Origin of the sequence: Thermolongibacillus altinsuensis (assembly GCF_004341205.1) — a bacterium.
GTDB classification, from domain to species: domain Bacteria; phylum Bacillota; class Bacilli; order Bacillales; family Anoxybacillaceae; genus Thermolongibacillus; species Thermolongibacillus altinsuensis.
This window is the reverse complement of sequence record NZ_SLUL01000010.1, coordinates 1-56,298: the sequence shown is the minus strand read 5'-3', so window position 1 is coordinate 56,298 and position 56,298 is coordinate 1. Positions and strand designations below refer to the sequence as shown.

The 56,298-nt window shown below is 40.2% G+C and carries 63 protein-coding genes, 4 pseudogenes and 1 riboswitch (1 of these 68 only partly in view); of the genes and pseudogenes, 51 read left to right on the top strand and 16 right to left on the bottom strand.

Annotated features, from left to right (window positions below):
* The 3 genes from EDD69_RS10170 to EDD69_RS10160 all read left to right on the top strand — a co-directional run.
* Positions 1 to 233, top strand: partial view of a PTS fructose transporter subunit IIABC gene (locus EDD69_RS10170; RefSeq protein WP_132948849.1) — the final stretch only. It extends 1,639 nt beyond the left edge of the window; 233 of the gene's 1,872 nt are visible here — the last part of the coding sequence; the start codon falls outside the window, past its left edge; it ends in the stop codon at positions 231 to 233.
* Between the two features lie 364 nt (positions 234 to 597).
* Positions 598 to 1,377 (top strand): membrane protein insertase YidC, encoded by a 780-nt coding sequence (gene yidC, locus EDD69_RS10165; protein WP_132948897.1) that lies wholly within the window; start codon positions 598 to 600, stop codon positions 1,375 to 1,377.
* Positions 1,378 to 1,499: 122 nt separating this feature from the next.
* Positions 1,500 to 1,946: a flavodoxin gene (locus EDD69_RS10160; RefSeq protein ID WP_132948848.1), complete on the top strand. Its 447-nt coding sequence runs from the start codon at positions 1,500 to 1,502 to the stop codon at positions 1,944 to 1,946.
* Positions 1,947 to 2,051: 105 nt separating this feature from the next.
* Here EDD69_RS10160 and EDD69_RS10155 read toward each other — a convergent pair whose 3' ends face one another.
* Complete coding sequence (locus EDD69_RS10155; RefSeq protein WP_132948847.1) at positions 2,052 to 3,359, bottom strand: ATP-binding protein; 1,308 nt, start codon at positions 3,357 to 3,359, stop codon at positions 2,052 to 2,054.
* A 205-nt stretch (positions 3,360 to 3,564) separates the two neighbouring features.
* Here EDD69_RS10155 and EDD69_RS10150 point away from each other — a divergent pair, with 205 nt between their 5' ends.
* Complete coding sequence (locus EDD69_RS10150) at positions 3,565 to 4,380, top strand: uroporphyrinogen-III synthase (protein WP_132948846.1); 816 nt, start codon at positions 3,565 to 3,567, stop codon at positions 4,378 to 4,380.
* 73 nt (positions 4,381 to 4,453) lie between these two features.
* On the opposite strand, the gene EDD69_RS10145 is transcribed toward EDD69_RS10150, so the two are convergent.
* A complete protein-coding gene (locus EDD69_RS10145) occupies positions 4,454 to 5,563 on the bottom strand; it encodes an acyltransferase (RefSeq protein WP_132948845.1) in 1,110 nt (369 codons plus the stop codon).
* Positions 5,564 to 5,906: 343 nt separating this feature from the next.
* Here EDD69_RS10145 and EDD69_RS10140 point away from each other — a divergent pair, with 343 nt between their 5' ends.
* The 4 genes from EDD69_RS10140 (at position 5,907) to EDD69_RS15380 (ending at position 9,304) form a co-directional block, all read left to right on the top strand.
* The gene (locus EDD69_RS10140) at positions 5,907 to 6,416 is read left to right on the top strand and encodes a metal-dependent hydrolase (protein ID WP_132948844.1); all 510 of its coding nucleotides are present in this window, start codon (positions 5,907 to 5,909) and stop codon (positions 6,414 to 6,416) included.
* Positions 6,417 to 6,426: 10 nt separating this feature from the next.
* On the top strand, positions 6,427 to 8,565 hold the full coding sequence (locus EDD69_RS10135; protein ID WP_132948843.1) for a DNA topoisomerase III: 2,139 nt from the start codon (positions 6,427 to 6,429) through the stop codon (positions 8,563 to 8,565).
* Positions 8,566 to 8,632: 67 nt separating this feature from the next.
* Positions 8,633 to 9,109 (top strand): ribonuclease E activity regulator RraA, encoded by a 477-nt coding sequence (rraA, locus tag EDD69_RS10130; protein ID WP_132948842.1) that lies wholly within the window; start codon positions 8,633 to 8,635, stop codon positions 9,107 to 9,109.
* Between the two features lie 42 nt (positions 9,110 to 9,151).
* On the top strand, positions 9,152 to 9,304 hold the full coding sequence (locus tag EDD69_RS15380; protein ID WP_165871770.1) for a hypothetical protein: 153 nt from the start codon (positions 9,152 to 9,154) through the stop codon (positions 9,302 to 9,304).
* 13 nt (positions 9,305 to 9,317) lie between these two features.
* Here the strand turns inward: EDD69_RS15380 and EDD69_RS15695 are convergent, their stop codons facing one another.
* A complete protein-coding gene (locus EDD69_RS15695; RefSeq protein ID WP_279388143.1) occupies positions 9,318 to 9,452 on the bottom strand; it encodes a hypothetical protein in 135 nt (44 codons plus the stop codon).
* Between the two features lie 73 nt (positions 9,453 to 9,525).
* Between EDD69_RS15695 and EDD69_RS10125 the strand changes: the two genes are divergently transcribed.
* Complete coding sequence (locus tag EDD69_RS10125) at positions 9,526 to 10,206, top strand: class I SAM-dependent methyltransferase (RefSeq protein ID WP_132948841.1); 681 nt, start codon at positions 9,526 to 9,528, stop codon at positions 10,204 to 10,206.
* A 37-nt stretch (positions 10,207 to 10,243) separates the two neighbouring features.
* Here EDD69_RS10125 and EDD69_RS10120 read toward each other — a convergent pair whose 3' ends face one another.
* From EDD69_RS10120 to metA, 3 genes are all read right to left on the bottom strand, one after another.
* Positions 10,244 to 10,780 (bottom strand): PadR family transcriptional regulator, encoded by a 537-nt coding sequence (locus EDD69_RS10120; protein WP_132948840.1) that lies wholly within the window; start codon positions 10,778 to 10,780, stop codon positions 10,244 to 10,246.
* Between the two features lie 12 nt (positions 10,781 to 10,792).
* Complete coding sequence (locus EDD69_RS10115) at positions 10,793 to 12,307, bottom strand: MDR family MFS transporter (protein WP_132948839.1); 1,515 nt, start codon at positions 12,305 to 12,307, stop codon at positions 10,793 to 10,795.
* Positions 12,308 to 12,447: 140 nt separating this feature from the next.
* The gene (metA, locus tag EDD69_RS10110) at positions 12,448 to 13,356 is read right to left on the bottom strand and encodes a homoserine O-acetyltransferase MetA (protein ID WP_132948838.1); all 909 of its coding nucleotides are present in this window, start codon (positions 13,354 to 13,356) and stop codon (positions 12,448 to 12,450) included.
* A 91-nt stretch (positions 13,357 to 13,447) separates the two neighbouring features.
* Between metA and EDD69_RS10105 the strand changes: the two genes are divergently transcribed.
* The 10 genes from EDD69_RS10105 to EDD69_RS10060 all read left to right on the top strand — a co-directional run bounded on the left by EDD69_RS10105 (position 13,448) and on the right by EDD69_RS10060 (position 20,637).
* A complete protein-coding gene (locus EDD69_RS10105; protein ID WP_132948837.1) occupies positions 13,448 to 13,957 on the top strand; it encodes a hypothetical protein in 510 nt (169 codons plus the stop codon).
* A gap of 132 nt (positions 13,958 to 14,089) precedes the next feature.
* A complete protein-coding gene (locus EDD69_RS10100) occupies positions 14,090 to 14,341 on the top strand; it encodes an S-layer homology domain-containing protein (RefSeq protein ID WP_243643096.1) in 252 nt (83 codons plus the stop codon).
* Between the two features lie 81 nt (positions 14,342 to 14,422).
* Positions 14,423 to 14,953 (top strand): IS630 family transposase, encoded by a 531-nt coding sequence (locus EDD69_RS15690; RefSeq protein WP_132948836.1) that lies wholly within the window; start codon positions 14,423 to 14,425, stop codon positions 14,951 to 14,953.
* Positions 14,953 to 15,480: an IS630 family transposase gene (locus EDD69_RS15685; protein ID WP_132948835.1), complete on the top strand. Its 528-nt coding sequence runs from the start codon at positions 14,953 to 14,955 to the stop codon at positions 15,478 to 15,480. Before EDD69_RS15690 ends, EDD69_RS15685 begins: the two co-directional genes overlap by 1 nt.
* Positions 15,477 to 15,854 (top strand): hypothetical protein, encoded by a 378-nt coding sequence (locus EDD69_RS10085; RefSeq protein ID WP_132948834.1) that lies wholly within the window; start codon positions 15,477 to 15,479, stop codon positions 15,852 to 15,854. The genes EDD69_RS15685 and EDD69_RS10085 overlap by 4 nt, the downstream gene beginning before the upstream one ends.
* A gap of 124 nt (positions 15,855 to 15,978) precedes the next feature.
* Positions 15,979 to 17,691 (top strand): dihydroxy-acid dehydratase, encoded by a 1,713-nt coding sequence (gene ilvD, locus EDD69_RS10080; protein WP_132948833.1) that lies wholly within the window; start codon positions 15,979 to 15,981, stop codon positions 17,689 to 17,691.
* Between the two features lie 69 nt (positions 17,692 to 17,760).
* Positions 17,761 to 18,195: a BrxA/BrxB family bacilliredoxin gene (locus EDD69_RS10075; protein ID WP_132948832.1), complete on the top strand. Its 435-nt coding sequence runs from the start codon at positions 17,761 to 17,763 to the stop codon at positions 18,193 to 18,195.
* A 45-nt stretch (positions 18,196 to 18,240) separates the two neighbouring features.
* Entirely contained in the window at positions 18,241 to 19,017 is a 777-nt protein-coding gene (locus tag EDD69_RS10070) for a class I SAM-dependent methyltransferase (RefSeq protein ID WP_132948831.1), read from the top strand.
* A gap of 51 nt (positions 19,018 to 19,068) precedes the next feature.
* A complete protein-coding gene (locus EDD69_RS10065; RefSeq protein ID WP_132948830.1) occupies positions 19,069 to 19,197 on the top strand; it encodes a YuzL family protein in 129 nt (42 codons plus the stop codon).
* A gap of 198 nt (positions 19,198 to 19,395) precedes the next feature.
* A complete protein-coding gene (locus tag EDD69_RS10060; RefSeq protein ID WP_132948829.1) occupies positions 19,396 to 20,637 on the top strand; it encodes a dicarboxylate/amino acid:cation symporter in 1,242 nt (413 codons plus the stop codon).
* Positions 20,638 to 20,668: 31 nt separating this feature from the next.
* Here the strand turns inward: EDD69_RS10060 and EDD69_RS10055 are convergent, their stop codons facing one another.
* Positions 20,669 to 21,031: a GIY-YIG nuclease family protein gene (locus tag EDD69_RS10055; protein WP_132948828.1), complete on the bottom strand. Its 363-nt coding sequence runs from the start codon at positions 21,029 to 21,031 to the stop codon at positions 20,669 to 20,671.
* Between the two features lie 95 nt (positions 21,032 to 21,126).
* Between EDD69_RS10055 and EDD69_RS10050 the strand changes: the two genes are divergently transcribed.
* The 21 genes from EDD69_RS10050 to EDD69_RS09950 all read left to right on the top strand — a co-directional run bounded on the left by EDD69_RS10050 (position 21,127) and on the right by EDD69_RS09950 (position 38,572).
* A complete protein-coding gene (locus EDD69_RS10050) occupies positions 21,127 to 21,318 on the top strand; it encodes a twin-arginine translocase TatA/TatE family subunit (RefSeq protein ID WP_132948827.1) in 192 nt (63 codons plus the stop codon).
* A 114-nt stretch (positions 21,319 to 21,432) separates the two neighbouring features.
* The gene (tatC, locus tag EDD69_RS10045; protein ID WP_207893277.1) at positions 21,433 to 22,131 is read left to right on the top strand and encodes a twin-arginine translocase subunit TatC; all 699 of its coding nucleotides are present in this window, start codon (positions 21,433 to 21,435) and stop codon (positions 22,129 to 22,131) included.
* 180 nt (positions 22,132 to 22,311) lie between these two features.
* Entirely contained in the window at positions 22,312 to 23,391 is a 1,080-nt protein-coding gene (locus tag EDD69_RS10040) for a hydrogenase small subunit (RefSeq protein WP_132948825.1), read from the top strand.
* Positions 23,388 to 25,109: a nickel-dependent hydrogenase large subunit gene (locus EDD69_RS10035; RefSeq protein WP_132948824.1), complete on the top strand. Its 1,722-nt coding sequence runs from the start codon at positions 23,388 to 23,390 to the stop codon at positions 25,107 to 25,109. Before EDD69_RS10040 ends, EDD69_RS10035 begins: the two co-directional genes overlap by 4 nt.
* Positions 25,110 to 25,120: 11 nt before the next feature.
* Positions 25,121 to 25,897, top strand: coding sequence for a Ni/Fe-hydrogenase, b-type cytochrome subunit (cybH, locus tag EDD69_RS10030; protein WP_132948823.1), 777 nt, complete (start codon positions 25,121 to 25,123; stop codon positions 25,895 to 25,897).
* The gene (locus EDD69_RS10025; RefSeq protein WP_132948822.1) at positions 25,887 to 26,366 is read left to right on the top strand and encodes a HyaD/HybD family hydrogenase maturation endopeptidase; all 480 of its coding nucleotides are present in this window, start codon (positions 25,887 to 25,889) and stop codon (positions 26,364 to 26,366) included. The genes cybH and EDD69_RS10025 overlap by 11 nt, the downstream gene beginning before the upstream one ends.
* Positions 26,363 to 26,791 carry a Rieske 2Fe-2S domain-containing protein gene (locus EDD69_RS10020; RefSeq protein ID WP_132948821.1) on the top strand — a complete coding sequence of 143 codons (429 nt, stop codon included), beginning with the start codon at positions 26,363 to 26,365 and terminating at the stop codon, positions 26,789 to 26,791. The genes EDD69_RS10025 and EDD69_RS10020 overlap by 4 nt, the downstream gene beginning before the upstream one ends.
* Positions 26,784 to 27,143, top strand: coding sequence for a hydrogenase maturation nickel metallochaperone HypA/HybF (locus tag EDD69_RS10015; RefSeq protein ID WP_132948820.1), 360 nt, complete (start codon positions 26,784 to 26,786; stop codon positions 27,141 to 27,143). The genes EDD69_RS10020 and EDD69_RS10015 overlap by 8 nt, the downstream gene beginning before the upstream one ends.
* Entirely contained in the window at positions 27,140 to 27,799 is a 660-nt protein-coding gene (gene hypB / locus EDD69_RS10010) for a hydrogenase nickel incorporation protein HypB (protein WP_132948819.1), read from the top strand. Before EDD69_RS10015 ends, hypB begins: the two co-directional genes overlap by 4 nt.
* Complete coding sequence (gene hypF, locus EDD69_RS10005; RefSeq protein WP_132948818.1) at positions 27,784 to 30,087, top strand: carbamoyltransferase HypF; 2,304 nt, start codon at positions 27,784 to 27,786, stop codon at positions 30,085 to 30,087. Before hypB ends, hypF begins: the two co-directional genes overlap by 16 nt.
* The gene (locus EDD69_RS10000; protein WP_132948817.1) at positions 30,060 to 30,308 is read left to right on the top strand and encodes a HypC/HybG/HupF family hydrogenase formation chaperone; all 249 of its coding nucleotides are present in this window, start codon (positions 30,060 to 30,062) and stop codon (positions 30,306 to 30,308) included. The genes hypF and EDD69_RS10000 overlap by 28 nt, the downstream gene beginning before the upstream one ends.
* On the top strand, positions 30,268 to 31,377 hold the full coding sequence (gene hypD, locus EDD69_RS09995; RefSeq protein WP_132948816.1) for a hydrogenase formation protein HypD: 1,110 nt from the start codon (positions 30,268 to 30,270) through the stop codon (positions 31,375 to 31,377). The genes EDD69_RS10000 and hypD overlap by 41 nt, the downstream gene beginning before the upstream one ends.
* A gap of 2 nt (positions 31,378 to 31,379) precedes the next feature.
* Positions 31,380 to 32,372, top strand: a complete 993-nt coding sequence (hypE, locus tag EDD69_RS09990; protein ID WP_132948815.1) for a hydrogenase expression/formation protein HypE — start codon at positions 31,380 to 31,382, stop codon at positions 32,370 to 32,372.
* Positions 32,373 to 32,464: 92 nt separating this feature from the next.
* Positions 32,465 to 33,259 carry a thymidylate synthase gene (gene thyA, locus EDD69_RS09985; protein ID WP_132948814.1) on the top strand — a complete coding sequence of 265 codons (795 nt, stop codon included), beginning with the start codon at positions 32,465 to 32,467 and terminating at the stop codon, positions 33,257 to 33,259.
* A gap of 14 nt (positions 33,260 to 33,273) precedes the next feature.
* The gene (locus EDD69_RS09980; protein ID WP_132948813.1) at positions 33,274 to 33,765 is read left to right on the top strand and encodes a dihydrofolate reductase; all 492 of its coding nucleotides are present in this window, start codon (positions 33,274 to 33,276) and stop codon (positions 33,763 to 33,765) included.
* 135 nt (positions 33,766 to 33,900) lie between these two features.
* The gene (gene ilvA, locus EDD69_RS09975) at positions 33,901 to 35,169 is read left to right on the top strand and encodes a threonine ammonia-lyase IlvA (protein WP_132948812.1); all 1,269 of its coding nucleotides are present in this window, start codon (positions 33,901 to 33,903) and stop codon (positions 35,167 to 35,169) included.
* Positions 35,170 to 35,287: 118 nt separating this feature from the next.
* Positions 35,288 to 35,539, top strand: coding sequence for a YpmP family protein (locus tag EDD69_RS09970; protein ID WP_132948811.1), 252 nt, complete (start codon positions 35,288 to 35,290; stop codon positions 35,537 to 35,539).
* Positions 35,540 to 35,687: 148 nt separating this feature from the next.
* Entirely contained in the window at positions 35,688 to 36,530 is an 843-nt protein-coding gene (locus EDD69_RS09965; protein WP_132948810.1) for a DegV family protein, read from the top strand.
* A 19-nt stretch (positions 36,531 to 36,549) separates the two neighbouring features.
* Positions 36,550 to 37,119: an SCO family protein gene (locus EDD69_RS09960; RefSeq protein ID WP_132948809.1), complete on the top strand. Its 570-nt coding sequence runs from the start codon at positions 36,550 to 36,552 to the stop codon at positions 37,117 to 37,119.
* A 74-nt stretch (positions 37,120 to 37,193) separates the two neighbouring features.
* Positions 37,194 to 37,988, top strand: a complete 795-nt coding sequence (locus EDD69_RS09955) for an SGNH/GDSL hydrolase family protein (protein WP_132948808.1) — start codon at positions 37,194 to 37,196, stop codon at positions 37,986 to 37,988.
* Positions 37,988 to 38,572: a YpmS family protein gene (locus tag EDD69_RS09950; protein ID WP_132948807.1), complete on the top strand. Its 585-nt coding sequence runs from the start codon at positions 37,988 to 37,990 to the stop codon at positions 38,570 to 38,572. The genes EDD69_RS09955 and EDD69_RS09950 overlap by 1 nt, the downstream gene beginning before the upstream one ends.
* Before the next feature lie 27 nt (positions 38,573 to 38,599).
* Here EDD69_RS09950 and EDD69_RS09945 read toward each other — a convergent pair whose 3' ends face one another.
* The 4 genes from EDD69_RS09945 to EDD69_RS15375 all read right to left on the bottom strand — a co-directional run bounded on the left by EDD69_RS09945 (position 38,600) and on the right by EDD69_RS15375 (position 42,310).
* Positions 38,600 to 39,967 (bottom strand): RsmF rRNA methyltransferase first C-terminal domain-containing protein, encoded by a 1,368-nt coding sequence (locus EDD69_RS09945; protein ID WP_132948806.1) that lies wholly within the window; start codon positions 39,965 to 39,967, stop codon positions 38,600 to 38,602.
* Between the two features lie 9 nt (positions 39,968 to 39,976).
* Positions 39,977 to 40,564 (bottom strand): glycerol-3-phosphate 1-O-acyltransferase PlsY, encoded by a 588-nt coding sequence (plsY, locus tag EDD69_RS09940; RefSeq protein WP_132948805.1) that lies wholly within the window; start codon positions 40,562 to 40,564, stop codon positions 39,977 to 39,979.
* Between the two features lie 291 nt (positions 40,565 to 40,855).
* Positions 40,856 to 42,088 carry a peptidase T gene (gene pepT, locus EDD69_RS09935; protein WP_132948804.1) on the bottom strand — a complete coding sequence of 411 codons (1,233 nt, stop codon included), beginning with the start codon at positions 42,086 to 42,088 and terminating at the stop codon, positions 40,856 to 40,858.
* A gap of 84 nt (positions 42,089 to 42,172) precedes the next feature.
* Complete coding sequence (locus EDD69_RS15375) at positions 42,173 to 42,310, bottom strand: hypothetical protein (protein WP_165871769.1); 138 nt, start codon at positions 42,308 to 42,310, stop codon at positions 42,173 to 42,175.
* Positions 42,311 to 42,454: 144 nt separating this feature from the next.
* Positions 42,455 to 42,588, top strand: a riboswitch (FMN riboswitch).
* A 156-nt stretch (positions 42,589 to 42,744) separates the two neighbouring features.
* On the opposite strand from EDD69_RS15375, the gene EDD69_RS09930 reads away from it, so the two are divergent.
* From EDD69_RS09930 to EDD69_RS09900, 7 genes are all read left to right on the top strand, one after another.
* Positions 42,745 to 43,326 carry an ECF transporter S component gene (locus EDD69_RS09930; protein ID WP_132948803.1) on the top strand — a complete coding sequence of 194 codons (582 nt, stop codon included), beginning with the start codon at positions 42,745 to 42,747 and terminating at the stop codon, positions 43,324 to 43,326.
* Between the two features lie 289 nt (positions 43,327 to 43,615).
* A complete protein-coding gene (locus tag EDD69_RS09925; RefSeq protein WP_132948802.1) occupies positions 43,616 to 44,047 on the top strand; it encodes a CoA-binding protein in 432 nt (143 codons plus the stop codon).
* A gap of 134 nt (positions 44,048 to 44,181) precedes the next feature.
* Entirely contained in the window at positions 44,182 to 46,155 is a 1,974-nt protein-coding gene (gene parE / locus EDD69_RS09920) for a DNA topoisomerase IV subunit B (protein WP_132948801.1), read from the top strand.
* Between the two features lie 4 nt (positions 46,156 to 46,159).
* Positions 46,160 to 48,565: a DNA topoisomerase IV subunit A gene (parC, locus tag EDD69_RS09915; protein WP_132948800.1), complete on the top strand. Its 2,406-nt coding sequence runs from the start codon at positions 46,160 to 46,162 to the stop codon at positions 48,563 to 48,565.
* 220 nt (positions 48,566 to 48,785) lie between these two features.
* Complete coding sequence (locus EDD69_RS09910; RefSeq protein WP_132948799.1) at positions 48,786 to 48,977, top strand: helix-turn-helix domain-containing protein; 192 nt, start codon at positions 48,786 to 48,788, stop codon at positions 48,975 to 48,977.
* A 558-nt stretch (positions 48,978 to 49,535) separates the two neighbouring features.
* A complete protein-coding gene (locus tag EDD69_RS09905; protein WP_132948798.1) occupies positions 49,536 to 50,360 on the top strand; it encodes a cupin domain-containing protein in 825 nt (274 codons plus the stop codon).
* 84 nt (positions 50,361 to 50,444) lie between these two features.
* Positions 50,445 to 50,717, top strand: coding sequence for a transposase (locus EDD69_RS09900; protein WP_132948797.1), 273 nt, complete (start codon positions 50,445 to 50,447; stop codon positions 50,715 to 50,717).
* A gap of 214 nt (positions 50,718 to 50,931) precedes the next feature.
* Here EDD69_RS09900 and EDD69_RS09895 read toward each other — a convergent pair whose 3' ends face one another.
* Together EDD69_RS09895 and EDD69_RS09890 are read right to left on the bottom strand one after the other, a co-directional pair.
* A complete protein-coding gene (locus tag EDD69_RS09895; protein WP_132948796.1) occupies positions 50,932 to 51,873 on the bottom strand; it encodes a hypothetical protein in 942 nt (313 codons plus the stop codon).
* Between the two features lie 14 nt (positions 51,874 to 51,887).
* A complete protein-coding gene (locus tag EDD69_RS09890) occupies positions 51,888 to 52,298 on the bottom strand; it encodes a hypothetical protein (RefSeq protein ID WP_132948795.1) in 411 nt (136 codons plus the stop codon).
* 1,027 nt (positions 52,299 to 53,325) lie between these two features.
* On the opposite strand from EDD69_RS09890, the gene EDD69_RS09885 reads away from it, so the two are divergent.
* A complete protein-coding gene (locus EDD69_RS09885; protein WP_132948794.1) occupies positions 53,326 to 53,628 on the top strand; it encodes a TIGR04104 family putative zinc finger protein in 303 nt (100 codons plus the stop codon).
* A 50-nt stretch (positions 53,629 to 53,678) separates the two neighbouring features.
* Here EDD69_RS09885 and EDD69_RS15370 read toward each other — a convergent pair whose 3' ends face one another.
* Entirely contained in the window at positions 53,679 to 53,855 is a 177-nt protein-coding gene (locus tag EDD69_RS15370) for a hypothetical protein (protein WP_160331321.1), read from the bottom strand.
* Positions 53,856 to 53,909: 54 nt separating this feature from the next.
* Here EDD69_RS15370 and EDD69_RS09880 point away from each other — a divergent pair.
* Positions 53,910 to 54,130: pseudogene (locus tag EDD69_RS09880) on the top strand (transposase); the annotation flags it as partial.
* Positions 54,131 to 54,265: 135 nt separating this feature from the next.
* Here the strand turns inward: EDD69_RS09880 and EDD69_RS09875 are convergent.
* Positions 54,266 to 54,643, bottom strand: a complete 378-nt coding sequence (locus EDD69_RS09875; protein WP_132948793.1) for a hypothetical protein — start codon at positions 54,641 to 54,643, stop codon at positions 54,266 to 54,268.
* A gap of 73 nt (positions 54,644 to 54,716) precedes the next feature.
* Positions 54,717 to 54,848 (bottom strand): annotated as a pseudogene (locus EDD69_RS09870) (IS256 family transposase); the annotation flags it as partial.
* 176 nt (positions 54,849 to 55,024) lie between these two features.
* On the opposite strand from EDD69_RS09870, the pseudogene EDD69_RS09865 reads away from it, so the two are divergent.
* Both EDD69_RS09865 and EDD69_RS09860 read left to right on the top strand, forming a co-directional pair.
* A pseudogene (locus EDD69_RS09865) lies at positions 55,025 to 55,303 on the top strand (ATP-binding protein); the annotation flags it as partial.
* A gap of 224 nt (positions 55,304 to 55,527) precedes the next feature.
* A pseudogene (locus tag EDD69_RS09860) lies at positions 55,528 to 55,809 on the top strand (IS1595 family transposase); the annotation flags it as partial.
* Between the last annotated feature and the right edge of the window lie 489 nt (positions 55,810 to 56,298).

Here is a 56,298-nt window from a genome sequence, read left to right as displayed (position 1 = left end):
CATTTGCGGCGGCAGACCCAGGTCGCGTCATTCCATCGATTATCGTTGGATCCGCGATCGCTGGAGCGCTTACGATGATGTTTGGCATCGGCTTACCTGCACCGCACGGAGGAATTTTCGTCATCCCAATCGTAAAGGGAAATCCATTATTATATGTGCTTGCGATTTTAATCGGTTCGATTGTTACAGCGGTAATGGTTGGGTTGTGGAAAAAAGAAGTAAAAGAAGAATAGGAGGGCGCGGTGAATATTCATCGCGCTTTTTTCATTTTGATGGTATAATCAGTGATGGTATAATCAACGTAGCTAGTTATTGACGAAAGGAAAAAAAAGATGGAAACGCCAATTGAATTATGGCTATATGTATCGTTATTTAGCGCATTTTTGATTTCGGTTAAATTCCATATTCAACGACAAAAGCGAAAATTGCCGTTGCTCTCTTTGATGATTGAACGTCCTTCTCATTGCAATGAAAGGATGTATGTGCCACGTCCTTTTTCTCTATTAGTCTATCATGTACGAAAAATCCCTGTTCACGATCACGGGCAGGAGGGTGAGGAAGAAGGAAGGTCCTTCCTTGTTTTTTCATCGTGCGAAAATGAAAAAACAAGGAGGAATTATATTGAAACGAATTTTTTCTATCTTTTTCCTGTTGGTTCTTTTCTTAAGTGGATGCAGCAGTCGTCAACCGATTACGGAAAATAGTCAAGGAGTTTGGGATCATTATTTCGTTTACCCAATGTCGAAGCTTCTTTTAGTTTTAGGGCATTTGTTTCACGACAACTATGGGTTAGCCATCATCACATTGACGCTCATCGTTCGTTTTGCGCTTTTGCCATTCATGTTAAAACAATATAAAACAACGATGAAAATGCAAGCGCTCCGTCCTGAAATCGAAAAATTGCAAAAGAAGTATAAAAACGGTAGTGTGCAGGAGCAGCAAAAACTGCAGCAAGAAATGATGGCACTCTATCAAAAACATGGAATTAACCCGTTAAGCGGTTGTTTTCCAGTGTTATTGCAGATGCCGATTTTTATGGCGCTTTATTACGCGATTTCACGAACGGAAGAAATTAAACGACATTCGTTCTTATGGGTTCAACTCGGCCATCAAGATCCATACTTCATTTTGCCGATTGTGGCGGCGTTGACGACGTACATTTCGTTGCGCCTTTCTCCTTCGACAACGGGTGAAAAATCACCACAGACGATGATCATGTCTTACATGATGCCAGTTATGATTTTTATAGGAGCTTCGTCTGTTCCATCAGCTCTTTCATTATATTGGGTAATTGGCGGATGTTTTTCAATCATTCAGTCGCTGATGATAAGGTCACAAACAAAGTCGCTGCCAAGCGTTCAGCAAAGCAAAGGATAATCGTTGAAGCGATCTCTTCATGGGATCGCTTTTTTATATAATTCATTTGACAAAGATAATCATTATCATTTAATATAGAAATTGGTGATAATGATTATCATTTTTTGTGTAGGGGGATTTAAATGGCAAAAGCAATCATGGTATTTACAAGTATGACAGGAAATACAGAGGAGATGGCTGAAGCGATTGCTGAAGGAGTACGTCAGCAAGGAATTGAGCTTGAAGTAAAAGAAGTGCTCGATGCAACAGCCGCTGAACTCGAGCAATATGACGGAATCTTGCTTGGCGCTTATACGTGGGGTGATGGAGAACTTCCAGACGACTTTTTAGATTTTTACGATGAATTAGATGAAGTTGATTTAACAGGTAAAAAAGCAGCCGTATTCGGTTCGTGTGATTCAAGCTATGAAAAGTACGGCGCCGCTGTCGATATTTTAATTGAAAAGTTGCAAGAACGCGGTGCGGAAGTGGTTTTAGAAGGCTTGAAAGTAGAATTGACGCCAACGGATGAGGATAAAGAATTGTGTGAGAAGTTTGGCCGTGATTTTGCGAAGCAACTACAACTATAAGGAAAAAACACTCTGGTCTAATTGATCAGAGTGTTTGTTTTATTAAACTATGTTCTAAATAATCAATAAAAAATAAGAAAAAACGAGACCAACAGAAAGCCCCGTCTAAATAATCAACGCTCTTTTGTTTTGGATGATAGCTTTGTCCATTTGATCTGCATAAAAAGAAGGAAGGTAAATATATACATCTGTGCCTTTGTCAACCTCGCTATGAACAGAGATGATCCCGTTCATCGTTTCGATAATTCGATAAACAACCATCATGCCAAGACCTGTTCCTTTTGCTCCTTTTGTCGTGAAATAGGGTTCACCAAGCCGTTCAATTTGCTCTTTTGTCATGCCGACTCCCGTATCGGCGATGTGGATGGAAACATAGTCTTTTTCAATCGATACGTTTACATAAAGCGTTCCGCCATTCGGCATGGCTTCAATTGCATTTTTCATTACATTTAGTAAACACTGTTGAAATTTTTGCCGTTCTCCTTTAATTGCGAATGGAACAAGGGTGGTTTGAATTTCAACACTGCTCATGTTGGCAAGGGGACGTAAAACGTCAATCACTCGCTCGATTTCTGTTTTTACGTTCAGTTTTTCTTCACGTTCTGGAGCTGGTTTGGCAAATGTTAAATAGTCCGTAATGATCGCTTCAGCGCGGTCAAGCTCTTCGATCGCAATTTGGATATATTGTTTATTTTTCTCTGATGTATCTTTGCTTTGCGCTAACAGCTGCATAAAGCCGCGTGAAACAGTGAGCGGATTCCGTATTTCATGAGAAATGGAAGCAGCTAAATGGCCAACAACTTCCATTTTTTCTGCGCGAATCACTCGTTGACGGAGTTCAGCATTTCTTCGTAGCGATTCCGTTATGTATGAAGCAAGAAAGGCTCCCAGTGGTTGCGCAGGTAAATAAGTGACAACCATATCACCTATTTTCTCTTCGTAACGTAACCAGTATCCACCGATCAAAATCGTTAATGAAGCAGAAAAAGTAGAAAGTGTTGTGACCCAAAAGATCCGTTGTTTCGGTGATGATAAATATTTAAATTTTTTTGAAAAAAATATGCAGATGAATGCTTGAAAGATCGAGACAATGGTTGTGACGATAATCCCAGCTGTTCCACCTAACGTCATTCGATACGTAATTGTAACGATACAAAGAAAAAAAGCTGAAAGGGGACCGCCGTACAATCCTCCAATCCAAATAGGGATTTGACGTAAATCATAAATAAACTCGTTGTTGATTCTTACAGGAAATGTCATGCATAGAATAATCGATAAAGCAGTCGCTATAGTTGTTAGTACCGTTTTAGAACGCCTCGAAACTTTTCTTTCTTCAAGCAAAATGGGGACAACGAGTAAAGCTGATAATACGAAAAACAAGTTCAACAAAACTTCTTTGCTGGCATCGGACATGATTTGAAATTTTCTCCCCTATCTTTTTAAATTTTCTGAATTAGCTCAAGTCCTATTTTAAAACAGCATAAAAAGACTTGTTAATATGTAATCATTCGATGTTTTGTTCTATAAAACGCCAAAGTTCAACAATTTTTTTATTTTTCGATATATTTTTTCACTTCTTTTTGTTATGATGAAGAATAAAAGGAAAGGGGGAATACGAATGGAAAAAGCATTAGCCAATAAGAAAATCGTTTTATGTGCCTCACGAAAAATTGAAGAAATGAGCTTGTTAATTGAAAAGCAAGGGGGAATTCCGCTCTCTCGTCCTGCGCAAGGAACTGCTTTTTTAGCAGAAAAGGAATTAGAAGCAGACTTAAATCGATTGGTTGAAGAAGGAGCAGATTGGTTCATTTTTACGACGGGAATTGGGACAGAAGCATTACTCGAGAAAGCTTCGCAATTAGGATTAAAAGATCGTTTGCTTGAACGAATACATAAAGCAAAAATAGCTGTACGTGGCTATAAAACGATGAATGTGTTACGAAAAAATGGATTGAGTGCTGATGTGTATGCGGATGATGGAACGACAAAAGGTCTTGTGCGCGCGCTTGAACATGTTGATTGGCAAGGAAAACGAGTGATTGTGCAATTGTATGGCGATACCGCTCCGACATTAAAACAGTTTTTATTGAATAAGGGAGCAATCTCTCATGAAGTTCTTCCATATCGTCATGTCGAACCGGATCGTCATGTGATGGAGCAGCTATACGAAGAAATTGTCGAAAGAAAAGTGGATGCAGTTTGCTTTACAGCAGCTATTCAAGTTCGCTTTTTCTTCTCATTTGTAAAAGAGCATGGAAATTTGTCGCTTGTGCAACAAGCTTTTTCAGATTACGTTTTAGCGGTGGCTGTTGGAAAAGTAACTGCAGAGGCTTTACATGAAGAGGGAATTGATCGTGTCATCGCTCCGCAGCATGAACGAATGGGAGCGATGATTGTCGAGTTAGCTCAATACTATGCGAAGACGCCTCGTTGATCGAAGTAGATTTGAAATCGTGTTTGCCATGAAATTGGTAAAAAAATTAAAAACGAAAGGTGTCCCAACTTTCTTATCTTGGGACACCTTTTTTATTTTTAAGTAAAACGAGCTGAGGAGACCATCTTTGTTCTTGTTCTAATCCGATGACAAACTTGCTAATCGGCAGCGAATGCACAATGTAACTGCATCCGATTGACACGACCGTTGTTGCGATGAAAAGAAGAAAACTTTGTACAATTGAAAGAGTAGACTTCGGAATAACCGCTGCTAACAAATACAAGAAGAATAAATGGCTTAAATATGCTCCATACGTATATCGATTAATAAAACGTAAAATTTTATATAATGGTGACTTCATTTGGACAATTGTCATCGCCAAACCGTATAATAACAAAATTTCTGATGTAACGTATAAAACCATTGAAGGTTTTAAATAAGTGGATGCTTTTAAATCGATCGAGAAAATGTTTTTAAACGAAAGCAACTCGTAACCAACTAACGTAAACAACGCTAGAAAAACAAACGTATTGATTGGAATCGATTTCATAACAAAATTCCGCCATTTTGGCAATGTTTTTGCAGCGATTCCTCCTAAGAAAAAGTAAAATGAATAGGAGAGAAAGCTGCGATCAATATAATGGATAGGCGATGTTGTTAACACATAGTTAGAAATAAGAAGAATGAGTAAAACATAGGCAGATGCCAAAATCATGATGAAATTTCCCCGTGATCGAATCGTTTTTTCACCCCATGCCCAAAAAGCTAAAAGAAGCGGAGCTAAAAGGTGAAACTGAATAATCATGACCACATACCATAAATGCGGTGCTGCGTCACCGACAATCAACTCTTTTACAAGATGAGTGATGCTTGTTTCATTTGAAAACATCATTAAATAAACGATCGACCAAAATAAATAAGGAAGCATCAGTTCTTTCCCTTTATGAGCGATATAAGTGCGATAATTCAATTTTTGATTATGTTGAAACATGTGAAATCCTGCAAGAAACACGAAGACAGGGGCAGAAAATTTCACAAAATTAAATAGCATTCCAATCATAATCGCTTCTTCTGGATGGGGTGAACCATGACTCATGATATACATGAATGAACTTTGAAATACGACAGCTAAAAATGCTAGACTTTTCATCATCATCAGTTCGGACGGTTGTTTTTGTGCCATATCCCTTCACCAGCTTTGTTTGTAAATTAGATCATATATTAGTATAATGCTAATAGTTTCACAAAGTACATATCTTTCGTGACGATTTTTTGAAAAAACATTGTAAATTAGATAAGCTTCATTTTCCGACATGAACAAGCTTTTCTGCCACTTCCTCGAACGAAAACGTTATCAGACAAATGAGTTTGTTTGCCATTTACGTTCGGGATCGGCATGCTGGGGGGCAAGAAAAATCTTGCCGCCTATGGCAGAAAAGCGGTCTTCTATTCATGATGAGATATGCCGGAAACTCAACTTGAGTCTATGCAGACCAAAGCGATTACATTGGAAAGTAGGTGGATTTGTGCGCTATCATACACATATCGTTTCTTCGCTGGCGCTTGGAGCAGGAATTGCAACCTATACTCCCGTCTCATTTACAATCAGTTATGCGGCAGGATTAATGATTGGAAGTTTGCTCCCAGATATCGATGAACCGAATTCATACATTGGGAGACGATCATTTGGGATCTCGAATCAAGTGAAAAAAGCATTTGGCCATCGCGGTTTTACCCATTCCCTTCTTGCTTTCATAATCGTGGCAGCTTTCTTACTATCTCAACATTATTCGTTATTTACGTTAGGTCTATGTTTGGGATACGGTTTTCACATTCTCGCTGATTATTGTTCAACGCAAGGAGTTCCTTTATTATGGCCATTTCAGCGAAAGCGATATCGTTTCTTTTTATCCTACCGTACGTCTAGTTTTTTAGAGACGATTCTTTTTTATAGTTTTACAGCTTTGTTTCTTTACTTTTTAAACAATGGATGCGGCAAAGAATTGATGAGATCCATGATGCAGTTTGGAAATTGAGGTGAACGTGATGAAAGTCATTATTGCTGAAAAGCGTGACCAAGGCTTAACGATTGCATCCCCATTTCAAATCAAAAAACATGACGGATTTGTCGAAATATTGCCGAACGAACTGTTTCCGAAAGGAGCTTATGTTACATGGGCCATCGGTCATTTATTTCAATTGCTTCCTCCGGAAAAATACCGTTCGGAATGGAAAAAATGGTCGCTTGATACATTGCCAATCATTCCAGATACGTTTCGCTATGAAGTTGAAAGAGGAAAAGCGAAACAATTTCAAACGATTAAACAGTTGTTAATGAAAAAAGAAGTCACTGAAATTATTCATGCCGGGGATGCCGGAAGAGAAGGGGAGTTGATCATTCGCAATATTATTCAGATGTGCGGCGTAAAAAAGCCGATGAAGCGCCTCTGGCTTTCATCGTTGACAAAAAAGGCGATTTATGAAGGGTTTCAGCGTTTGTTAGATGAAACAGAAACGCGTCCGTTGTACGAAGAGGCTTATGCGCGGTCATGCGCGGATTGGCTTGTCGGCATGAATGCTTCGAGAGCATATAGTTTGTTAATGCAGCAAAAAGGAATCAAAGATGTTTTTTCCGTCGGAAGAGTGCAAACACCAACGTTGGCTCTTATCGTGAAGAGAGAAAAAGAAATTGCTGAATTTCGCTCGGAACCGTTTTGGGAAGTGGTCGCAACATTTAATATAGAAGGAAAGCGATATGTGGGAAAATGGCATCAAGATGGGGAAACACGAGTAAAGGAAAAAATGATGGCCGAAAAAATCGCCGCGTTTTGTCGCGAAAAAACAGCAACCGTCAAGGATGTTTTGACAGAACGAAAAACATTTTTACCGCCGCTCCTTTTTAACCTTTCTTCTTTGCAAGCAACGGCCAACCAACGGTATAAATTTTCGCCGCAAAAAACGCTTGATGTGTTGCAACAGCTATATCAAAAAGGATTTGTATCGTATCCTCGTTCCGATTCGCAATATGTTACGCAAGGCGAGGCAGAAACGTTTCCGGATGTGTTGCATAAATTATCGCAAATATCTGAATATCGCGAGCTAATCCCGAAAACGATTCCATCTATTTTACATAATAAACGTTATGTAAATGAAAAGAAGGTAACGGATCATTACGCGATCATTCCAACAGAGCAAGTGCCCAACGTGAGCAAACTTTCGCCGGATGAACAAAAAATCTATGATTTAGTCGCGCGCCGTTTAATTGCGGCCCATTATCCTCCCGCTGTTTTCGACTATACGACCATTTTTACATTAGTGGATGGACGCGCTGAGTTTGTTACAAAAGGTAAGCAACAAATTGAGGAAGGATGGCGAAAAGTTATTCATGCACAGCAAGAAGAGGAAGAGGTTCCTCATGTTCGAAAAGGAGAAACAGGAGTGGTCCAATCGGTAAACGTGAAGGAAGGAAAAACGGAACCGCCAAAACGCTATACAGAAGGGCAACTGATTACGTTAATGAAGACAGCAGGAAAATACGTTGAAAACGAGGAGCTAGAAAAAATATTAAAAAAGACAGAAGGGCTTGGTACGGAAGCGACGCGAGCAAGCATCATTACATTATTAAAGGAAAGAAAATATATTGTCGTTAAAAATAACCAAGTATATGCAACCGACAAAGGAAAAGTGCTTATTGAAGCGATTGGGGAGCAAATTTTAGCTTCGCCGGAAATGACCGCCAAGTGGGAGCAACGTTTAAGCGAAATAGGAGAAGGGAAGGCTTCAGCGGCGACATTTATTGAACAGGCGAAAAAGCTGGCAACAAAAGTGGTACAAGATGCGATCATGAGAGCAAACGAGTGGGATTTTTCCAAATTTGATACCCAATCCATTCGGCGGAAGAAAAAGGCGACAGGAACGCGCGTCGGTTCTTGTCCGCTTTGTGACGGAACTATTGTCGATAAAGGAGATTTTTATGGTTGTTCCCATTATGCCAAAAACGGTTGTCGTTTTACCATTTCCAAGACGATTCTTGGCAAAACCATTTCACAGGCGAATATGAAAAAGCTATTAAAAGAAGGAGAAACGAACGTGATTAAAGGATTTAAAAAAGGAGACAAAACATTTGACGCCAAACTGCAATGGCGGGACAATCAACTTCGGTTTGTCATCGAAACGGATCAATAAATTTGTTGACTTTTCAGAAAAATTCACCTATGCTAGTGGTGAAAAAAGGGGAATGGGGGAGTTTGTCATGAAAACAGCGGATTTATGCGATCAATACGGGGAAACGGTTCAAGTTTGCACCGTTCCGTTTTACAGCTATGGAGGAAAAAGGGCGTTTTTTGGTCCGATTGCGACAGTCGATGTATTTGAAGATAACGTCCTTGTCCGCGAAGCGCTGGAAAGCGTTGCGGAAGGCACTGTTCTTGTTGTTGATGGAAAAGGTTCACGTCAATGTGCGTTACTTGGTGATCGTCTCGCACAAATTGCTTGCGATCGGAAACTCGCAGGGGTCATTGTTTATGGATGCATTCGTGATTCGAAGGAAATTTCGCAAATGCCTTTAGGTGTGCTCGCGATCGGTACATGCCCAAGAAAAAGCAAGAAAGAAGGAAAAGGATTGCGTAACGTGACCGTTCAATTTGGCGATGTTGAATGGAAACCGGGATCTTATGTATATGTTGATGAGGATGGTGTGATCGTTTCTGATATCGCTTTACATACATAAAGTTTTTTTGGCAAAGCTATCTCTGAAAGGGGGTAGCTTTTTATGGATGAGCGTCCGTCATTATCTGAAACAGATGAAACCGTAGCTGCAGAGTTTGAAATTAATGAACGTTTTTACGGTGAGCCGCAACGTTCTGATCTTGCACCGTTGTACATCAATACAGCCATTAAAGTTGTAAAAAGTCGACGCTTTTAGCGCGTCGACTTTTTCAGTCGTTTGTTTTGTTGTTTTGTCCTTTGTTTTGCTTCCGGCCTTTGCTGTTGTCACCGATATTCCCTTCGATGAATCCTTCACGTGTCGGAGCGTTTTGATTTTCGCTTCCTTTGTTCACTTTTTTTGTCATGTTCTTTTCACCTTTCTGCTACAATGTTAAACATAACGTTCTTTTCTTATTCTTTTAAAAAGAGGTGAGATTTATGCATAAGTTTCATTGGCATAAAGAAGCGGAAAAACAATGGGATGAGCGGGCGGAGCATTGGCATCGAAATAGCGAAGAAATGTGGGAAAGAGGGAGCCGAAAAACCATTGTCCCGTTTCTTACCAAACATATTCCAAAGGATGGATATCTCGCTGATATTGGCTGTGGAGACGGATACGGATCGTACAAGTTGTATAAGGAAGGATATCGGGTCATTGGTCTTGATTTAGCAAAAGAAATGATTGATTGCGCGAAAAAACGCGGAGAAAATGAGAGACTGAAGTTTCAACAAGCCGATGTGATGAATCTTCCTTTTCCTGATGAAACGTTTACAGGGATTATGGCCATTAACTGTCTTGAATGGACCGAGCATCCGCTTAAAGCGTTGAAAGAAATTCACCGCGTCTTAAAAACAGGAGGCTATTTATGCGTGGGGATCCTTGGCCCGACTGCTGCGCCTCGCGTTCATAGCTACCGGCGTTTATACGGGGAACCCGTCATTTGCAACACGATGATGCCTTGGGAATTTCAACAATTAGCAACGGAAAACGGGTTTAAGTTCATCGATGGAGAAGGCGTATATAAAAGAGGGGTAACGGAACACATCATCCATCAACTTTCAACAGAGTTAAAACAAGCGATTTCATTTATGTGGCTATTGATGCTGCAAAAAGAATAAGGACAGCTTATTGGAAAAAAGCTGTCCCTTTCTCATTTCATTTGTTTTGTGCAGCTGCTTGTTGCAACTGCTCTAACCATTGAATTTCTGTCTCAAGATGCATGATAACGCCGGTCATAATATATAGTTTGAGTTTGGCGACATTCTCCTCTTTTCGCTTTCGCTCATATAGCTGACGCATTTTTTCTAAAAGTGCCTTCGTCTCCTCGATGCGTTTTTGCAGGACGTTGTTAATTTTTTGTGAATCTGCATAGGCTGCAAAAGACAACGCGGCATAAATCGAGCGATGCACATGTTCATGTTTCGCCATCTCTTCAAGCAATAGCTGCTCAAAATATTCTTTTCCCTTGTCTGTAATGCGATAAACGGTTTTATCTGGACGATTTGTATCGCGAATAATATCGGTTACTTCTACGTACCCTTGTTTTTCAAGCTGCTCAAACGCATAATAAAGAGATCCGATTGCTAGTTTAATGTAATGCTTCATATGCCGCTCATTGACAATTTGTTGAATTTCGTAAGGATGTTTATCGCCTTCCATCAACAATCCAAGAATAACCAATTTAATACTCATCGATTTCTCACCTTAACGGGTCGCTTGTTTTTGAGCTTTTTTTACTTCTAATCGCTCATTGCCCATAAAGGTGATGGAAATGGCAGCGATCACGATTGGAATGAGTGCTAGGGTAAAGGCATATGTAATCGATGATGCCATCGCATCGACAACTTTATCAAGGACGAAAGAAGGAATTTTTGCGCGCGCGCTTGCTTCAAACAATGCTCGCGGGTCATTGAACGTTGAGAAGGCTTCTCCCATTTCTCCTAACACCTCTTTTAATTTTTCCGTTAAAGCGTTTGTTTGAATCGAGCCAAAAATCGTGATCCCAAGCGTCATGCCGAGCGAACGGAAGAAGGCATTCGTTGAGTTCGCTGAACCGCGGAAACGTGGTTCCAAATTGTGCACGGATGCGGTTGGGAGAAGCGAAAACGAAAATCCAACCCCGAATCCGACGAGAACCATATACAAGGTTAATAATGTCCGCGTTGTATGAGGTGTCATGGAACTTAATAAGTACATCCCAAGCGCATAAATGATAATGGAAATAAACATAATGTTACGGTAAGACGTTTTCGTTTGCGAGATTCCAGCAAAGGAACTTCCAGCAACAGAGCCGAGCATCATCGGCATAAGAATAAGACCAGCATTTTTCGCTGAACCGCCATATATCGCCTGAACAAAAATAGGGATAAAAACGGTCAAAATAACGAACGTGCTTCCGTATAAAAATGCCAAAAGTTGCGCGATGGCAAACGTTCGGCGTTTAAATAGAGAAAACGAAATAATCGGCTCCTCCGCTTTCGTCTCCACGTAAAGAAAAGCGATCAAAAAGAGAGCAAAAATGGTAAATAAACTGATGATTGGGGTGGAATCCCATTCGTATTTTTTTCCTCCCAATTCAAGCGCAAACATTAAACTAACAACAGAGACAACAAGCGTAATCGCTCCTAACCAATCGATTTTTTGTTTCGAATGTTGAGCGGATTCTTTATAATAACGGACAATCAAAAAGAGCGATAATAAACCGATTGGAACATTGACATAAAACACCCAATGCCAGCTAATGTAATCGGTAATGTACGCGCCGAGCAATGGACCAAATACGCTCGATAGACCGAAAACCGCTCCAAAAAGCCCTGTCATCTTTCCTCGTTTTTCTGGAGGAAATACGTCAAACACAATGGTAAACGCAATGGGCATCAACGCCCCGCCGCCAATTCCTTGAATGGCTCGATAAACGCTTAGTTGTGTAATGCTTTGGGCAATCCCGCAAAGTGCTGAACCAATTAAAAAAACAGTTAATCCAAAAATAAAAAAACGTTTTCGGCCATACATATCGGATAGTTTTCCGAAAATCGGCATTCCTGCCATCACAGCAACCATATACGCCGAAGTGACCCAAACAAATTGATCAATTCCGCCTAAATCGGCAACGATCGTTCCCATCGCTGTCGCAACGATCGTATTATCCATTGCTGCCATTAAAATCCCTAATAAAAGTCCTGCCACCACAAAACGCAATTGGCGTTCGCTTAATATCATTCATTCACTCCTCTCTCATTCTCACGATAACGATGATGATAAGTGTTATTATACTATTACAGATTATTATATTCAAATTTGAATATTTTACAACGAATAAAAATGTTCCGCCGTTGAAAGGCGGAACGTTGATATTCAACTTACTCCCAAATATAAGGAGTTTCTTGATATACATAATAATTCAGCCAGTTTACAAACAGCAAGTTAGCGTGGGATCGCCACGTGTTATACGGCTGTTTGGTCGGATCGTCATTTGGAAAATAATATTTTGGCAGTTGAATGTCTAGCCCTTTTGCTAGATCGCGTTCGTATTCTTCTTTTAATGTTGTCGCATCATATTCCGGATGTCCGGTGAGAAACACTCGTTTCCCATCATTAGACACAATCAGACAGACGCCTGCTTCCTCGGAAGAAGAAAGAATGGTTAACTCTTTCACTGCTTCAATATCTTCGCGATGAACATCTGTATGCCGAGAATGAGGAACTTTATGAATGTCATCAAATCCGCGAATTAATTTTACATGCTTTTGTTCAAGCTGATGATCAAAAATTCCAAAACATTTTTGCGGAAGAGGATATTTCGGGATCCCATAATGGTAGTATAATCCTGCTTGCGCCCCCCAACAAATATGTAAAGTTGAAGTGACATTCGTTGTTGTCCATTTCATAATGTCCGTTAATTCATCCCAATAGTCGACCTCTTCAAATGGCAAATGTTCGACAGGTGCTCCGGTAATAATCATGCCGTCGTATTTGCGATGTTTAACGTGTTGAAACGTTGTGTAAAATTGATCGAGATGATGTTTCGCGGTTGTTTTCGCTTCATGGGTTTCCGGGCGCAAAAAGGTAACGTTTACTTGTAACGGTGAGTTTCCGAGTAAACGAAGAAGCTGAGTTTCCGCTTTTTCTTTTTGCGGCATCAAATTTAAAATGACGATATTTAATGGCCGAATGTCTTGGGAATAGGCTCGATCTTCATCCATGACAAAAATATTTTCCTGTTCTAATATTTCTTTAGCAGGAAGATTGCGCGGGATATTGATTGGCAACTTGATCAACCTCCATCTACATGATTTAAATACATCCATTATAAAAATTTTTAGAAAATTCTTCAATTATAAATTGAAAGGAAGAAGGAAAATGTTCGATCCAACGGTTTTTGATAACTTGAAAACTGTTTTAGAAGGTGAAGTGTATGATCTAGATTTGGACGGAAAAATTGTCGTGACGAACCGTGAAGACTTGATCGATTTGGCTCGCTTATCTCGAACGTACCGCATTTACTTTCGTCTGTTTCACGATGAAAAAGTGGAAGCGTGTATATCACTCGATGCGCGATTGAACCATCTTGCGGCGGAGTTATTGTCACAAAATGAAACAGAGGCAGGATGTGTTTTAGAAGTAAGCTTTTCGTTTTCGCTTCCTGATTTACACCCATGCGAAAAAATAAGGAAGGAGCTGCATCGTATTTGGGGAGAGAAGCGAACGATTGAACAAATCCTTTCCTTTCGCTATGGTGAAAATGTGTATGAAAATAAAGTGATCGTTAAATTTCATCGACTTGTCAATGAAAATCATGTTGAAGATTTGCGTGAACTTGTTTCTTACGTCGTGCAATCATCAGATGTATTAAATAATATTATTATGTAAACTTTAGTAGGATGGAACATTTTATAATAAACGAATGAAAGAAATTGAAAAACAGCTTAACGAATCATTTTCTTTTATGTTATTATGTTTCGATGGAAAGCAATTACTATAGTTAAAGAAGGGTGAGCTGTTTTGAAGCATTGGCGTAAATGGTTTATGTTTGTAATTTTCTTAGTGTTCTCTTTTAGCAACATCGGACAGGCAAAAGCCGATTCCATTCCTTTTTCTGATGTTCCAAAAACATTTTGGGCTTATTCGGAAATTCAATGGGCATACGAACAAAAAGCGATTAAAGGATATCCCAATGGCACATTTCGCCCAAATGATTATTTAACCGAAGCCCAGTTTGTTTCGATGATTTTTAACTATATATATGCTCATTGAAAAGTTAACCTTCGTATAAGTGGTGCCCACTCCGGTTATACTGCTCCTAAGGAAAAGCATGGAAAAGGAGCGGAATTCTGCATGAAACGTCTCAAAATCACCAACGATCACGGATGGACACCTCGGACACTTCGCAAACAGGAACGGAAAATCAAAAACACCCTTCTTCGCCAACGGGTGATGGCGGTTCGCCTGGTCATGGAAGGCTATTTGGGCAAAGAGGTGGCCTCCATGGTCAACGTGTGCCGACAAACCGTTTCCCATTATGTGTCGCTGTTCAACGAAGGCGGTCTGGAGCTCTTGCTTCATCGGGATTTCGCCCCCGGGCGGGAGCCGTTTCTCACCGAAGAACAGCAGGAAGAGATCAAACAGCTTGTGTTGACCACCACTCCCGTAGAACTGGGCTGGGACGTCGCTTCGGCGTGGAACACCAAACTCCTGCAATCCTATGTCGAAAAGCACTTCGGTGTTTGCATTTCCCGCGAAGCGTTGCGAAAACTCCTGCACCGCAAAGGGCTGTCGTGGACACGGCCGACCTACACATTGGCGAAAGGCGATCCGGATCGACAAAAGAATTTTGCGAAACAGATCGACTTCATAAAAAAAACTTAATGGATCCTGATTCGGTCTTGTTGTACCTTGATGAAACACATATCCGCTCTTACCATGTCTTGCGGTCCACATGGTCGGCAGTCGGCCGCCAAAAACAAGTGCCGACGTTCGGCCATCATGCCCACGTATCGCTGTTTGGCGCGGTCAACATCCACGATGGCGAAACGGTGCTTCATCAAACGACCGCTGCCAATGCCGCGACGTTCTTGGATTTCTTGAGAATGCTCAAAGAGCGCTATCCGGACCGTCTCATGGTCTTGGTGTTGGATAACGCCCGCATTCACCATGCCAAAATGGTCAAGGAGTTTTTGCGGGAAGAAGGGCAGTGTTTTCACTTTATTTACCTTCCTCCCTATTCGCCACAGCTGAACCCGATCGAACGCTTATGGAAATGGCTGAAAGATACGGTGATTGCCAATGTATTTCACAAGGATCGCAAAGATATCATTCAAGCCATTACTCGGTTTGTCAACTACATCCACGAACGTCCGGAGGAAGTGCTGCAGCGCTTAGGGTGTGCAGGATGACTGAGAAGTTAACTCTTCATGTTGCATGTATATACATGAAATTTTCGACAAGGGAAGCAAACAAAGGGGAACATTGGGCACAACCGATGTATGAGGTGTTTCATACCTTCAAAGTACCGCTGAATGGGTATAATAGCGATGCGATGAAAAATAAACCTCTCACAAGAGGAGGAGTGGCACAAATTTTTTCTACGCTACTAAAAGGTGAAAGCGATTTGCACAAAGCGGTACAACTTATGTATGACTACGGATTATCCACAGGCCGAACCGGCAAAAAAACGTTTGAAGATTACGGTGCAAATGATTATTTAACGCGCGCTCAAGCTACTGTATTTTTAAAGCGATTGGATGCGAAATGGAAGGGAACAAAATAAAGGGCTGCTTTTGATGAAGCAGTCCTTTTTTGTTGTTGGTTTTTTTAAAAATTTTATAAAATGATTGAAAAATCAAACAAAACGTACTATTATTTTAGAAAAATCCATTTTAGGGGGATGAACCATGGGAAAAGATTTGCGGCACCGAAGCAAAGTCATTAGCGATGATGTCAAACGAGCGCCCAATCGGGCTATGTTGCGCGCAGTCGGTTTTACCGATGAAGATTTCCAAAAGCCGATGATCGGCGTAGCGAGCACATGGAGTGAAGTAACACCATGTAATATACATATTGATCAGCTTGCACTTCAAGCGAAGCAAGGGATTAAAGATGCGGGGGGAGCACCGCTTATTTTTAATACCATTACCGTTTCAGACGGAATTTCAATGGGGACGGAAGGCATGCGTTATTCACTTCCAAGCCGCGATGTGATTGCGGACTCCATTGAAACGGTGGTCGGTGCAGAAAGACTTGATGCATTTGTAGCCATCGGCGGTTGCGATAAAAACATGCCAGGATGTTTAATTGCGATCGGTCGTTCAGAAGTTCCGGCTATATTTGTATATGGCGGAACGATTAAACCAGGTAAGTTAAAAGGAAAAGATATTGATATCGTTTCAGCCTTTGAAGGAGTGGGCCAGTATAATAAAGGAGATATTGATCGCCACGAACTTCACCAAATTGAATGCCATGCATGTCCAGGAGCAGGTTCATGCGGCGGAATGTACACGGCGAATACGATGGCTTCTGCGATTGAAGCGCTCGGCATGAGTTTACCAGGCAGCTCCTCAAACCCTGCTGAAACCGATTTAAAATTGCAAGATTGCTATCAAGCAGGAAAAGCGGTTTATCATTTATTAGAAAAAGGAATTTTCCCGAAAGATATCATGACAAAGAAAGCGTTTGAGAATGCGATTACGGTTGTGATGGCGCTTGGCGGTTCGACGAACGCCGTTTTGCATTTGCTTGCGATCGCTCATGCGGTTGATGTGGATTTAACGATCGACGATTTTGATCGCATTCAGAAAAAGGTGCCGCACATCGCTGATTTAAAACCGAGCGGACGTTATGTGATGCAAGATTTACATGAAGCGGGCGGCATACCAGCGGTCATGAAATTGCTTCTTCGCGAAGGATTGCTTCATGGGGACTGTTTGACGGTTACAGGAAAAACCGTTGCAGAAAATTTAGCCGAATGGCCAGATTTAAAAGAAGGTCAAAAAGTCATTTATCCGCTTTCGAATCCGCTTCGTGAAACGGGTCCGCTTGTCATTTTGAAAGGAAATCTTGCGCCAAACGGAGCGGTGGCAAAAGTTTCTGGATTGAAAGTGAAAAAGTTGACAGGCCCAGCAAAAGTGTTTGATTCTGAAGAAGAAGCAACCAATGCAGTATTAAATGATGAAATTAAACCAGGAGATGTCCTTGTCATTCGCTATGAAGGACCAAAAGGTGGTCCAGGAATGCCTGAAATGCTTTCCATCTCTGCGATCCTTGTCGGAAAAGGATTAGGTGAAAGCGTTGCTTTATTAACGGACGGACGTTTCTCTGGAGGAACGCACGGTTTAGTCGTTGGTCATATTGCACCAGAAGCGCAAGTTGGCGGACCGATTGCTTTGTTAAAAACGGGGGATATCGTAACGGTCGATAGCGAGACACAGCAATTAACGGTTCATGTTTCTGATGAGGAATTAGAACGCCGACGTCGAGAATGGGTAGCACCGCCGTTAAAAGCAAAAGGAGTGCTAGCGAAATATGCGCGCCTTGTCTCTTGCGCCTCTAAAGGAGCGGTGACGGATTTGTTTGAGCAGGATCAAAAGGAAAAAATAGAAATAAAGTAACGATTTGTTGATTTTTATATAAACAATGTTGTATCCTTGTTAACGTTAATACGTTTGGAGGGATACAATATGTTTATGTCTTATGAAGAATATATGCGTCAAGTCGTTCAACCGATGCGCGATGAATTAGTAAACGGCGGCTTTCGTGAATTAACAACAAGCGAAGAAGTGGAACAATTTATGGAAAACGTCGAAGGAACAACGTTTGTCGTTGTCAATTCCGTTTGCGGCTGCGCAGCTGGATTAGCTCGTCCAGCGGCGATTCAAGCTATTCAACAAAGCTCAAAAAAACCAGATCATTTAGTGACGGTATTTGCGGGACAAGATCGCGAAGCAACAGCAAAAATGCGCGAATACTTTATCGGAATTGAACCATCTTCTCCATCAATGGCGTTGCTAAAAGGAAAAGAAGTGGTTCATTTCATTCCGCGTCATGACATTGAAGGAAATTCTATCGAGAACATTATTGAAAATATTGTAAGCGCCCTAGAAAAACATTGTTAAGGATGTCCGGATGCGGCATCCTTATTTCTTTTTGGAGGAATTTGTATGATTGTGACAACAGCGGGAAGAACCGATCAAACGATGATTGATAAAGCAAAACAAATTGCGCTTGAATTAAACCTTCCATATGTGTTTAGAAATAAAAAATCGATTCAATCATTACAAAAACAAATGAAAGAAGATGTCATGGTAGTTGGAAAAAATCGACTCGAAATTCATTTGCGTTCTGGTGAAGAGCCTCTATTTTTTCATCCGAATTCAGCTTCTTTTCGCGTCAAACGGATACTAAGAGGGGAGAGCGAACCGTTTTTACAAGCGACGAAACTGGAAAAAGGAATGACTTTTCTCGATTGTACGCTTGGGTTAGCCGCCGATAGCATCATTGCAAGTCTTGTGGTTGGTAAAGAAGGAAAGGTCATAGGAATCGAGGGAAACAAGTATATTGCGTATTTAACGAAACAAGGATTGCGGCATTGGGAGAGCGATATCCAAGAAATGAACGAAGCGATGCGGCGCATTCAAGTCATTCATTCAGACTATCGCTCTTTTTTGGAACGTTGTGAATCAAAATCGTATGATGTTGTCTATTTTGATCCAATGTTTGAAACGGAAATTCTCGAATCAGACGGAATTAAAGGAATGAAACAGCTAGCTTTGTATACTGATTTGACACAGGAAGTCATTGAAGAAGCAAAAAGGGTCGCCCGACGGCGCATCGTCTTAAAGGATCATTGGCAAAGTTCTCGTTTTTCTCGCTTCGGTTTTTCTGTTTATCGACGAAAAACGGCTAAATTTCATTTTGCATCGATCGAACTTCAATGAATGTTACAAATAAAGAAGGTGCACAATAAAAAGGGAAGGCGAGGTGAAACAATGCCAAAACATCGCAAAGACCCATCAACAGTTGGCTTAGGTTCTCCAGAAGTACAAGGACAGGGGACAACTGAAAAGGAAACGGGAACAGAAAAAATCGATTCCAGCCGTAAAAAAAAGAAACGATAAAAACTCTGCCACAAGCTAATGTGGCAGAGTTTTTATGTACAAAGAAATTCATTTATTTTTCTGATAATTAAGTCCATTTTCTTCTTTACAATTTTTCGAAAAAATTTTAGAATTAAAAAGGCCCCTTTTTAACCCCTTTCCCTTTTTGAATGAGTACAGTTCCTAGAAAAAGACGCACAAATTAACGGAGGTGTTGACATGTCATTAACGAAGAAGATTTTACTAGGAATGTTTGTAGGAATTATCGTTGGACTCATCTTTAACTTAGCCCTTCCGAAAGAATGGTTTGACCTCGCCAAAACGTATGTGCTTGATCCGCTTGGTATGGTATTTATCAACTTAATTAAGCTGCTTGTTGTTCCAATTGTACTCGTTTCGCTAATCTTAGGAACGGCCGGTATTAGCGATCCAAAAAAACTTGGCCGAATCGGTATAAAAACGATTGCCTTTTTCCTCATCACCACTGCCCTCGCTTTAGTCATTGCGTTATCTCTCGGAGCAATCTTTAAACCAGGAGTAGGTGATTTTAATTTAGAAGGGGCATCGTTTGAGAAAAAAGAAGCGCCGCCAGTCATTGAAACGCTTCTAAACATCATCCCGACAAACCCATTCCAAGCAATGGTTGAAGGCAATATGCTTCAAGTGATTACTTTTGCAGTATTAATCGGATTTGCGATTTCTCGTCTTGGCGATCGAGCGCAAGAGATTAAACGATTAGTTGAGCAAGCGAACGATGTTTTAATGTATTTAGTAGAAGCGATCATGAAATTAGCTCCTTATGGTGCTTTTGCATTAATCGCTGTTGCGATTGGAGGACAAGGGTTTGATGCCATTGCGGCAATGGGGAAATATATGTTTGTTGTTTTGTTAGCTTTGTTTGTTCATTTTTCTGTTGTTTACGGTTCTGCGGTTTGGATGTTAGGAAAAATGAACCCATTAAAGTTTATTAAAGGTTTTTCACCAGCGATGGCGGTTGCGTTTAGTACCTCGAGCAGCAATGCAACATTGCCGGTTTCAATGGAGACAGCGCAAAAAAATTTAAATGTGCCGAAAAGTATTAGCGGGTTTGTTCAGCCGCTTGGTGCAACGATCAACATGGACGGGACTGCGATTATGCAAGGGGTTGCGACAATGTTTATTGCGCAAGTATACGGTGTTGATCTAACCTTCAGCGATTTATTAACCGTCGTTTTGACAGCAACTCTTGCAAGTATTGGTACAGCTGGAGTGCCTGGTGTTGGTCTTGTCATGCTTTCTATGGTACTAACATCTGTTGGTTTGCCAGTCGAGGCAATTGCGCTTATTCTTGGAGTTGACCGTTTGCTCGATATGACCCGGACAGTAGTGAACATTACCGGCGATGCAGCATGTGCGGTTATTATCGCTAAATCAGAAGAAAAATATGAGCAAAAGGTTGCTAGTCAACAGGCTGCTAGTTAAAAGAAAAGGTCCGCTTTATTGGCGGACCTTTTCATGCATAATAGATCAAGTGGGATGGACAGCCGCAATCGGAGGAACCGAATCCGTTGACAATGATTTTTCCATTCACTTCTTTCATCAATTGTTGAGCTCGTTCACATTCTTCTAATTCAGACGAATAGGTTACAATTTTTGTGATTTCACCATACGGACGTAGATAATCGATATGCCATCGTTTTTTCTTTTCGACTTTTATATGTCGTTCAATGCGTGCACGAATGTTTCGTTTGGCGCTGCCAACGTAAATATAATGCCCTTTTGGAAAGAAGAACGTTCCTAACTTTCCAACTTCAATGGTGACTGGATCGTGCAAATCGAAAAATAGTGCATAAATCGTATGCTGTTCATTGATCATTTGTGACACCTCGTAAAAATTTTTAATTGAAAAAAGAAGATATTAGCAATAAAATAAAAGAAGCATATGGAATGAAAATAGAAGGAGATGACACCATGCTTTCAAATATCGGTGTACCTGGTTTAATTTTAATTCTCTTGATTGCGCTTGTCATTTTTGGGCCAAAAAAATTACCGGAAATTGGACGAGCTTTCGGAGAGACGTTGCGTGAATTTAAAAAATCGACAAAAGGGCTAAGCGACGAAGTGCTAGAGGAATTAGACGACAAAAAAGAGGCGCGTAAATAAATATTGCTTGATTGAAACGGCAACATCTTTCGTTGCCGTTTTTAAAATCGGGAATTTAAATAAAGGTTGGTGCTTAGGCTCGTGGAAGAAAAACAATGGCACGAAGATCAAGAAATGACGTTAGTTGAGCATTTGAATGAATTAAGAAAACGACTCATTATTGTAGCTGTAGCATTGATTGCTTTTTTCGTGTTGGGGTTTGTTTTTGTTCAAGATCTTTATCGTTGGATTGTTGAAGATTTGGATGTTAAGTTAACCATTTTAGGGCCAACGGATATTTTATGGGTGTATTTTATGTTGGCTGGTGTGTTTGCGATCACATTAACCATTCCGGTATTTGTTTGGCAAACGTGGCTATTTGTAAAGCCTGCATTAACGCCAAAAGAGCGAAAAATTACGCTCTCTTATATTCCAGCTACGTTTATCTTATTTGTACTCGGATTATGTTTTGGATATTTTGTTGTTTTGCCAATTGTGTTTCGCTTTCTTGTTGGATTAGGAGATGGCATGTTTGCGACGATGTTTACAACCGAAAAATATTTTCGCTTCGTTCTGCATATGACATTGCCGTTCGCTGTTTTATTTGAACTGCCAGTCATTGTTATGTTTTTAACAAGCATCGGACTCATTAATCCGTATGCGCTCCAAAAAGTTCGCAAGTATGCTTATTTCGTTCTTATTGTTGTTGCTGTATCCATCACGCCGCCTGATTTTATTTCCGACTTTCTTGTGACGATTCCACTTTTACTTTTATATGAAATTAGTATATCGATCTCGAAATTTGTTTATAAAAAGAGAGAAAATAACACGTAAACGAAAGTGCCCACTTTATGTGAGGCGCTTTTTCTATTTTAAAATATAAAAACTATTTTTATGATGTAAATATATTTAAGAACATTTTGTGACAATGTTTCCTTATATAACCCATAGGGGTAAAAAATATGTTATCTTATAATGTAATGTAAACGCTATCAAGTAAAGAGGAGGAATTACATGAAAAGAAAAACAATTTTAGAAACGGTTTTAGATCGCGGTTTTACAAGACGTGATTTCTTAAAAATGTGCACAGCATTAGCGGCAACAATGGGGTTAGATTTCTCCGAAACGGATAAAGTGGTCGCGGCGATGGAAAAAAGCGCACGTGTTCCAGTCATTTGGTTACAGTTTCAAGACTGTACAGGATGTTCTGAGTCGTTTATTCGTTCTACCCATCCAAAAGTGGAAAGCGTGCTTTTAGATATGATCTCGCTTGAATATACAGAAGCATTATCTGCTGCTTCTGGGCATCAAATTGAAGAAGCGCGAAAACATGTGATGAAGCACTATTATGGAGAATACATATTGGTGGTTGAAGGAAGTTTGCCAATGGACGATGCATTTTTGACCGTTGGTGGTGTGTCAGCAAAAGAAACCTTCATCGAAACAGCAAAAGGAGCAAAAGCGATTATCGCTTACGGAAGCTGTTCGTCATGGGGAGGCATTCCAGCTGCTTATCCAAATCCAACGAAAGCGAAACCAATTACGCACTTTGTGAAAGATAAGCCGATTATATTAGTACCGGGCTGTCCGCCAATCGCTGAAGTGATGACAGGGGTGATTGCCCATATCATTACATTTGGTACATTACCTGAATTGGATCATCTAGGAAGACCGAAGGCGTTTTATCGTCATCGCATTCATGATAAATGCAACCGCCGAGCATATTTTGACGCCGGATTGTTTGCGGAGTCGTTTGATGATGAAGGTGCAAAACAAGGATATTGTTTGTACAAAGTCGGCTGTAAAGGACCAACTACCTACAACTCCTGTGCAGAAATGCGTTGGAACGGAGGAGTAAGCTATCCGATTCAATCTGGTAATCCATGTATCGGCTGCTCAGAAAAAGGATTCTGGGATAACGGACCATTTTATGTTCGCCGTGCAAAAATTCCAGCATCACAAACGACGATTAACCCAGAAACGGTTGGCGCGATTGCAGTTGGCGTGACAGCGGCAGGAGTTGCCGCACATGCAGCGATCACAGCGGTAAAGAAAAAAGAGCAAGAGAATCATGATCGAGGTGAACGGAAATGACAGAGCGCATTGTTGTAGATCCAGTAACGAGAATTGAAGGTCATTTACGCATTGAGGTAGACGTTGATGAAAAAGGAATCATTCAAGATGCATTTAGCTCTGGTACAGCGGTTCGAGGAATTGAACTGATTGTTCGCGATCGCGATCCTCGCGATGTATGGGCGTATGTGCAACGAATTTGTGGTGTTTGTACAACGACACATGCGTTAGCGTCTATTCGTTCCGTTGAGGATGCGCTTGATATCAAAATTCCGCGAAACGCCCATTTGATTCGTGACATCATGAATGCAGCTGTGTTTTTACATGACCATGTTGTTCATTTTTATCATTTGCATGCGTTTGACTGGGTGGATGTATTAAGTGCATTAAAAGCCGATCCAAACGAAACAAGTCGCATTGCGCAATCCATTTCGGACTGGCCAAAATCATCACCGGGATACTTCAAAGAAATTCAAACGAAAATCCAAAAAGTAGTGGAAAGCGGCCAGCTCGGTATTTTTGCCAATGGATATTGGGGACATAAGGCTTATAAATTGCCGCCAGAAGTCAACTTGTTAGCGGTGGCTCACTATTTAGAAGCGCTCGATTGGCAAAAAGAAATCGTTAAAATTCATACGATTTTTGGCGGAAAAAACCCTCATCCGCATTATGTAGTAGGTGGAATGGCGACGCCGATCGATATTAACAGTGACAATGCGGTTCATGCGGAACGATTGATGCATGTTTCACAAATTATTGATGAAGCCATTGAATTTATTAATAAAGTGTATATTCCAGATTTGCTCGCCATCGGCTCTTACTATAAAGATTGGACATACGGCGGCGGCTTAAATAACTACTTATGTTATGGCGATTTCTCAACAGGAGATATTCGCGATGTAAATCTTTATCGCTTCCCACGCGGTGCGATTTTGAACGGAAACTTCAATGAAGTGCTAGATGTTGATCCGAAAGATCCAGAGCAGGTGAAAGAGTTTATTGACCATTCGTGGTACACCTATGACGGAAAAGAAGGCGGAATCGGAAAGCATCCATGGGAAGGGGAAACATCGCTCCATTACACAGGTCCAAAACCTCCGTTTAAAACGTTAAATACAGATGAAAAGTACAGTTGGTTGAAGTCTCCGCGTTGGAAAGAACATCCGATGGAGACGGGACCGCTTGCGCGCATGCTTGTCGGCTATGCGTTAAAACGAGAAGAGTTTGTCAGCTTAATAGACGACACATTAAAGAAATTAAATTGGCCGTTTGAAGCGATGCAATCAGCGCTCGGAAGAACGGTTGCACGTGGATTAGAATCGATTCTTGTTGCGAAATGGATGCGCGATGATATGGATAAATTATTGAAAAATATTAAAAATGGCGATCAGGTCACATTTGACCGTACAAAATGGGAGCCAGAAACGTGGCCGAAAAAAGCGAAAGGAGTTGGCTGGATTGAGGCTCCGCGTGGCGCTTTAGGCCACTGGATTGAAATTGAAAACGGAAAAACGAAAAACTATCAAGCGGTTGTCCCAACAACGTGGAATGCTTCGCCGCGCGATCATAAAAATCAAATGGGTGCGTATGAAGCTTCGTTGAAAGGAACACCTCTTTTAGATAAGGAAAAACCGTTAGAAATTTTACGCATTATTCACTCGTTTGATCCATGTTTAGCATGCGCTGTTCATTTAACAGATGTTGTTTCAAAACAAACAACCAATATTTACATTGGGTAGGAGGGAGCATGATGTCGGTCCCGACAAATCCAAAAATTGAAAAAGAAACAGTGAAGGTAGTCTGGAAAAAATCGCGCCAGGCGAAAACGATTCCGCTCAATGATCAAATGGTGAAAGTGTACGTCTGGGAGTTACCTGTACGCATTTTTCATTGGATTAATGCGTTGTCCATTTTCATCTTAATGATTACGGGCGTGTTTATCGGCCGCCCGTTTGCTTCCGCTTCCATTCAAGAAGAAGCGTACTATTCTTATTTAATGGGATGGGCTCGATATATCCACTTTTTCACAGCGTTTGTTTTCACCATTAATTTGGCGGTGCGCTGGTATTGGGTGTATAAAGGAAACGAACACGCGACTTCGAACCCGTTTCGTCTCTCTTTCTGGAAAGAAGCATGGGAGACCGTTAAGTATTATTTGTTTTTAAAAAATAAAAAGAAACATTATATCGGCCACAACCCGCTTGCCCAATTAAGCTACTGGATTTTTATCGGTCTCGGTTCCATCATTATGATTCTCACAGGCTATTATTTGTTATTCGAGCCGCAACCAGAATCCATTTACGGAAAAATGTTCATGTGGGTTGCTCATTTGTTTGGCGGGGACAGTTTCTCTGTTCGTTCATGGCACCATTTAGTCGCGTGGGGATTTATGGTCTTTACCGTCGTCCATGTCTACATGGCGTTTCGTGAGGACTATTTACAACGAAACGGCACCATGTCTTCCATTTTTACAGGATACAAGATTGAGCGTAAAGAAGAGGTACTAGGTGAAAACAATGGAAAATAATAAAAAAATTACCGTTCTCGGAATCGGAAATTTGCTTTATTCCGATGAGGGAGTTGGCATTCATATTTTGCCCTTATTAGAAGAACAGCTTTCTCATTACGAAAACGTTGAAGTGTTAGAAGGTTCGACAGATGGAATGAGATTGTTAGGAACCATCGAAGAAACGGATTATTTAATTATCATTGATGCCATTCATGCAGGAAAAGATGCAGGGACGATTATTACGCTTGTCGATGATGAAATTCCTGCATATTTTGGCGTTAAAATGTCGATTCACCAATTAGGATTTCAAGAAGTTCTCTCTGCGGCAAAAATTCGGGAAACCTGTCCAAAACATATGATCATGTTTGGGATTCAACCTGCTTCCCTTGAACTTGGATTACAATTATCGCATATCGTTCAAGCACAACTTCCTCAGTTGGCAGAAAAAGTTGTTCAACAAGTGAAAAAGTGGTGTGAAGCTTCATGAATCGCTTGCAGTTTTTAAAAGAATTGCGGAACAGTTTGGTTGAAACAATGAAAGAAGCTTCCGCCCCATTATTAGAAGATGAGGTGGAAAAAATGAAAGAAATTTTGTTCTCTGTTCATCGTGCGTGGCATCTTCTTGGGACGTACGATGCTGATGAATTAAAAGGGGTGGAAGTGAAAAACATTCATCATGTTCCTGTTGTTGTTTATGTACAAAAAGGCAATATAAAGGCGAGAAAGGCTATTTGTTCCCATTGTCGTGTGATGCCGCATTACGTTCAATTTGAACATCGTTTCATTTGTTTGTATTGCGATCGGGAATTTGATTTGGCATCAGAAACAGGAACGCTAAAAATGCCGTTACTCGCAACGAAAAAAATAGAAAACCAATGGTATGTTCAACTAGAAAGGGATTTATATGCATGAAATGGCTTTAATGGGGGAGATTGTTCGTTTAATTGAACAGGATGCAACAAAGCGAAACATCGATGCGGTTACAAAAGTAGAATTGATTGTGGGAGCGCTTAGCAATGCGCTTCCTGAAGCTTTAGAAATGGCATTCGATGCTTATAAGTTGCAAAAAGATAATCGATTAACCGAAGACGCGCAGCTGATCATTCATTTTGAACGGGCGAAAGCGTTTTGTCCTATTTGTGAAGAGGAGTATGAGCCGCAATCACGGCTTGTTCAATGTCCATCGTGTATGTTGCCAAGCGGTCAAATCATCGCAGGAGAAACATTTCGAGTGTTGTCATATGAAGGGAGTTCGACATCATGAAAGTAACGCTAGAGGTAGATGTTTTAACGAATAATAATCGCGCCGCAGAGTTTAACCGTCGTCTGTTTGAAGAAACGAAAACGCTTGTTATTAATTTAATGAGTTCCCCAGGAGCCGGAAAAACAACGATTTTAGAAAAAACGATTGAAGCACTGTCAAAAGATTTTCGGATCGGTGTCATTGAAGGAGATTTAGCAACGGAAAAAGATGCCGAGCGAATTCGGGCGCTCGGTGCGCAAGCGGTGCAAATTAATACGCATGGCGGGTGCCATTTAGACGCACGAATGATTGCTGCGGTTTTGCCGCAATTTGATTTAAGTGAAATTGACCTTTTGTTTATTGAAAATGTGGGTAATCTCGTTTGCCCTTCTGGTTATGATTTAGGACAACAGCATAAGGTCGCCGTATTAAGTGTCCCTGAAGGAAACGATAAAATTCCAAAATATCCGACGATGTTTATGCGTACGGAATTGGTTTTACTAAATAAAATTGATTTGCTTCCTTATCTCGATTTTGATGTGGAGCAAGCAAAAGACGATTTAAAAGGCATTAACCCGCAATCTTCGCTTATTCCGTTATCAGCAAAAACGAATGAAGGGATGGACCAATGGCTCAATTGGATTCGAGAGGGGATTGCGCGATGCAAAAATCAATAAAAGTGACAATTAAGGGGCGGGTTCAAGGGGTCGGATTCCGTCCCTTTGTCTTTCAACTCGCTCATCGTTATCACATAAAGGGAACGGTTCAAAATAACATGGACGGTGTTACTGTTTTTGCCGAAGGAGAAGAGAAGGATCTGCAGTCATTTTTACTTTCATTACAGACGGAAGCTCCTCGTTTATCTCGCATTGATCAGTTAAACGTTTTGGAAGTAGATGTTCAAGGATTTGAACAATTTTCTATTATTGAAAGTGAACGAAAAGGGGCTTCTTCGCTTGTCATTCCAATCGATACAGCTGTTTGTGATGATTGTCTGCAAGAAATGAATGACCCAAATGACCATCGCTATCGTTATCCGTTTATTAACTGCACTCAATGCGGACCGCGATATACGATTATTGAGCAGCTGCCTTACGATCGTCCGTATACGTCGATGAAATCTTTTCCAATGTGCGAACGTTGTCAAAAAGAATATGAAGACCCGTTGAATCGACGTCATCACGCGCAGCCGATTGCTTGTCCGGTATGCGGTCCGCGCGTTACGCTTATCGATCGCCATGGTCAAACGCTTGATGGGGATGCGATTGAAAATGCAAAACAACGGTTGTTATCGGGAGCGATTGTAGCGATTAAAGGATTAGGAGGTTATCATCTTGCGTGCGATGCAACAAATGAACAAGCTGTGCAACAATTGCGAACGAGAAAGCAACGACCAGCTCGTCCATTAGCGGTGATGGCCGCCTCTCTCTCCGTTGTAAAGCAGATGTGTGAGGTGGATGAAGAGGAAGAGCGGATATTAACATCGCCTGAAGCTCCGATTGTTGTTTTAAAAAGAAGAACAACGTATCCGCTCGCTCCGTCGCTAGCACCGGGATTAAAAACGGTTGGAGTGATGCTGCCTTATACACCGCTTCATCATTTGTTGTTAGATGAAGAGCATATCCCTGTCTTAGTCATGACCAGTGCGAATCGTTCAGGTGTACCGATCTTATATAAAGATGAACAAGCTCTTCAAGATTTGAAGTCGATTGCTGATTATTTTCTTGTCCATAATCGGCCAATTGTTCATCCGATTGATGATTCGGTTGTTCAAATTCAAAACGGCAACGTTGATTTTTTACGCCGAGCGCGTGGATTTGTCCCTGATCCATTTTTTACAACAAGCGATGTTCACGAAATAGCCGCTTTAGGCGGACAACAAAAAAATGTGTTTGCCTTTGGACGAAACGAACAAATCTTTCTCGGACCACATATTGGAGATTTGCAAAATATTGAAGTGGTCGAACATTTTCAGCGCGAATATGAACATTTGCGAACATGGATGGGAGTAGAACCGAAAGTCGTTGCTGTTGATATGCATCCAAACTATGAAACATGGAACATTGTAAAAGAATGGGATGTTTCGGTTATTCCGGTACAGCACCACCATGCGCATATGGTGTCGTGTATGGAGGATAACGGGATAAACAGTAATTGCTTTGGATTAATTTTAGATGGAACAGGGTATGGAGAAGACGGACATATATGGGGATTTGAACTTCTGTATGGCGATGCTTCTCATTATCAACGGCTTGGTCATTTAACGTACACTCCGTTACCGAGCGGAGAGCGATGTATAAAAGAACCGTGGCGTACTGCGGTTGGCATGCTCGGCTATTATTTAGGAGATAAAGGATATGAACTGGCTGCGCAACGCTTTCCTGATAAACAGTACGAAATTCAAATTTTAAAACAGATGATGGAAAAGGATATTCACGCCCCGAAAGCTGGAACGTGTGGGCGCTTATTTGACGCGGTGAGCGCATTTTTGCATGTTTGTACGCATTCTACATACGACGGAGAAGCTGCCATTCGCCTAGCGGAATTGGTGAATGAAGAGTATATATACGAACCTTACCCGTTTGAATTAAAAGAAAAAAACATTATTGAAATTGACTTAACAGCGATGTGGCTTGCGATTGCAGAAGATGTAAAGCGAAATGAGAACATCGAACTCATTGCTGGTCGCTTTCATCAAACTGTTGTGTCCGCTGCCATTGAGATGATTCGAAAAGCGATTGAAAAGCATCCGCAATATCATCGTCAAATGGTCTTGTCAGGTGGCAGTATGCATAATCGCTATTTGGTTAAAAACCTGATCAAAGAACTGCAAAAATTAGGTTTTATCGTTTATACACATCAAAAAGTTCCGTGCAGTGATGGAGGATTAGCACTTGGTCAATTAATTATTGCCGCAAACCGAAGGGAGAGAAAATCATGTGTGTTGGAGTTCCAGCAAAAGTGATCGAAATTAATGGTTTCTCTGCATTAGTTGATGTCATGGGTTCACAAATGAACATAGGGATTATTTTTGTTCCAGAAGTAAAAATCGGCGACTATGTCATTGTTCATGCTGGACAAGCAATGTCCATTATTGATGAAGAGTATGCAAAAGCGAGCTTGGAAGAATGGAGGAAGCTAGTCGATGCAAGAACTGATGGATCAATATACGAGTTCGAAAATTAGTCGAGCCTTATTAGATGAAGTAATAAAATTGGCAAAACAATTTCAAAAAAAATTTCAACGCATTCCTGCATTTATGGAAGTATGCGGTTCACATACGATGGCTCTTGCAAGAACCGGAGTGAAAAAAGCATTACAAAATCATATTCGTCTCATTTCAGGACCGGGGTGTCCGGTTTGTGTGACGGACCAAGCGACCATTGATGCGATGATTTCTCTCACCGATGAAGAGAATCGAATTATTTGCACGTTTGGAGATATGATGCGCGTTCCAGGTTCTTATGGAACATTGATGCAAGCAAAAGCGAATGGAAACGATGTTCGCGTTGTTTATTCGCCGAACGATGCCGTTCGCATTGCTGAGCAAAATCAACAAAAAGAAGTCATTTTTCTAGGAATTGGTTTTGAAACGACCATTCCGATTTTAGCGGCTGCGTTAAAAGAAGCCGAAGAAAAACAAATTCATAACTTCTCGATCTGGATGTCGACCAAATTAGTGGAACCGATTTTACGGCATCTTCTCAATAACAAAGAAGTAGCGTTAGATGGGTTTCTTCTTCCTGGTCATGTTTCGATGGTCATGGGGCGAAAACATTTCGAATTTTTGGCTGCTGAGTATCATTTACCTGGGGTTATTAGCGGTTTTGAAGCAGTTGAGTTGCTTAGCAGTTTGCGTCGATTACTGATGCTGGCGTTGGAACAAAATGCGCTTGTCATCAATGATTATCAAAGTGTTGTCGCTGAAGACGGAAATGAACATGCGAAATATTGGATGAATCGCTATTTTGCATTATGTGATGAGCCATGGCGTGGAATCGGAACCATCGCTCAAAGCGGGATGGATATTCGTGAGGAATATCGTCATTTTAATGCCAAAGAAAAGTTTTCCGTCCCGATGCGAAGCCCGCGAAAAACAAAGTGTCGCTGCGGGGAAGTCATTCGCGGACTCATCGACCCACCTGAATGCGTCTTGTTTGCGAAGGCATGTACACCGCTTAACCCGATCGGACCATGCATGGTTTCATCCGAAGGAAGCTGTGCGGCTTACTATCAGTATATGAGGGAGGAATAAAGATGGACCGTATCACGCTCGCACATGGCGATGGCGGGGAACTGGCGCATCAACTCATTCAACAAGTATTTGTTTCCTATTTTCATAACGACGCTTATGCAAAGTTTGATTCAGCCCTTTTTCATATCGAAAATGGTCAACTTGCAATGACGACGGATAGTTTTGTCGTGAAGCCAATCTTTTTCCCAGGCGGGAATATCGGAAAACTTTCCGTAGCAGGAACGGTAAACGATTTAGCTGTATCGGGAGCCATTCCAAAAATGATGACGTGCAGTTTTATCATTGAAGAAGGATTTCCGATAAAAGATTTAAAACAAATTGTTCATTCCATGGCTGAAGAAGCGAAAAAAGCGAATGTGCAAATCATTGCAGGCGATACGAAAGTGGTCGAACGCGGATCCGCCGACGGCATTTATATTAATACAACAGGGCTTGGGATTGTTCCGCAGCCGTTAACCGCTTCGATTCAAGAAGGAGATTCTGTCATTATTAGCGGTTCGGTCGGCGATCATGGCATTGCGGTTTTGGCCGCTCGCGGTGAATTAGGATTAATGACTCATTTAGAAAGCGATTGTGCGACTTTATATCCGATGATTTCAGCTGCAATGAAGGCATCAAAAAACATTCGAATCATGCGCGACCCGACTCGCGGGGGATTAGCGACTTCGCTTGTGGAAATTTGTGAAGATTTTCAAGTGACGATTGAATTAGAGGAAGAAGCGATTCCTCTAAAAAGAGAAGTGCAGGGAGCATGTGAGTTGCTTGGATTTGATCCGCTCTATTTAGCGAATGAAGGAAAAGTAGTTTTGATTGTTGCAAAAGAAGACGAACAAAATGTGCTCGATGCCATTCGTTCGTTTCCAGAAGGAAAAGAAGCGGCTGTTATTGGCACTGTACGTTCGACGGAAAAAGGTCAACTATTATTGAGAACACCGCTCGGAACGACGCGAAGATTATATCGATTATCAGGCCTTTTATTGCCGCGCATTTGTTAGTCACGGGATTGCTCCCGTGATTTTTTCTAGTGTTTACACCTATTTTTATATATAATGTTTGAAAGGAATACGTTGGAAAGGATGAGGCTAAGATGAAGCAGTATTTAGATTTGCTTCAAGATATTTTAGAGAATGGTGTACGCAAAGAAGATCGAACAGGGACAGGAACGCTTTCGGTATTTGGAAGACAATTGCGTTTTAATTTGCAAGAAGGATTCCCTCTTCTAACAACAAAAAAACTACATATTCGCTCGATTATTCATGAGCTCCTATGGTTTTTAAGCGGCGATACAAACATCCGCTATTTAAAGGAAAATGGTGTTTCGATTTGGGATGAGTGGGCCGATGAAGAGGGAAATTTAGGGCCTATTTACGGCGCTCAGTGGCGTGCGTGGAAAGGGGCTGACGGACGAACCATTGATCAAATTAGCCAAGTGATTGAACAAATTAAAACGAATCCCAATTCGCGCCGATTGCTTGTGAGTGCATGGAATGTAGCTGAGCTTGATAAAATGAAGCTTCCGCCATGCCATTATGCGTTTCAGTTTTATGTGGAAAACGGAACGTTATCGTGCATGTGGCAGCAACGTTCGGTTGATACGTTTCTCGGCTTGCCGTTTAACATTGCAAGCTACGCGTTGTTAACGCATATGGTCGCCCAGCAATGCGATTTAGAGCCGAAAGAGTTGATTTTTACAGGCGGCGATGTTCATTTATATTTAAATCATATCGAACAAGCGAAGTTACAGCTGACACGTCAACCACGGCCGCTTCCGAAGCTTGTCATTAAACGGAAGCCAGCTTCTATTTTTGATTATCGTTTTGAAGATTTTGAAATTGTTGATTATGATCCGCATCCACACATTAAAGCGGAAGTATCGGTATAAAAGGAGCCGATCGTATGATTTCGATCATTGTAGCGATGGACCGCCAGCGTTTAATCGGAAAAAACAATGCGCTTCCTTGGCATCTTCCGGCTGATTTAGCTTATTTTAAACAAGTGACGATGGGCCATGCGATTGTCATGGGAAGAAAAACGTTTGAATCGATCGGACGCGCTCTGCCTGGGAGAAAAAATATTGTATTAACGAGAAAGAAAGATTTCCAGTGTGAACAATGTACCGTCATCCATTCCGTTGATGACATCAAAAAAATAGAAGAGGAAGAAAAGGAAGAGATCTTTATTATTGGCGGTGCTCAACTGTTTCAAGAAACCTTGCCGTTTGCGGATCGCTTGTATATCACATACATCGATGCCGCATTTGAAGGCGATACGTTTTTTCCTCCTTTTAACGAAGATGAATGGAGATTGATTTCGAGAAAAAAAGGGATTCAAGATGAAAAAAATCCTTATCGCTATGAATTTCATGTTTATGAACGAAAAACCCGCTGAAATAGCTTCATCAGCGGGTTTGAATTTTTTATTAATTTTTAGAAAATTTACTTTTCTTTCTTGGAAAATGTGGTATAGTTTAGAATAAAATCATTTTGAAACATGGATCATATTGTTTGGAAAGGAAAATGAAAGATGGGACAACAAGTGAAGCGAAAAAACGGCGTTTATGTAGAAGATATTTTAATTGCTCATCAAACATTGAAAGACGTTGTGCATCACACCCCTTTGCAAAAAAATGAACTGTTATCGGAACGGTATGGCTGTCGAGTCTATTTGAAAAGGGAAGACTTGCAGGTTGTTCGATCGTTTAAAATTCGCGGTGCTTACAATCGCATGAAAAGTTTAAGTGAAGAGGAAAGACAAAAAGGGATCGTTTGCGCAAGCGCCGGCAATCACGCGCAAGGGGTGGCTTACTCTTGCCGTTCGTTAGGAGTACACGGAAAAATTTATATGCCATCGACGACACCTCGTCAAAAAGTGTCGCAAGTTCAATTTTTCGGAAGAGACATGGTCGAAATTATTTTAGTCGGTGACACATTTGATGATTCCTATGAAGAAGCGATGAAATGCTGTGAACGCGAACAGCGCACGTTCATTCATCCATTTGACGATGAATACGTCATTGCGGGTCAAGGTACAGTCGGTGTAGAAATCTTAAATGATTGTGAAGAAATGATCGATTATGTTTTTGTAAGCATCGGTGGAGGGGGACTCATTTCAGGACTAGGTACATATATGAAAAGCATTTCCCCGACTACGAAAATCATTGGTGTTGAACCAGAAGGAGCTCCGTCGATGAGAGAGGCAATCCAAGTTGGTTCGGTCGTGACGTTAAATGAAATCGATCCATTCGTGGATGGCGCAGCGGTGAAACGAGTAGGCGAAAAAACATTTGCTTTAGCGAAGGAAATATTAGACGATATCGTGCTCGTTCCTGAAGGAAAAGCATGTACGACCATTTTGCAGCTATACAATGAAAATGCGATTGTGGTTGAGCCAGCAGGGGCCTTGCCAATTGCTGCTTTAGATTTGTATAAAGATCACATACGCGGAAAAACGGTTGTTTGCGTCATTAGCGGCGGGAATAATGACATTGGGCGCATGCAAGAAATTAAAGAACGATCGATGATTTATGAAGGATTGCAACATTATTTTATCGTTAATTTTCCGCAGCGCGCCGGAGCTTTGCGCGAATTTCTCGATGAAGTGTTAGGGCCAACCGATGATATTACCCGCTTTGAATATACGAAAAAAAATAATAAAGAGAGCGGCCCGGCGTTGGTTGGAATTGAGTTAAAGCGTCGTGAAGATTATGAACCATTAATCGAACGTATGAAGAAAAAAGGTTTTCCGTTTATGGAAGTGAATAAAGACAGCAATCTGTTCCATTTGCTAATTTGACAAAATTCTTCTCTTTTTTCATCGAAAATTTTATGAATTTTTAACGGAATATGACATACTTCAACACGAATTTGGTGTATAATTATAAGTAAATCGGTGAAAAAAGAGGATTGATACCTTGCTATTTAAAAGCCTAGAGTTTAAAAACGTTCATGGGCAAAAGGTCAAAATTATCGAAATTCCGGTATTGGAGGACGATAGCACTTATCAATTCATGTTAAAAGTGCGATTGCAAACGTTTATTGCAAATGTTTATGCGAATCCAAATCCTAAACGAGTATATTCGTTTAAAGAGTATTTAAAGAAGGTACTGAAGTGGCCTGTTTATGAGCAAATTTTCAAAACAGAGGTTTTAAAGAACAACGCATGATCAAGGACCGAGAGTTGTTTTGCGAAAACAGCAAAACGACTCTTTTTTGTGCAAAAAAATTTTTTGTAAAAGGCAACATTTTTTGTGATTTTATTATATAATTTCAGCGTATGTAAAAAAATTAATGTTTGGTTTAGGAAGTGAAATGATGCAAAAAGTAAAAATTGTGACAGATTCAACCGTTGATTTGCCAAAAGAAGTCATTGACCAACTCCAAATTCATGTGATACCGCTTTCGTTTACGATTGATGGCGAAACCTATTTGGATGGAGTCGATATTACTCCCGAGCAGTTTATGAAAAAAATGCGGGAAGCAGAAGAATTGCCGAAAAGTTCCCAACCATCGACAGGTCAGTTTTTAGAAGTTTATGACCGTCTAGGTTCCGAAGGCTGTGAGATCGTTTCGATTCATATGACTGGAGGAATGAGCGGAACGGTTCGTTCGGCTGAGAGCGCAGCAGCGATGACCAATGCAAATGTCACTGTGGTCGATTCGCGTTTTATTTCCATTGCGCTAGGATTTCAAGTAGTTGAAGCGGCCAAAATGGCTCAACAAGGGAAAACAGTACAAGAGATAATCCAACATCTCGATCAAATCCGTGCAAATACAAATTTATTCGTCACGGTTGACACGCTTGAAAACCTTGTCAAAGGTGGCCGAATTGGACGTGGAAAAGCGTTGATCGGCTCGCTTCTTAATATTAAGCCCATTGCTTCTTTAGCAGATGGCGTGTATACGCCTGTTGCGAAAGTTCGAAGTCACTCGCAAATGGTAAAATATTTAACCAATCAATTTATTCAAGATACAAAAGGGAAGAAGATTAAAAGAGTCGGCATCGCCCATGCCGATGCGCTTAATTTAGCTGAACGCTTAAAACAAGCAATTTTCGAGGCAACTGGATTTTCTGAAACAGAGATTATGTATACGACACCGATTATCTCCACACACACAGGCCCAGGAGCTCTTGGATTTATGTATTATGTAGAGTAAAAAAAAGGCGGTGGTGTAAATGAAAAAACGTAAATGGCTCTTATTTGCAGCGCTTGTCATCATCCTTGCTGCCTGCGGAAGAGGGATTCCGGATGCGAAAAATTGGCCGATTGCTGACTTTACCTTTACAGATCAAAACGGAAAGCCATTTGGCTTAAAGGATTTAAAAGGAAAAGTATGGGTCGCTGATTTTATTTTTACGAGATGTGCAGATGTTTGTCCGCCGATGACAGCAAATATGGCAAAATTGCAAGATATGGCGAAAGAAGAAGGGTTAGATGTTCATTTTGTTTCATTTAGTGTGGACCCAGAAAATGATACACCTGATGCGTTAAAGCAATATGCACAAAAATTTGATGCTGATTTAACGAATTGGCATTTGCTCACAGGTTATACGCAACAAGAAATTGAAACATTTGCCCAAAAGAACTTTAAGGCGATTGTGAAAAAACCGCAACAAGGAGATCAAGTGATTCACGGCACCGACTTTTATCTTGTGGACCAAAACGGAAACATTGTCAAATATTATAGCGGACTAAACGATGTTCCTTATGAAGAAATTTTGAAACATATTAAAGCGCTTCAGTAAACTTTTGAGGCAAAAATGATTTTTGTCATTTTTGCCTTTTCTTTCATTAACTATTTACAGCGGGTGTAAGAAGAATGAAGAAATGGATTTTCAGCGTTGTTTGTTTGATGCTTTTCTCAAGTTGTTCTTCTGTTCCAACGAGCTCGGTGGAAGATGGTGCATTGAAACAAACCTTTTTATCAGAACATTTCAAAATTCCTTATGATTTCTTGCCGAAAGAAATCAACATCGTGGCTCTTGGGGATTCTTTGACGGAAGGAGTAGGAGATGAGCAAAAACGCGGAGGGTATGTTGCTTATTTAGAACAATATTTAGAACAACATAAAGGGATTAGCGAAGTGACGGCGACGAATCTTGGAAAGCGCGGCTTGCGCAGCACACAGTTGAAAAAGATCATTCAAAAAAATAAAAAGCCGATTCGCGAAGCAGATCTTATTTTGATTACCATTGGCGGAAATGATATGATGAAAGTTGTTCGCTCTCATTTTTTAGATTTATCTTACTCATTATTTGTGGAAGAACAGCAAGCTTTTGCTTCTCGACTAGATGATCTGTTGCAAACCATTCGCACGATGAATCGTGATGCCTTTGTGGTGCTCATCGGCTTGTATAATCCTTTTTCATCTGTGTTTCAATCCGTCCCGGAAGTTGAAAAAGTGATTGATTTATGGAATGATGGAAGCGAACAAGTGGTATCTCAATATGATCGAATGATGTTTGTGCATATTGCCGATGTGCTTGCAGAACGTGAAGATGTATTATCCGATGATCAGTTTCATCCGAATAATAAAGGTTACCAGCTCATTGCGACTCGCATACACGAACAGTTAAAACAAGAAGAAGAGCAATGGTTAGGGAGACGTGAATGATGAAGTGGAAAAAACTTTTCTTTGGTTTGCTTTTTATCAATCTTTCCGCTCTGACGCTTGTGCTCTTTTTGCTTTTCCAACCGGCCAAAACGCCATCCGTGAACGTGGAAGAAGCGAAAGGAAACGCGAAAGAAGCTCAAGGAGCGGAATTGATCATCCATACAACCAAACAACATTTAAATACCATTATCAATGACTATGTTAAACAAAAAATGAAAACGGGATCCCTTTCGTATGAAATTCAGTTAGCAGATCAAGTGTATATTAAAAGCCAAATTCCTGTATTTGAGAAAGAGATGGATTTAACGGTTACGTTTATACCGAATGTTACTGAACAAGGAAATATTGAATTATCGAATCCAACGATATCACTCGGTCAATTAAAATTGCCTGTACAGTATGTCTTAAAATATATGCAAAAAAATGCTTCGTTGCCAGACTGGGTCAAAGTTGATCCGAAAAATGAGCGCGTTTATGTGCTGTTAAATGAAGTAAACATAAAGAAAGGATATAACGTGAGAGCAGAACGGTTTGATCTCGAAAAAGATGAAATTGTGTTTAAAGTCATTGCCACGATTAAATAAAAGCTGTCTCCGTAGGAGGAGACAGCTTTAAACGATTCGCAATCCTTTTGGATAGAAATTTTTTACGATTCCTTTCGTTTCTTTTCCCCAACCGAGCGGGTAATCTTCAATCGTAACCAACAACCACCCGCGATCCTGTCCTGTATGCCACGTTTCTCCTTTCATATATTTCATCGCTTCTTCGTTTGATAATGGAAGGTAATGTTGAACATCATCGATTGTTAAAGCCATCGCTAGAGCGTGATTTGGCTCGAAGCGATTTTTCTTTAGCTCTCCTAGATGGAGTCCGGCGCGAATCACTTTTAAACCGTCGAAACTTGGACAATCTTCAGGAAGCGCAAATAAATGGTGTTGAAATGCGTAAATCGTACGGTTGATCGACGTTTTTAATGTTGTTTTCGCAAATTGTTCATAATCGCGCAACATTTGTCTGGATACATTCGACTTTGCGATTTTTCCATTCCACGGACTGGTTGGTCCATGTTTTTTCATTTTGGCGACAAAATGACCTTCCCCTTTTAGATGGTGCGGCCATAGCCGAGCGGTATAAACGATTTCTTTTAGCCCTTCTTGCGTCCATTCTACGACGCCATTTTGAATTCCATCGGTTTTTTCAATCGGCAACAGTTCCATATCCGGGTGATGTTTTAAAAAGGATTCAATCGTTTGCTCATTTTCTTCAGGAGAAAACGTACAAGTGGAATAGACGAGAATGCCGCCTTCTTTTAACATTTCATAGGCATGTTCGAGAATGTAACGCTGCTTTTCAGCGCATTTTTTGACGTGGTCACAACTCCAAAATTGAATCGCTTCTTCATCTTTTCGAAACATCCCTTCACCCGAACAAGGAGCATCCACTAAAATTTTATCAAAGTATCCCGCAAAACGCGTCGCGAGTTTCTCAGGCGTTTCATTTGTGACGACTGTATTTGTAATTCCTAAGCGCTCGATGTTTTCTGAAAGAGCTTTGACTCGCTTTGGGTGAATTTCATTCGCAAGAAGAAATCCTGTATTGTTCATCATCGCTGCTAGCTGGGTAGATTTGCCGCCAGGAGCAGCGCAAAGATCAAGAACTTTTTCCCCAGGACTCGGCTTCAATACTTCCGCTACAAACATGGCGCTCGGTTCTTGAATGTAATACAGCCCTGCTGCATGATACGGATGTTTTCCAGGTTGAACATCGTTTTCGTAATAAAAGCCTGTTTCACAAAACGGTACAGCTTCTACGTTCCAAGGACAAATGCGCAAAAACTCATCTCGCGAAATTTTTAGCGGATTGATGCGAAGTCCACTTACTTTTTCTTCATGATAAGTTGCAAAAAAACGATCTGCTTCTTCTTGAAGCAACGTGTTCATTTTTTGAATGAAGTCTGCTGGTAAATGCAATGAAGACACTCCTCTAAGCTATAACCATTTCACTTTTGGTTCAGTTTTATTTAAGATACGTTTAATATTAGCGCGATGACGATAAAAAATAAATAGCGTTAATAATGTGACGACAACCAGTAATGGAAGATCATCGGTAAAAATAAGGGAGTATACAATTGCATATACACCTGTTAACATGGATGATAAAGAAACATATTTTGACAAATAAAGAATCAAAAAGAAGAAAGCTAACATCGTCACAAACAGAAATGGTGAATAGAATAATAATACACCTGCCGACGTAGCAACTGCTTTTCCGCCGCGGAATTGAGCGAAAATCGGGTACGTATGTCCGATAACGGCAAACAATCCCGTAAACAGCGGGTGAATATCAACAGAAAATAAAATTGGCAAACTTGCGGCAAGCGTCCCTTTTAAAATATCTGCAATCGTGACCGTGAGTCCAGCTTTGACACCTAAAACACGGAACGTATTCGTTCCTCCTAAGTTGCCGCTCCCGTGTTCGCGAATATCGATTCCGTAACCTACTTTTCCGACAATCAGGGCAAATGGAATCGATCCAAGTAAATACGCTGTAATCACGAGTAATGCTTTTATTAACATGGCATGCACCCTTTACTAATCTAATAATCAATGTATCGCATGTTTTTATTGTAACATGGTTTTTTAAAAAATGAAGGGAGGATTATTTTTTCGATGAAGAAATACGAGTCCTAACAAGGAAGAAATGAACGATGACGATTGTGAATCAATCTGTACTCTTTCCGTACAGCCGAAGAGGTGATGGATGCCGTACATAAAATATATCAACATCGAGGGACGAATTCAAAAACTAAAAAGCTACATTAAAAAACAAAGCTGGTTCCAAACAGTGGCTTGGAACCAGCTTTTATGTTACGCTTTTTGCTCGAACAGCTTGATAATTTCAATAATCACGTTCGTTGCTTTGATCATGTTGTCGACGGAAATGTATTCATAGCGACCGTGGAAATTTTCGCCGCCGGTGAAAATGTTTGGCGTCGGCAGTCCCATGTACGAAAGCTGCGAACCGTCCGTTCCGCCGCGGATCGGCGAAATTTTCGGCTCAATATTTAAGTTTTTCATCGCTTCATAGGCGATATCGACGACTTCACGGACAGGTTCGATTTTTTCTCTCATGTTATAATATTGGTCTTTCATTTCGATCACGATTCGCTCTTTTCCGTACTTTTCTTGCAATTTTGCCGCGATTTCCTGCATTTTTGCTTTGCGCGCTTCAAATTGTTGGCGGTCAAAGTCGCGGATAATGTAATGAAGCATTGTTTCTTCGACATTTCCTTGGAAGGAAAGCAAATGATAAAATCCTTCGTAGCCTTCCGTATGTTCCGGCGCTTCGTTAGCAGGTAGCTGTCCGTGAAATTCCATCGCGATTTTCATCGAATTGATCATTTTGCCTTTTGCCGTGCCTGGGTGGACGTTTTTTCCTTTGATCATGATTTTCGCTTCCGCTGCATTAAAGCTTTCATACTCTAATTCGCCAAGCGGACCGCCGTCGACCGTGTATGCAAATTTAGCACCGAACTTAGCGACATCAAACTTGTGCGGGCCTCTGCCGATTTCTTCGTCTGGCGTAAACGCGACGCGCACTTTTCCATGTTTAATTTCTGGATGCCGGATTAAGTAGGCCATCGCTGTCATAATTTCTGCGATTCCTGCTTTATTGTCCGCGCCAAGTAGTGTCGTGCCGTCAGTGGTGATTAACGTATGGCCCTTGTAGTTCGCAAGTTCCGGAAAATCTTTCGGTGAAAGCACAATATGTAACGCTTCATTTAATATGATATCGTTGCCATCGTAATTTTCGATAATTTGCGGTTTTACATTGGCGCCGGTAAATTCGGGAGCCGTATCCATATGGGCTAAAAAGCCGATGGTTGGCACATCTTTATCGGTATTCGCCGGCAATGTTGCCATCACATACCCGTTTTCATCTACCGTTACTTCTTCCATGCCAATTTCTTTTAATTCTTCTACTAGCATTTTCGCTAGCGTCCATTGACCCGGAGTGGATGGACAAGTATCGCTGTTTGGGTCAGACTGGGTATCAACTTGAACATACTTCGTAAAACGTTCGATGATTTCGTTTTTCATGATGGTCAACTCCTCACTATTTACTATCTTTTTCCTATTTTATTTTATCATAAAAATGAAAAATCATGTTGAATATATACTATATTATGGTAAGCTTAATTTTCTGACATAAACAAGCTTTTCTGCCACTTCTCCGAACGAAAACGCCATCAGACAAATGAATTTGTCTGTCATGCGTTTTACGTTCGGAATCGGCATGCTTCTAGCACGCCGGGGCGGCAAGGAAAATCTTGCCGCCTATGGCAGAAAAGCGGTCTTCTATTCATGATGTGATGTGTCGGAAACTCAACTTGAATCTATATACATTGATGATAGACATAACGCATAAAGAAATTATATAATAATATTAAAAAAAAATATAATACGATTCATCTTCGGGGCAGGGTGAAATTCCCGACCGGCGGTGATGAAGCAATTTGCTTCTCAGCCCGCGAGCCGCATAGGCACGATCCGGTGCGAGTCCGGAGCCGACAGTATAGTCTGGATGGGAGAAGATGAAGGTTTGCCGGCGTTCGAATGTTGCGCGATCGAACGTCTATTTGAGCATGCCCTTTTTCTCCCTTAAGTGTGAACACTTAAGGGTTTTTTATTTGACGCTCAAAGTTGGCAGCCTTCTTCTTGTGAGGATGGATCACGAGAAGGAGAGGAGAATCGACATGAGAAAAATGAATATACGCGCGCTTGTCTTGATTGGGGTATTTAGTGCCATCTCGTATTTGCTGATGCTGTTAAACTTTCCGCTTCCGCCATTTCCAAACTTTTTATTGGTGGATTTCAGCGACGTTCCGGCATTGATCGCTGCACTTCTGTGCGGGCCGCTGGCGGGAGTGTTCGTTGAATTGTTAAAAAATGTGCTGAATTATTTCATGGTCGGCAGTCCCACCGGCGTTCCGGTCGGGCATATCGCCAACTTTATGGCCGGGATTACGTTTATTTTGCCGACGTATTATGTGTACCACAAAACAAAATCGAAAAAAGGAATGCTGGCTGGTTTAGTCATTGGTACAGTTGTCATGGCGGTGATGATGAGCATATTGAACTACTATGTGTTTTTGCCGGCGTATACGATCTTTCTAGGCGCCCCGGCGATGAGCGCGCCGGAAACAAGAGCACTGGTTGTTTCGGCTATCTTGCCGTTTAACGCAGTGAAAGGAGCTATGATCACGATTGTATTTATGCTCGTATTCGTCCGTTTGCACCAGTGGCTGCAAAAACAAGTGGCAACGAATCATGCATAGTCCATAGGGCTTCTAAAAAGAGACCATCCAAAATGTTGAAAAAAGTCGGACGTCAAGAAAAAGTTCACAAGGAGTGTGAACTTTTTCTTTATTTCCAATTGAAACCGCGGAGGAAATGTACGTGTGCGAAAATTTTGCATATCAAGAGCCGGCGACAGACGTCGAATCTGTTGCCGAGCAGTTGTTTGAATGATTCTTTTTTTGCAAACGATTTCAAAACTGCTAGCAGGATTCTGTTTATTCTTGGAGAAAATAGTACGGCAAAGACAAAACGAAGGAGAGAATGCATATGCCAATTACAAATCCAAGCCGAGAAGAAATCGGAGAAATTTTGCGAAAAGCGAAACGCATCGCCGTTGTTGGATTATCGGACAATCCGGAACGGACGTCGTACATGGTGGCGAAAGCGATGAAAGATGCCGGCTATGAAATTATTCCCGTCAATCCGATGATCGAGGAATGGGAAGGCATTAAAGCAGTAAAGAAACTAACCGATATTGATGGGCATGTCGATATTGTCAATATTTTTCGACGCTCCGAGCATTTGTTGCCATTGGCGCATGAATTTGTTCAAATCGATGCCGATGTTTTCTGGGCACAATTAGGGATTGCCGATGAGGAAACGTATAAATTTTTAACTGAAAAAGGGTATACTGTAGTGATGGACCGTTGTATTAAAGTAGAACATGCTCTCACATGTAAGAAGGAAAACGACCATTGATGTTGAGATGGTCGTTCTTTTTCTTCCTATGTGTTAAAAGTGTTAAAAATAAGAATGGACGTTTTATAAATCTATGTTAAAATAGAAAAAGTCAAAAACAGAAACAAACGTTCTTGTTTTAAGTTGAAAGGGGAATGCGTGTGACGGAAAAACAACTTCTTGATTATAACGAAGATACCATTCAAGTGTTAGAAGGGCTCGAAGCGGTTCGAAAACGTCCAGGAATGTATATTGGCAGTACCGATAGCCGAGGATTGCATCATCTTGTTTATGAGATTGTTGATAACTCTGTCGATGAAGCGCTAGCTGGTTACGGAAACTATATTCTTGTCAAAATACATAAAGACCAAAGTATTAGTGTACAAGATGAAGGAAGAGGAATGCCAACAGGAATGCATAAACTTGGCAAACCGACACCTGAAGTGATTTTAACGGTTTTACATGCAGGAGGAAAATTCGGGCAAGGCGGCTATAAAACAAGCGGTGGTTTACATGGTGTGGGTGCGTCCGTAGTAAACGCTTTGTCTGAATGGCTTGTTGTGACCATCCATCGCGACGGTTTTATTTATCAGCAACGGTTTGAAAATGGCGGAAAACCGGTAACAACACTCGAGAAAATCGGAACGACTACAAAAACAGGAACAACGATTCACTTTAAACCCGATCCAACCATTTTTAGCACGACAACGTTTCAATATGATACGCTCAGCGAACGATTACGCGAATCTGCCTTTTTATTAAAAGGGCTGAAAATTGAATTAGTCGATGAACGGACCGGAATGAGTGACGTTTTTCATTATGAAAACGGAATTGAAGCATTCGTTGAATATTTAAACGAAGAGAAAGATCCACTTCATCCAGTTGTGTTTTTTTCAGGAGAACAAAACGGAATTGAAGTCGAATTTGCGTTTCAATTTAATGATGGTTACTCCGAAAATATTCTCTCATTTGTCAACAACGTCCGTACAAAAGATGGTGGAACGCACGAAGCCGGTGCAAAAACAGCGATGACGCGCGTTTTCAACGAATATGCGCGCAAAGTCGGCCTGTTGAAAGAGAAAGATAAAAATTTAGAAGGATCGGACATTCGTGAAGGGTTAGCGGCGATCGTGTCCGTTCGCATTCCGGAAGCGCTGCTGCAATTTGAAGGGCAAACGAAAGGAAAATTGGGAACGCCGGAAGCTCGTTCGGCTGTAGAAACGATTGTGTCTGAACAGTTGACGTATTTCTTACATGAAAATCCGGATATTAGCACAATGCTCGTTAAAAAAGCGATTCGAGCATTTCAAGCGCGTGAAGCGGCTCGAAAAGCGCGTGAAGAAGCGAGATCAGGAAAGAAAAGAAAAGGAAAAGAAAACATATTAAGCGGAAAATTAACGCCTGCACAATCGCGCAATCCACAAAAAAATGAATTGTTTTTAGTAGAAGGAGATTCAGCAGGAGGATCGGCTAAGCAAGGGCGCGATCGACGTTTTCAAGCGGTACTGCCGTTGCGCGGCAAGGTCATTAATACGGAAAAAGCAAAGCTGACGGATATTTTTAAAAACGAAGAAATTAATACGATCATCCATGCCATTGGCGGAGGAGTCGGAGCAGACTTTTCGCTTGAGGATGTAAACTATGACAAAATCATCATTATGACGGATGCGGACACGGATGGGGCGCACATTCAAGTTCTCTTGCTTACGTTTTTCTATCGTTACATGAGGCCATTAATCGAAGCAGGAAAAGTCTTTATCGCGTTGCCTCCGCTTTATAAAGTGAGCAAAAAGGCAGGAAAAAAGGAAATCATCGAATATGCTTGGACTGACGAACAATTACAAGAAGCGATTAAAAAGGTTGGCAAAGGCTATACCATCCAACGTTATAAAGGTCTTGGAGAAATGAATGCCGATCAGTTATGGGAAACGACGATGAATCCAGAAACTCGCACGCTTATTCGTGTGCGCATTGATGATGCGGCAAGAGCGGAACGACGCGTTACGACACTGATGGGCGATAAAGTAGAACCGCGGCGCAAGTGGATTGAAGCGAACGTCGCTTTCGGATTAGAGGACGATGTAAATATTTTAGAAAATGAGCATGTGATGACAGCAGAGGAGGAATAAGAACATGGCGCAAACGGAACGAGTGTTAGATTTACCTTTAGAGGACGTGCTAGGGGATCGATTCGGCCGATATAGTAAATACATCATTCAAGAGAGAGCGCTTCCAGATGTGCGCGATGGATTAAAACCGGTTCAACGCCGGATCTTGTATGCGATGTATATCGACGGAAATACGGCTGATAAACCGTTTCGAAAAGCGGCTAAAACAGTCGGAAATGTCATCGGGAATTTCCATCCGCACGGTGATTCATCCGTTTATGATGCGATGGTGCGAATGAGCCAAGATTGGAAATTGCGAAACATTTTAATTGAAATGCATGGAAATAACGGAAGCATCGATGGGGACCCGCCAGCGGCGATGCGTTATACGGAAGCGCGTTTATCGGCCATCGCGTCTGAATTACTGCGCGATATCGATAAACAAACGGTTGAATTTGTGCCAAACTTTGATGATACCAGTAAAGAACCGGTCGTTTTGCCAGCGATGTTTCCAAACCTTCTTGTGAACGGTTCAACTGGGATTTCGGCAGGATATGCAACCGAAATTCCGCCGCATCATTTAGGAGAAGTCGTTGATGCGGTCATTATGCGCATTGATCATCCGAATTGCACAGTAGATGATTTAATGACAGTGCTGCATGGACCTGATTTCCCGACAGGAGGAATTATTCAAGGGAAAGAAGGAATCAAAACCGCATATGAAACAGGCAGAGGAAAAATTATTATTCGCGGTAAAGCGACGATTGAACAAGGAAAAGGCGGCAAACAAGCGATTGTGATTACAGAAATCCCTTATGAAGTGAATAAAGCCAATCTTGTTAAAAAAATTGATGAGTTGCGTGCAGAGAAGAAGCTAGAAGGAATTGCAGAAGTTCGTGATGAAACGGATCGAACAGGTCTTCGCATCGTCATTGAATTGAAAAAAGACGCAAATGCAGAAGGAATTTTAAATTACTTATACAAAAATACCGATTTACAAATTCCGTATAATTTTAACATGGTCGCCATCCATCAACGCCGTCCGAAGCTGCTTAGTTTGCCGGAACTGTTAGATGCCTATATTGAACATCAAAAAGAGGTCGTTACCAATCGTTCAAAGTATGAATTAAAAAAAGCAAAAGAACGCGCGCACATTGTTGAAGGGTTAATCAAGGCGTTATCTATTCTAGATGATGTGATCGCAACGATTCGCTCTTCTCATGACAAACGGGATGCCAAAATCAATTTAATGAACAAATACGAATTTACCGAAGAGCAAGCGGAAGCGATTGTCACTTTACAATTGTATCGTCTAACAAATACGGATATTGCTGATTTAAAAATGGAAGCGGAAACGCTCGCGAAAAAAATCGATGAACTGACAAGCATTTTAGAAAGCGAGAAAAAGCTGTTATCCGTTATTAAAGCGGAATTGCGAAAAATGAAGAAGGCATATGCCGATGAGCGAAGAACGGTGATTGAAGAGGAAATTAAAGAGATTAAAATCGAAATGGACGTGATGATTCCATCCGAAGATGTCATTGTGACAGTAACGAAAGACGGCTATATTAAACGAACAAGCCTTCGTTCTTATACCGCATCGAACGGTCAAGATTTAGGAATCAAAGAAACGGATCGTCTTTTAGGGCAATTTGAAATGAATACAACCGATGTTTTATTGTTGTTTACGAATAAAGGAAATTACTTATATTGCCCGGTTCATGAACTTCCTGACATTCGCTGGAAAGATCTTGGCCAACATATTTCGAACCTCATTCCGATCGATCGCGATGAAGAGTTGGTTGCGAGTGTTCCTGTAAAAGATTTCGAGACTGATTATTTGTTATTCGTCACAAAATTTGGAATGGTTAAGAAAACGGAGCTTAGCCAATATAAAGCGCAACGCTATTCGAAACCGCTTGTGGCGATTCGCTTAAAAGAAGGCGATGAAGTCGTTGATGTGTATAAAACAGACGGCACACGTGATTTATTCTTGGCTACGCATTACAGCTATGGTTTATGGTTTAGCGAAGAGGAAGTCAGCGCAGTCGGTGTCCGTGCTGCCGGTGTGAAAGGAATTCAATTAAAAGATGGCGACTTTGTGATTAGCGGTAAACAAGTGAAAGGCGAAGCGATCATTGTTGCTACGCAAAGAGGAGCAGTTAAAAAAATGGCGCTATCTGAATTTGAAAAATCTTCTCGAGCGAAACGCGGTCAAGTGATGTTGCGAGAAATCAAAACAAATCCGCATCGTTTAATTGGATGCGATTTTGTATCGGACACAGATACCATTGTGATCAAGACAGAAAAAGGGATAACGGAAACGATTGATGTCGCTCAACTTCGTTTCGTCGATCGATATAATAACGGGAAATTTTTCATCGATTGTGAAGAAGCAGGGAATGTTGTGATCATGTGGGTAGAACGCTAAAAGATTGCTTGAAATAGTGGCTTCTTTTATTTGAAAGGGTCGAGGTCGCGCACTTCGCGCCCAGTCGGAATCATCCAGAAACCCCTTGAGAGTCAAGGGGTTTTTATTTATCTATACATGAAGAGATACTTGGGGACAAATTGGGAACAGCCGTATTATTCCCTTATAGTAGACAGAAAAAAGAAAGGGATGTACTGTCTACTACGGAGGGGTTATTTTTATGGGCAAAATCAGAAAAACATACAGTAAAGAATATAAATTAGACGTTGTGAAGAAATATTTGGATGAGGGTTGGACTAAAAGTGAAATCATCAATCAATTTAAAATCTCTTCTTCCATGTTATATAGATGGGCAAATCACTATAAAAACGAAGGAATTCAAGGATTAGAAGAGAAACGAGGAAAGTGTTGAAAAAGAAGTGTTTTCACATTGGAATTAAGAAGAAGGCAACATCTTCTACGGTGTAGTCTTTTTTGTGTTGTGCAGAAGGTGTAACTGATCTGGACAGATTAAAAAAGTCATGGCGAACAATAAATAATCATCATAAACCAACACTTATGCAAGTATTCCAACAGTAACGAAATAATGAGGCTTAGGGCACTATCAAAAGTAACAATCACAATGCAACAGATAAAACAGGGGCACAACAATGATAGCAAGCAGGACGACAGGCAAAAGACAGCGGCAACGAATAAACGAGTAACAGAATGACAATGGAAGATTAAAGAGAGTTTGTCGTCAGCACCCACCCACTTGTTATTTTACAGATAGGCTATAAGGGGATACAGGGAGGAAGTAGGGGGTATTGGTAGGTCTTGCTTGTTCTATGGATACGCAATGGCTTAAAAATCTTAATGGTACATTTAATAAAATAAGTGTTTTAGGCTAAAAACGCTTTCTTTAAATAAGTCACCTTGACCTTAACAAGTGCATAGGATAATTTTATAAACTGTGAAGGGATTGAGAAAAATGTCCTATGTTCCTTATATGTATCCATATCAATATCCTTATTATGTTAATGTACCAATGTATAACTATGGAAGACAGTCTGTTTACTGGACTTTTCCTAATGAGATAGAGCATGCAAACAGATTTGATTCTTTTCGCTCTTCCAACGGTGTTGGAAGTATTTTTTTAACAGATTATGGACCAAAATCATTTGTTGTTAATATCAATGAAGCAACAAAGCAAAACAATACGTATCGTACTGCTTTATGGACAGGAACACATTTACAAGTTACTTTGATGAGTCTCAATGTTGGCGAAGATATCGGTTTGGAAATGCATCCTAACGTTGATCAATTCTTACGTATTGAACAAGGCCAGGGGATTGTTCAAATGGGCAAGAGTAAAGATAATTTAACCTTTGAAAGAAATGTCTATGATGATTCTGCAATAATGATACCTGCTGGAACATGGCATAATCTAACCAATACAGGTAATATTCCGCTAAAACTTTACTCGATATATGCTCCTCCTAACCATCCATTTGGTACTGTTCATGTTACCAAAGCAGATGCATTGGCTGGGGAAGAAGGTTACGGTCATGGTAATGGAAATACAGTTATTTTTGGCAGGACTCCAGATGAATGGATACAGTACACGGAATTTTTGGTAAATGAAGGATTAGAGGATGTTAAAAGAGGAATAAATTCTACACACATTCTTCAAGAATTTATTCTAATGGGAGTTCTTGTAGGGAAAGGGTATTCTCCTGAAAGAGCATATGAAACAGTAGAAGAATGGGAACGTACAGGAGAATCCAAACTTCTTCAGAAAAGCAAAAATATGTAGAAATTGATGTTAGTCTAAAAATTGGACACGGAGAACAGGGAGATTATAATAAACTTAATTACAATAGGTTCGAGGTGTCCAATCATGAAAAAGAGAACATTTGATCAAGAATACAAGATTCAAGCTGTTGAGTTATGCTTGGAGGGGGACAAGTCCATCTCTCAAGTGGCAAAAGGGTCAGGTTTGGCTTATAACACTCTTCATCGTTGGGTCAAAGAATACAAAGAAAGCAATGGCACGAGTTTTGTGGGTTTAGGCAACATCAAGTCAAAAAATCAAGAAATCATCGAGTTACGTCGTCGCAATCAAGAGTTGGAGGAGGAATGCGCGATTCTAAAAAAACGTTATGCATCTTAACCAGAAGTAATTTACGCATTCATTTTTCAACACCGAAATGAGTTTCTTGTTGTGAAGATGTGCCAAGTTCTCAGTGTTTCTAAAAATTTCTCTCTGTTTAACGTGTCCGTTTTCTTGACATAGCACCAAAAAAGAGATAGCCAAAATTGGCTATCTCCAAAAGGGTAATACATACCGTAACTAAAAGTACAAAATTTTGCCCTATCTTTTAGCATTATTTTTCTTGCAATAACATATGCCAGTAATTCTCGATTCGCTTGAATGTATCATTGGAACGTTGTGTAACAAAATTTTTTGCTAATTGGTAATCCGCATCCTTTGGTGAAATACCTTTCGTTACAAATTCGAGCAGCTGTTCTTTAGCTTTTAATAGAACAGAGGATAAATCATCTTCATTTTTAATTTCTTTAAACATTTCTTGATAATTTTTTATCACCGATTCAATTTCTTCGTGTGTATAAATGGTTTTTCCGAGTTTATTCGTCATTGATAAATGACGTGCTTGTTGGTATGTTAGTGGAACATTCAGCGGATTGATTTTGGCCCGTGCTGCATAGAATATTTCCTCTACAGATTGATAATCCATCACTTTTTTCGTATTGTGACGAACATAATCTTGAATCAGTTGATCAAATCCGGTTTTTACATCACCACTTAAAAACGTATCGCTGAAATGTTGAAGCGCAGCTGTCGAAGAAGCCAATTCAAGATGGGCTTCATAAGAGTTAAGCTGTTGCTTCTTTATTCCAAAAAGGTTAATCCCTGCATATTTCGCTAAACTATCCATTCCATCCGTAATGTGTTGTAAGATGGATTCCACTTTCTTCAATTCTCCATCGCTTAGCGAATCAAAGTATTTGGACTCATGTAAATATTGACTGAAAACGAGCCATTGATCCTGTGGCCGATAAGAAAAAATATCGGTAGGGTCTGCGTTTTGTACGTTAATATCTTTTGAAAAAAACTCTTCTACCGTCATGCTCATCAGACCTTGAACCTGTTTGATTTCATCCGAAAGGGTGATTTTATAAGCCTCTCCATTTCTGATGACTTCCACTTGCTTTCCAGCTAATGGATTTTTGATTTCATGTATGGATGGCATTCTGGCATCATTTCGGGCGACCATCGCCCCGATATATCCAAGATCAATTTTCATGGGGTCATCCCCTCCTATTCTAAATAATCAATAGAAGGTAATGGTTCTACACCACTTGCATAGTAAAAATTCAACACACTGAGGAAGTCGATTGATTTCCCCGTTGTTAAATCGACGATTAAGATGTGATCGCCATAGTTAAAATCGTCAGCTTCCAGTCTACGTGGTGTCTCTTTACCTAAAGTATCGACAAATGAACTGTAGTAGTATGGGGTTGGATCAGATTGATATTGCGATTCATGGTATGTGAAAAGCGTCCCCACATCTAGATATACCATAATTGCAAAATCAGAACTTGCATAACTAGAAGAGTAGGTAATCGGCTCTGAAACAGCAGATATCTTTATATCCGATAGGGAATGCATTCTTTGCGAATATCCCCCGTTGTATGAGAAATAATATTTTTTCCCAATCAAGATGTTCATTATTTCCACTTAAATTCAGCACACATTGACCGTTTGTATACACGGAATCATCGCTATATTTTGCAACGAATTTTGTGAAATCTAGCGAAATAAATAGGGCTTCATTAAAATTAGCAGGATTGGAGGCATTCAGTTGAAGTGTGTATGTATCCCCAAAGTCCCTTGTGAAAATACACCTAAAGCATAATCACCTGCTGGAAGATTACTTAATACCATTAATTCTCCCGGTGAACTATAGATGTTAGTGGGATATGCTAATTCATTTTCAAAATCTCCAACATAAAGTTGCAATATAATCAGCGTTTTCTGATAAAATTCTGGATACTAACGTTTTTAGGACTAAAGAAAAATAAGTCGTTCGGTTCATCTTCTGTTAAAGAATCCTGAGAGTTTAATATTAAACCACCTACATTATATTGGGATTGAATTTTTGGTATAACGTTTCCAATTTTTGTTTGTTTTTATTTCAGTTTGTGCTTTATCAGTATTTACCGATAGTGATTCATCCGTAAAATCCATACTTTCTTGTAGTTCAATAATTGAATTCATGTTTAGATTTGATACAAGTAATTCATTCGCATAGCTTTTCTGTACTCCAATGGCCAACAAAGTGAAAATTAAAACAAAATTAATGTCTTACCTGGTTTTCCAAAAAATGAATTCATTTCATACTTTACCCCCTAAAATAGTATTTGTTATTATTATCGGTTTTTTAAATAAATAATTTGATAATTATAAGGAATAATTTGAATATATTTTTATTGGCTCTTCGGTTTATGTGGTAGAAATATATTTATAATTATTTTTAAGCAAAACTTATTTCACTAATGGACAGTTTAATTAAAGAAGGAAAAAAGTAATGGAATATAGAATTATTAACAAAAATGGTATTTATGAATATATATGTAAAAATCTTTTGTGAGAGGTTATGGAGTAAAGAAACAGAAATTTTAATATGAATTTTTAAGAAGGTCAACTTTTGCCATTTCCTAATGTGTCATGGATGAGAGCAAGAGGGGGATGAAATATGCCTTCATGTGTAAATTGTAACCGTAAACTTTCGTGGACAGAGATATTTAAGCAGACGCTGCTTGTCAACAGATACTCGTTGCGTTGTCCAAATTGCAAGCAACAACTATTTTTTACCGCTAAGTCGAAAAAAAAATTGTTTCTCGTAGCGGCAACCGTGCCTATCTTGTTAGTGCTTTTAACTTCATTCCAGATTCCAACGACAATCTCTGTTATCACATTAATTGTTTATTCTCTCTTAGTCGTATTGATCGTACCATTTCTTGTCGAGGTAACAAACAAAGAAGAGGCTCTGTTCTGAATACAGTAGCCTATTCTTCATGTTCCTAAATCAACAAACAATAATATATTTTATTTTATTTTTTCATCATTTTTGATATTTTCGGAATAAATGGTCAAGATTAATGAAAAGGTGGCAGCTAAGATAATAATAATAGAAGTTATATCAACACCATTATTAATAACCTGATAAACACCATATCCCATTAATAAAATAGGGCCAAAGTAATTAAGAAATTTAGTTTTCATTTATTATTCCTTCCTTTTAATTTCTTCAAAAAATATTTGTTTTCATTTTAGGATGAAGAAATCAAAAATTTCCTCTAAATCGAACAGGCGGAAACATCGAATATGAGAAATGACTACTATCAACGAAATATGACCGGATTGAAGGTCTTTTGGTCCCGAGAAACCGAAATGGGGAATTTCAAACGCAGTTGTTTGCCCCTTGCTAACGTCATACCGGCTGGCTGGAGGAAGCGATCATCAAGATGTATCAAAGTGGCATGAGTACACGTGAGATTGAATTCTAAATAATGCAAAATCCCACAAAAATGTTATAGAAATTGCTCGTCTAGGTGGCTTAGTTGTACAACACCTGATTATTGAAAAAAACAATAAAAATTACTAAATGAACGCCCTTTTCCAGTTTTTCTTGATTATAATCCGTAAGCTTTATATCCTAAAATTTGATTTATGTTTCGATTAATTCGTTGTACAACAGGTGATTTTTGATGCCCATTTGGATCTAGTATTCCTAATTCACCAGCTCTTTTCAATGCTTGAATAAGGAGTTCACTGTTTCCGTTAATGCGAAGTTGACGTTCTTCTTCCGCTGACATGTGTATCACATTATCTCGATTAATGGGTTCAGTTGCATTTTCCATCATATTTCTAAAACCTTTACCATCTAAAATAACAACATTATTTTTTTCCTCTAATACATGTCCTTTATATCCATAAAGAGATCGAAGCATCCAAAGTTGACGATTAGAATTAAAATTTGCCATCTGTTCTTGGTTTAATCCACTCAACATTATTCTCACTTCCTTTCTATTTTATTATATCGACTTCATTATGCAAATTTTTATAATTTTAACTAAAAAATTCAATATTTTCGTTCAGCCGTTCCATCCCATTGGTTGTGCGCAAACGACGGCAGTAACGGTCTGGATAGCCTAAAACCGCCGTGGCGTCTTCAAACCCTTCTTCGAGGATTTGATTCAGAACTTGTTCGAGCAGCTTAGTCAATCCTTGATCTTTCAGCAATAGCCCGTGCAAAAGTTCATCATTTACGGGAAATTGAACCATCGTTGCAATACTCCTTATGTTTGGCGTTCACTGTTTATTTGGCCAAAGGGGGAAGCAACATGGTTCTTTTTCTATTCCCTTTTTACACAATTGTACGGACTTAACTGCCAACGATTCTGATTATTGATGAAATGGGGTACTTAAAACTGGACTCGAACAGCGCTCATTACTTATTTCAGGTGATCGCCTGTCGATACGAGCATGCCCCGATTATCCTCACTTCCAACAAAAGCTTTGGGGAATGGGGAGAAATCGTGGGAGATTCGGTTCTTGCGACAGCGATGTTAGATCGATTACTGCATCATTCTATTATTTTCAACCTAAAGGGGGAAAGCTATCGATTACGGGAAAAGAGGCTCCAACAAGAAAAACAGAAGAATCCATGAGGTCCTTCTGGGGAATTTTAAACCGGCGATTTTGGGGAAAAAATAGGCTCTTACGCATATTTGGTGAAACATCGAATTACAGTTAAAATTATTGAATTATCGTTCGTCTCTTTTTATTGTCCGAAACTAAATCGTCGGAAACGCTATTAGTTATTTACTCTATTACGCACATTTTTTGAGCTATCACCAAAAGAACGTAAGAACCAAAAAATAATCGGCCTTGACAGGGATTACAACACGAAGCCATTAATGTTCGCAAAGGTGTCTATACGAAGAAAGGAATTTACCATATTCAACACGTCAACGGGTATCATACTCGTTTGAAAAAGTGGATGGATAGGTTTCAAGGTGTAGCAACGAAATACCTTGATAACTACTTATTCTGGCATCGTTTTCTTGAATTGAATAAGAAGATACCGAAAAAAGAACAAGCGAAAGAAATGTTCCTTGCCTCTTGCCAACAAGTAAATTTTACAACTGTTGAAACAATTAGAAGGAGTGCATAAATCAATCCCCTTCTAAGGCATTGACCTTGTAATTACTTCAATGACTAACGTAAGAACACCTAAAACGATGGACATTAAAGTTGAACTGAATAATACTTTTCTACTGACAACAGTAAATTTTTGGTTTTTAATGAACTTTCGATAAGCAAAATAGACGAGAATACCCAATATAATTGAGAAAATCCAACTTATTAAGCCCACTTGTGTAACCAATTTTCGCCAATCGAAAACCCAAAAGTATAGAATGGCGAAATGAATGACTACTAAGGGTATCGTTATGATTACCAATATTAACCTTAACATAATCATCACTCCCAGATTTATTATACCATTATTTTTGAAAAAATTTGGTAAACATTTATTGAGCTATTAGCAACAATCTTTTAGAAAAGAGCCAATAAAAACATCCATGAGTAATTTTACTCCCCACCCATGCATGAAAATCCATCATTCCTTCCCATAATGGATATGAACGCAAACAGTTTTGAA

Coding starts and splice junctions, on each gene's coding strand:
- EDD69_RS10070 (WP_132948831.1), top strand. CDS start 18,241: ATGATTGTGACAACAGCGGGAAGAACCGATCAAACGATGATTGATAAA.
- EDD69_RS10115 (WP_132948839.1), bottom strand. CDS start 12,307: ATGATATTAAGCGAACGCCAATTGCGTTTTGTGGTGGCAGGACTTTTA.
- EDD69_RS09900 (WP_132948797.1), top strand. CDS start 50,445: ATGAAAAAGAGAACATTTGATCAAGAATACAAGATTCAAGCTGTTGAG.
- EDD69_RS10155 (WP_132948847.1), bottom strand. CDS start 3,359: ATGTCCGATGCCAGCAAAGAAGTTTTGTTGAACTTGTTTTTCGTATTA.
- parC (WP_132948800.1), top strand. CDS start 46,160: ATGGCGCAAACGGAACGAGTGTTAGATTTACCTTTAGAGGACGTGCTA.
- rraA (WP_132948842.1), top strand. CDS start 8,633: ATGAAAACAGCGGATTTATGCGATCAATACGGGGAAACGGTTCAAGTT.
- EDD69_RS09895 (WP_132948796.1), bottom strand. CDS start 51,873: ATGAAAATTGATCTTGGATATATCGGGGCGATGGTCGCCCGAAATGAT.
- EDD69_RS10020 (WP_132948821.1), top strand. CDS start 26,363: ATGAATCGCTTGCAGTTTTTAAAAGAATTGCGGAACAGTTTGGTTGAA.
- EDD69_RS10035 (WP_132948824.1), top strand. CDS start 23,388: ATGACAGAGCGCATTGTTGTAGATCCAGTAACGAGAATTGAAGGTCAT.
- EDD69_RS15685 (WP_132948835.1), top strand. CDS start 14,953: ATGGATCCTGATTCGGTCTTGTTGTACCTTGATGAAACACATATCCGC.
- EDD69_RS15370 (WP_160331321.1), bottom strand. CDS start 53,855: ATGAAAACTAAATTTCTTAATTACTTTGGCCCTATTTTATTAATGGGA.
- EDD69_RS10025 (WP_132948822.1), top strand. CDS start 25,887: ATGGAAAATAATAAAAAAATTACCGTTCTCGGAATCGGAAATTTGCTT.
- EDD69_RS09925 (WP_132948802.1), top strand. CDS start 43,616: ATGCCAATTACAAATCCAAGCCGAGAAGAAATCGGAGAAATTTTGCGA.
- EDD69_RS09885 (WP_132948794.1), top strand. CDS start 53,326: ATGCCTTCATGTGTAAATTGTAACCGTAAACTTTCGTGGACAGAGATA.
- EDD69_RS15690 (WP_132948836.1), top strand. CDS start 14,423: ATGAAACGTCTCAAAATCACCAACGATCACGGATGGACACCTCGGACA.
- EDD69_RS15380 (WP_165871770.1), top strand. CDS start 9,152: ATGGATGAGCGTCCGTCATTATCTGAAACAGATGAAACCGTAGCTGCA.
- cybH (WP_132948823.1), top strand. CDS start 25,121: ATGTCGGTCCCGACAAATCCAAAAATTGAAAAAGAAACAGTGAAGGTA.
- EDD69_RS09890 (WP_132948795.1), bottom strand. CDS start 52,298: ATGAACATCTTGATTGGGAAAAAATATTATTTCTCATACAACGGGGGA.
- EDD69_RS10055 (WP_132948828.1), bottom strand. CDS start 21,031: ATGATCAATGAACAGCATACGATTTATGCACTATTTTTCGATTTGCAC.
- EDD69_RS10135 (WP_132948843.1), top strand. CDS start 6,427: ATGAAAGTCATTATTGCTGAAAAGCGTGACCAAGGCTTAACGATTGCA.
- EDD69_RS10060 (WP_132948829.1), top strand. CDS start 19,396: ATGTCATTAACGAAGAAGATTTTACTAGGAATGTTTGTAGGAATTATC.
- tatC (WP_207893277.1), top strand. CDS start 21,433: ATGACGTTAGTTGAGCATTTGAATGAATTAAGAAAACGACTCATTATT.
- EDD69_RS10015 (WP_132948820.1), top strand. CDS start 26,784: ATGCATGAAATGGCTTTAATGGGGGAGATTGTTCGTTTAATTGAACAG.
- EDD69_RS10120 (WP_132948840.1), bottom strand. CDS start 10,780: ATGAGTATTAAATTGGTTATTCTTGGATTGTTGATGGAAGGCGATAAA.
- hypB (WP_132948819.1), top strand. CDS start 27,140: ATGAAAGTAACGCTAGAGGTAGATGTTTTAACGAATAATAATCGCGCC.
- EDD69_RS10160 (WP_132948848.1), top strand. CDS start 1,500: ATGGCAAAAGCAATCATGGTATTTACAAGTATGACAGGAAATACAGAG.
- EDD69_RS10125 (WP_132948841.1), top strand. CDS start 9,526: ATGCATAAGTTTCATTGGCATAAAGAAGCGGAAAAACAATGGGATGAG.
- hypF (WP_132948818.1), top strand. CDS start 27,784: ATGCAAAAATCAATAAAAGTGACAATTAAGGGGCGGGTTCAAGGGGTC.
- thyA (WP_132948814.1), top strand. CDS start 32,465: ATGAAGCAGTATTTAGATTTGCTTCAAGATATTTTAGAGAATGGTGTA.
- pepT (WP_132948804.1), bottom strand. CDS start 42,088: ATGAAAAACGAAATCATCGAACGTTTTACGAAGTATGTTCAAGTTGAT.
- EDD69_RS10145 (WP_132948845.1), bottom strand. CDS start 5,563: ATGGCACAAAAACAACCGTCCGAACTGATGATGATGAAAAGTCTAGCA.
- parE (WP_132948801.1), top strand. CDS start 44,182: ATGCGTGTGACGGAAAAACAACTTCTTGATTATAACGAAGATACCATT.
- EDD69_RS10085 (WP_132948834.1), top strand. CDS start 15,477: ATGACTGAGAAGTTAACTCTTCATGTTGCATGTATATACATGAAATTT.
- EDD69_RS09875 (WP_132948793.1), bottom strand. CDS start 54,643: ATGTTGAGTGGATTAAACCAAGAACAGATGGCAAATTTTAATTCTAAT.
- EDD69_RS10075 (WP_132948832.1), top strand. CDS start 17,761: ATGTTTATGTCTTATGAAGAATATATGCGTCAAGTCGTTCAACCGATG.
- EDD69_RS10050 (WP_132948827.1), top strand. CDS start 21,127: ATGCTTTCAAATATCGGTGTACCTGGTTTAATTTTAATTCTCTTGATT.
- EDD69_RS09910 (WP_132948799.1), top strand. CDS start 48,786: ATGGGCAAAATCAGAAAAACATACAGTAAAGAATATAAATTAGACGTT.
- EDD69_RS10040 (WP_132948825.1), top strand. CDS start 22,312: ATGAAAAGAAAAACAATTTTAGAAACGGTTTTAGATCGCGGTTTTACA.
- EDD69_RS09950 (WP_132948807.1), top strand. CDS start 37,988: ATGAAGTGGAAAAAACTTTTCTTTGGTTTGCTTTTTATCAATCTTTCC.
- EDD69_RS09965 (WP_132948810.1), top strand. CDS start 35,688: ATGCAAAAAGTAAAAATTGTGACAGATTCAACCGTTGATTTGCCAAAA.
- hypE (WP_132948815.1), top strand. CDS start 31,380: ATGGACCGTATCACGCTCGCACATGGCGATGGCGGGGAACTGGCGCAT.
- EDD69_RS09960 (WP_132948809.1), top strand. CDS start 36,550: ATGAAAAAACGTAAATGGCTCTTATTTGCAGCGCTTGTCATCATCCTT.
- EDD69_RS10105 (WP_132948837.1), top strand. CDS start 13,448: ATGTTCGATCCAACGGTTTTTGATAACTTGAAAACTGTTTTAGAAGGT.
- EDD69_RS10000 (WP_132948817.1), top strand. CDS start 30,060: ATGTGTGTTGGAGTTCCAGCAAAAGTGATCGAAATTAATGGTTTCTCT.
- hypD (WP_132948816.1), top strand. CDS start 30,268: ATGCAAGAACTGATGGATCAATATACGAGTTCGAAAATTAGTCGAGCC.
- plsY (WP_132948805.1), bottom strand. CDS start 40,564: ATGTTAATAAAAGCATTACTCGTGATTACAGCGTATTTACTTGGATCG.
- EDD69_RS09930 (WP_132948803.1), top strand. CDS start 42,745: ATGAGAAAAATGAATATACGCGCGCTTGTCTTGATTGGGGTATTTAGT.
- EDD69_RS09955 (WP_132948808.1), top strand. CDS start 37,194: ATGAAGAAATGGATTTTCAGCGTTGTTTGTTTGATGCTTTTCTCAAGT.
- EDD69_RS10065 (WP_132948830.1), top strand. CDS start 19,069: ATGCCAAAACATCGCAAAGACCCATCAACAGTTGGCTTAGGTTCTCCA.
- EDD69_RS09980 (WP_132948813.1), top strand. CDS start 33,274: ATGATTTCGATCATTGTAGCGATGGACCGCCAGCGTTTAATCGGAAAA.
- EDD69_RS10150 (WP_132948846.1), top strand. CDS start 3,565: ATGGAAAAAGCATTAGCCAATAAGAAAATCGTTTTATGTGCCTCACGA.
- ilvD (WP_132948833.1), top strand. CDS start 15,979: ATGGGAAAAGATTTGCGGCACCGAAGCAAAGTCATTAGCGATGATGTC.
- EDD69_RS09905 (WP_132948798.1), top strand. CDS start 49,536: ATGTCCTATGTTCCTTATATGTATCCATATCAATATCCTTATTATGTT.
- yidC (WP_132948897.1), top strand. CDS start 598: ATGAAAAAACAAGGAGGAATTATATTGAAACGAATTTTTTCTATCTTT.
- EDD69_RS15695 (WP_279388143.1), bottom strand. CDS start 9,452: ATGACAAAAAAAGTGAACAAAGGAAGCGAAAATCAAAACGCTCCGACA.
- ilvA (WP_132948812.1), top strand. CDS start 33,901: ATGGGACAACAAGTGAAGCGAAAAAACGGCGTTTATGTAGAAGATATT.